Raw genomic sequence first — 57,671 nt, 5'->3', positions numbered from 1 at the left:
CTCCGGTAAAGAAGAAACTTACTCCTGTAAGTAAATAAATAGCAAGTAACTCCAGTGCCCAGCCTCCAAATTCATTCAGCTTAAATATATTTGCTGTTTGTGCCAGTATAATGGCTGTAAAGCAGTTTGCCGCAAAGATTATTCCTGCAAGACGTATCCGGAATCCTATAATGATCATAAGAGGAGCTATGATTTCACCTGCAAATACCCCATACGCAAAGAATGACGGTAAGCCGTGCTGGGTCATCATATCCTGAATAAATCCAATTCCGTGTATCAATTTATTAATCCCGTACACAGACATGGGAAATCCAATGGCAATTCTGCTGATCAGAATACCTAAATCAATGTTCTTTTTCATTTTATTATTATTTAAAAATTATATTTTACAAAAGCCCCGATGTTCTCCAATGTCTTTTTGCTGTTATTAAACTGATCAAAATTGGAGGCTATACCATACATCATCTTATCCTGTTTTACGCCAAGCCGGATGAACTGTAACCCTCTCGGATAGCCGGTATTGTCAAGATTTCCAATAGCCAGGACACTGAAGTATCCTTTGAGGTTTTCCCTGAGCTGCGGGGTATACTCAAATGATATAGACTGTTCCAGGGAAAATCCTTTCTGATAAGTTGCACCTATAGAATAAGAGAAAGAGTAGGAGGGCTGAACCATCCGGTACTGAGCGTAAAGGCTGAAGAATGCACCTGGATTTTTCACTCCGAAAGCACCGTTCAGACTGATTTTTTTAGTAAAACTATAAGCCAGGGTATTTCTTATAAAGAATATATTGTCTTGGTCCCTGGTGTATTCGGTATCAAATAAAGTAAGATTGTTTAATTTCAACCTCTCATTGATTTGATAGTTGACATTATGCATATAGGTGTAGGAACGGTGTCCCAAAACAAGGTCGGGAGTATAGCTAAGCTTCTGTGCATTCAGTTGGGTTGAAACTGCTGCAAGAGCCATGATCACTATTAATTTTGCCTTCATATTTCACTCATTAAATTTTCTGTGAGCAAAATTATTCAGGGCTGTGTGGAATAAACTTAAGAAATCTTAAGAAAGGTCAGACAGGTGTTTTTTTCTAAGATAACTCAGGTATTCAACTGTAATTCCTAGGTAGGAAGCAATCATATATTGAGGAAAACGCTGCTCAATATTGCGGTAAGTGGTCACAAATGTCCTGTATTTTGTGTAGGCATCCACTCTGGAATGCTCAAATGTTCTTTCCTGCAGTGTAACATATGCACTCTGCATTTTCAGTCGCCAGAATTCAGAAATAGCAGGAACTTCTTTATACAGCAATTCCAGGTTATTCTTGCTGATCTGGATCACCGTAGTTTTTTCATTAGCCCGGATAAACATTCTTGATGGAAGCTCACTCAGATAGCTGTAAAGATCATTAACCCACCAGTTTTCAATACCCAGCTGGGTAATATTTTCTTTACCCTTTTCATCAATATGATAAGCATAGAGGCTTCCTTCTGCTATAAACCGCATACTTCTTGAAATCTGTCCTTCATGCAGGAGATAGTCTTTCTTTTTAAGCTGTATAATTTCTAATTTGGGAAGGATAGCATCAATATCAGAGTCTTTTAAAGGTACAATTTCTCTAAAATGTTCTATCAACTGTGAAATGATTATATCCGTATCCATAATGAAATTTTGAATTCTGCTTCGGTAAGAAAATCAACAGCAGAGGCGCAAATGTAAGGAAATATTCAAAAATGAATTATTGTAAATAGATTCCCAATACAGACCATCCGCTGGTTGTAAGCCAGTTTATAATGCCGGCTATATACTGAAACAGATGATTACCTAATTATGTATTTGCAGATTTCTATAATGTAACAGTGATTGTAAATTGGATGGTGGTACTTTAGTGAAATAAGTTTTTTGTAAAGCCGTCTGATTAATGGAACGGCTTTTTATTGTACTTACTTTGCCTGTCCAATATCCAATCTTTCAAATTTATCTTCAGCATTTTTATGGAACTTAAAGAATACAGGAAATGTTCCCCATTGTCCGGCTTTAAAATTTCCGTAAATGTCCTTTCCTTCATTTTCTATACGGTCTATGCTGAGAAAATGTTCTTTACCTAGGGCTTTGGAGAAGAAAGTGGTAAAATCAACGGTATTGCCGTCATCTGTCATCACTGGATTTTCTATAAAGAAGCTATACCATTTTTGATCTCCGGTTTGCAGTGCTTCTATGGCATGGCGTACAGTTTCGTCTGTTATTTTTGATAGGTCCATTGTGTGTTGTTTTGATATAGAGGGTGTTGTCTTTTTTTGATTTTCTTTAACCTGTCCACAAGCGGTCAGAGAGAAGCTTGTCGCAAAAATGGTTATGAGTATATATTTTATCATCTCAGTTAAGTTTTAAGAGGATGTTGCAGGTAAACGATCAGAAGGTTAAGGAACAAAAAGGGAAGCTCAATGGCTACTCCTTTAAAATCTTTGTCCATAAGGTGAAAGCAGATAATCAGGAGGATACCCGCTGCCATCAGGAAATTTCCCCAAACAAATGTTCTGGGAAATAAAATCATCACTGAAGCCAGGATCGTAACAGCTCCATTGATCATGAGTGCTGTTCGGTTGAATCCCCATTTTCCGAACATCTCCATCATTTCAGGTTTTCCGGAAAACATAGCACTTCCCTGTTTGAATCCCATGAATACAGCTCCCAGGATAAGTATTGAACTAATAATCTTTAGAATCATAATGTGTATTTTATAAAATCAGCTGCTTTAAATAAAGCAGTATAACAAATATGCGTGAAAAGAATGGTTTTTGAATGGTGAATTTTTCGGAAGTTACAATTCATTTTTATTCTAATGGGAGTAAAAAGATAAAAGCCACAATTTTAAAAACTGTGGCTTCTACTACTAAGAACTATTTAATACTATTTTGTTTCCAGATAACCGTAATGTAATGAAGGCTCTTTCCCAAATAAACAGGAAAAAATATTCTGGAACTCATGGATATATTTGCATTTTATAGAATTGCCATATATTTTGAGTCCCTCCAGTATTTTCCTGGAACTCAGGTCTATATCGTATTTGATAAATGTTTCAGGTCTTTCATACCGTATTCTCTGATCTGAGCTGTATGTCCTTGAAAAACCGAGTTTTTCAAGCCACTCTTCCGTGATCTGAATAGGTTTAATGGAATCTGCCGGAACTGAAAAGCTCTGACTGTCATTTTCAATTTTAACAAAATAAGCTTGCTTCAAACTCTGAAAAATTTCAGTGATCGTATAAATCTGATTTTTGTACTCGACTAAATTTTTGATTTTAAGATCTGCTACGTTCATAATATTTTGGTTTTTAAAGGTGGTACTGGTAATATATAATTGAGCAAATATTATGCCTCGCATCATATTGTCAGCCAGTGTTTTAATGAAGATTGTGTTAAATATCACACCTAAAAGATTAATGAATTGTTAAAATGTCGATAGACACTATCTTTAGAGCACTTTTAATTCGATAGAAATATGGTATCTATGTGGTACTATGGGAAGAGGTATTGGCAGTAGCCAGTAAAAGAGCCAATATAATGGCAATGATAAGAACGGAGATAAATACATTCCAGGAAAATGAATGCAGGAGGTATCCGGTACCACTTCCCAGAATACTGGAGCCAAAATAATAAAATAACCAGTAAATAGAGGTGGCCGAGGACTTTCCGTGTTTAGCATGAAGTGCTGTCATCTGGCTGGCCATAGTATGGGCAGCAAAAAAGGAGAGTGTAAATACTCCAAGTCCAAAGATGACCACATAAATATTTTCTGACAGCAGCAAGCCAATTCCGCAGAGCATCAGAAGAATGAAGCTTTTCAGGATGTTATTTTTGGAAAACCTTTTGGAAAGCTTTCCTGTAATCATGGTACCAAAGACTCCGAAAGTATACATCAGAAATATAAAGGCAATGATAAAATGGCTTAATGAAAAGGGGTTTGCTTCTAATCTGAAAGTAAGATAATTATAAACACTCACAAAAACACCCATCAGTAAAGCTGCAATGAAGTACAGTCTGAGCATATAGGAGTTCATGAGAAATCCTTTCATCTGCTTTACCTTTTGATGATAATCTGTTTTCTGAGGATTGAAAAATTTTGACTCGGGAAATAGTTTCCAGAAAATAAGACCCAGGATCAGACTTTCCACTCCAATGATGAGAACGGCATTGCGCCATCCGAATTCTCCGGCTGCAATGGTTGCCAATATTCTTCCACTCATCCCTCCAATAGTGTTGCCACTTAAATACATACTGATGGCAGCGGGTACTGCAGCGAGATAAACCTCTTCAGTAAGGTAGGCTAGGGCGACAGCAGAAACACCGGAAACCACAAATCCTTTCAGCACTCCAATTCCAATAAGAAGGCTGAGACTGGGAATCCAGGTTGAGATAATAGTTAATAATGCTGATGAAATCAAAGAAAATACCATCAGTCGTTTTCTGGAATAACTGTCTGCCTTAAAAGCAAAAAACAATAATCCCAACGCCATTCCTATGGTAGATGAAGAAACGAGCAGAGAAGTATCACCAACGGTTACATTGAACTGCTCTGCAGCCATCGGGAGCATGGGCTGAAAAAGATAGAGCTGTGCAAATACAGAAAGCCCTGAAAAGAAAATACAAAGTTTTATATATCGGAAACGGCGGCTTCCCTGGTTTGCTTTTTCAGGTGAATTCATGATTTTTTGCAATTAAAATGCAGTTTTGATTATAGAAATTTTGGTTCTGCAAATTTCCTGATATTTTTCCAATCCTGAAAATGCTTATCTCAATGATTTTTATTGGTAAAACCAATTAATGCATCATCTCATATACCTTAATCAACTCTGCAATATTACTGACCTCCAGCTTCTGAAATATCCTTTTCTTGTACGTACTTACAGTAGACATCTGAATACTGAGTTTATTGGAAATTTCCAGGTTTCCGTATCCGTCAGCTAACAGTTTAAAGATCTCATATTCCCTTGAAGAAAGCTTTTCTACAGGGTTGTCTCTCTTATTCTGAATGATCAGACCGATAAGTTCTGCAGGATAAAAATAGCCTTTTTCAATCACTGTTTTCACTGCATTTTTAATTTCTTCCTCACTGCTTTGTTTGTTCAGGTAGCCTTCAGCACCTTCCCTGATATACTGGATGGCCACATCCTGATCATATCCTGAAAACACAAGAATCTTTAGATCTTTCTGTATGTTTTTAAGTTCAGAGATCATTTTTTTATATTGAGTTCCGGGCATATCAATATCCAGAATCAGAAGATGATAATATTGAGACATCAATGCTTCTTTTACCTGTTCATAATTTTCAGCAAAGTCTATTTTCAGTTCAGGATAGGCAGATTCAAGAACAAGTGCTGTTCCTGCTCTTACCACATAATGATCATCAGCAATTAAAATTCGTTCATTCATATAATTAGTTTTTTTTGAGGGTAATTTCTACAATGGTTCCTTTCGGGAAATTTTGGCTGAAACTGATCTCAGCATTAATCTTTTTAACCAGATGGATGACCATATGCAGACCCAGTCCTTTACCTTTAAAGCTGGGTGTTTTCCATTTAGGATTTTTGAACAAATTCATATAAATGGCTATTTGTTCCGTAGACATTCCGGTTCCCGTATCATCTATTATGATAATGATTTTCTGGTCATCCTCTATAATATTAAGACTAATTTCTCCTTTAAATGTATTTTTTACGGCATTATCAATAACATTATGGATAATAGCCGAAAGAATACTTTCACTCACTCTGCTGTTTATATTAGTCTCTGTAGAATTAATAATAACAGTTTCTCTTTCCTTTGCGATTTCCCAGAATAATTTTTTCTTGATTTCTAAAATTCTGTTGACAGGATATTCCTGCTCTTCAAAAATGTTTTCGGCTTTATAAAGTTCTGTATATTCCTTTAAATTCAATGTAAACTGGTACAGCTGTTCAGAGGATTTGTAAATACTGTCAAAATATTTTTTCTGAAGTTCTACATCATCTGATTCATGAAGTTTTTGAGAAAGCATCGCAATAAACCTGATTGGAGTAGTGATGTCATGGCTAATGGTTTCCACCAGTTTTTTTTGATATTCTGTTTCTTTCTGTAAATCATTTTTTACCACTTCAAGCGTAAGGGAAGTTTCCTTAAGCTTGGAATTTTTGTTATGAACAATTCGCTTCAGGGCTTTGTTTTTTGTTCTTAGAAGATTGGTCATCAGCATGATAATAATGATAATTCCTGTAAGAAAAATAATGGAAAGCAATATCTTAAATAACAGCGTTTGGAAAAAATAAGGTTCAATCCTGAATTGAACAGCCTTTTCTTCATATTTTCCATCCGGAGAGGCAAGTATCCTCACCTTTAACGTATAATCTCCCGGGCTGAGGTTACTGATGGTATATTTTAAATCTTTTCCCAAAGCCACCGCTTCCCAGTCCGATTCTTCCTCTCCCGAGATTTTGGCCTCTATATAAAGGTTTTCAAAATTAGAGAAATAAGGAATATCTATGAAAATATCAGCTTTTTTGTAATCATTCTTTAGATCGAGTACAGTATTAAAATAGACTGTTTCAGCAGTGCCGATTTTTGCTCTTTCTATATAGATTTTTTTTGGATCCGGATAATAGGTCTGAACCTGAGCTGGGTTGAAAAATACAAAACCATCCATGGAAGGGAATATAAATTCCCCATTTTCCAAAGCATAAGCGTTAGGTTGTGAATTACCATTGAATTCATTAGAGGTAAAACCATCTTTTTTAGTGAAACGGTAATAGAATACGGGGCTTTTCCTGTTTTTGGCATACTGGATCAGTTGCTTTTTAGGAACTTTATACAGGCCGTTGTTCGAGGATATCCAATAAAACCCCTGTTGATCCTCAAGAATAGAATGGGCAGACTGCAAATAATTATTCCTGTCATTGGGCATTTTAACCAGTTTCCGGTCTTTAAAAAGGTAAAAGCCATTTTTGTTGGTCATAATCCAGATCAGATTATCCTTTGTTTTTACGATACTTTTTACAGAAATATTTTTGATTAAAGGACGAACTGTATTTTTATCCAACATCAGCGAATACAGCCCTTCATTATTGCCTACCAGAACCTGCCCCTCACGGTATTGGAAAAAAGCGGTGACAGGACTTTTAAAACTATAAATATAATCCGGCTTTGTAAATTGGTCCTTTTTAAAAATCTGAAGTTGGTATCGGGAAGAGCTTAATAGGGAAAGGGCATATAAATTTCCACTTTTCATAAAATCTTCAAAACCCTCTTTAATATAAGTGGAGTCTTTTTTCTTATACCCGGAATTTTTATAAAATCTTATGATACTCTTTCTCTTACGGATCAGAATATTACCCGAATTGTCGTACATCATAAGATAATTATCATTATTCCCGAACGCATACTTATGGACAATGCCATTTTTCCCAAACTCAGTTCCGTCCTCCGTTATAATCGTATTGTTACTGAAGGGTAATGAGGCATTGGATACATTATTTGCAAAATCAGCTTCCTTTCGGGCCACATACATGTTTGAAAGATGAAGGATATTAAGTCCGTTATTCAAAGTACCAAGATAAAGATTGTTGAAATTTTTACCGTAATACATAGAGTAGTAGGAATGGCTGCCTATTTCCTTATACTTTACCAGAAACTTCAGAGAAGGTCCGTTTGGACTTTCCTCTACAATATAAATATTATTCCTGTTGATGATAAATGACTGATTGGTAATCTGCTGCCAGTATATTTTAGTTTCAGGATCGTTAAAAAGACTTGGCTGGTCATAAACAGAAAGTTTTCCATGATGAATAGAATAGGTCTTTCTTGTCTGAAAATCATTAATGAAAAGAGTTTCATTAAGAACAAAAATACTGTTCAGGTCTTCATTGGTAAAAGGAAGTGATATTCTTGTTTCAATTCCCCTTTCATTTTTATAAATGATGGCATCTTTTTCCCTGAAAATATATTTTGAGTTTTTAAGCTGTATAAAATACTGAACGTCATTATAAAAATTAGAAGAAATGGTATTGTTCGCAATTCTTTGTACCAGCTGATTCCCTTTTGTAAAAGAAACTCTGTCACCAGGGGTGAGCTTACTGAGCCTGGGAAATCTGTTTTTAATGATGATCTTATTCTCCTGAAAATTAGTAAGCGTTGTAATGCTGTCCCGAACAGGATCACCGATAAACATCCCGAAATGCAGGTTGTCTATTTTAAAATTATTAAACGTGACAAAGGAAATGCCGTCATAGCGTACAAGCCCGTTTTCAGTAGATATCCAGATAAAACCGTATTTATCCTTGGCAATGGCCTTCGCACTGCTTTGTGGAAGTCCATTATCTATATTATACCATGTGGAAGTATAGCGCTGTCCGTAAATGTTTAAGTATAAGAAAGCAAAAAAAACTGCCCAAACCCTCATATGTGCAAAACTCATCTATGTTTCTTGCATATCAATGCAAAAATTTGTTAATATTAGTTTTTGTACAAGCCGAAGTTTTTTTTAAGATTGAGAATGATTGAAAATAATTTTTTGTCACTTAAGTTTTCTAGGTTTTGCGTTTTGTCGTTAAACAAATTTGTTTAACGGTGTAAAAATAGTGAAATTATACAGATAAACCATTATATTTCGATTTGTTTTAATCTGTATTTTTTTTATAACCATTGATAATTAAACATATAATGCTTGTTTTATTTCTAATGATGGTGAATAAATATTCTTTGAAATTGGGATTTATATTAATAATTTTAATCAAGAATGAGCTGAAATTATCCGATTTATTCCAGGCGATACTCGTTTTTACCCTGATAAATTGTTGATAGCTAATAATTTCAATGCTATTGAATCTCAAATAGGTGATTTTTTATATTAAATGTTTATTTTTTATATTATTTAAAAAATGAATTAATATTATTCTTTTATTTGGTTTCTTGTAGTAATAATTTTACAAAATATAGGATGTTAATTCTATAGATAAATTTTGCATCAGTGAAATAAGATATATATTTTTGCAAAACAATTCCCAAACATCGATGAAGAGAGGTTTTTTAATAAAATAATGATTCTGAAAACACAAACGGTTCAACCTCCAAAACAAAGGGTCTCTTTTAAGAGATCTTTTTTGCTTTTTTAGACTTTGCCCTCTTTTATTTTTAAAATTCTTTTACTAAAGACTGTATGACTGTTATTTTTTTTAATGGTTTGATGACAATTATTTATTATATTTAATTTTCTATTACCAAAAAAATATTAAACTATGGATCTATTTATGTTAGTGCCAATTTTTGGTGTCGTGGCTTTGCTTTATACATTTCTTCAGAGTAACTGGGTCAGTAAACAGAATGCCGGAAACGAAAAGATGAAAACAATCAGCGGATATATTGCTGATGGTGCGATGGCTTTCCTAAAGGCCGAGTACAAGATTTTAACCTATTTTGTTATTGTAGTAGCTATTTTACTTGCAGTGATGGGAACCACCAATTCCAATTCACACTGGAGTATAGGAATTGCTTTTGCAGTAGGAGCTGTATTTTCGGCTCTGGCAGGCTTTATAGGGATGAAGATCGCTACAAAAGCTAATGTAAGAACTGCTGAAGCAGCAAGAACCTCACTTTCTAAAGCCCTTAAAGTCTCTTTCACTGGAGGTTCCGTTATGGGAATGGGTGTTGCCGGGCTTGCAGTACTAGGATTAGGGTCGTTATTTCTAATCATTAGACAGATCTTTGCACCGGATGCCGCCGTAGATTCACATGAGATGGAAAGGACGATTGAGATTCTTACCGGTTTTTCTCTGGGTGCAGAATCTATTGCTCTTTTTGCAAGAGTGGGTGGGGGTATTTATACAAAAGCAGCAGATGTAGGGGCTGACCTTGTAGGAAAAGTAGAAGCAGGAATCCCGGAAGATGATCCGAGAAATCCTGCTACCATTGCAGATAATGTAGGTGATAATGTAGGAGATGTGGCGGGAATGGGTGCAGACCTTTTCGGTTCCTATGTAGCCACGGTCTTAGCGACAATGGTGTTAGGAAGAGAAACGATTTCTGACGATTCCTTTGGAGGCTTTGCTCCGATTCTGTTACCCATGCTTATTGCGGGAACAGGAATTATATTTTCAATGATAGGAACTTTATTTGTGAGAATTAATGACAATGAAGGATCATCAACATCGAGTGTACAGAACGCTTTAAATCTGGGGAACTGGGGGAGTATTGTGATTACAGCTATTTCTTCTTATTTCCTGGTTACCTATATTCTTCCCGAAAAAATGATCCTCAGGGGGCATGAATTTACTAAAATGGGAGTGTTTGGAGCCATAATGGTTGGTTTAGTTGTAGGAACCCTGATGAGTATCATTACAGAATATTATACGGCTATGGGTAAAAGACCTGTTTCCAGTATCGTAAGACAGTCTTCTACAGGCCATGCCACCAATATCATCGGTGGACTTTCTGTGGGGATGGAATCAACCCTGCTTCCTATTCTTGTGCTGGCAGGAGGAATTTACGGTTCTTATTTGTGCGCAGGATTGTATGGGGTGGCCATTGCAGCTGCTGGAATGATGGCTACTACTGCAATGCAGCTGGCTATTGATGCTTTCGGGCCTATTGCAGATAATGCAGGCGGTATTGCAGAAATGAGTGAACTTCCCAAAGAAGTTCGCGAGAAAACAGATATTTTGGATGCCGTAGGCAATACGACTGCAGCTACAGGAAAAGGATTTGCTATTGCTTCAGCTGCATTAACGGCTTTAGCCCTGTTTGCAGCCTTTGTAGGAATAGCCGGAATAGATGGGATTGATATCTACAGAGCTGATGTTTTAGCCGGATTATTTGTAGGAGGAATGATTCCTTTTATATTCTCTTCCCTTGCGATTACTGCCGTAGGACAAGCGGCGATGGCAATGGTAGAGGAGGTGAGAAGACAGTTTCGGGAAATTCCTGGAATTTTAGAAGGAAAAGCACAGCCGGAATATGAAAAATGTGTAGCTATTTCTACAGATGCCTCTATCAGGAAAATGATGCTTCCGGGAGCTATTGCTATTATTTCCCCATTATTGGTCGGATTTATTTTTGGTCCGGAAGTTTTAGGAGGATTTTTAGCCGGTGCTACCGTAAGTGGTGTTTTAATGGGCATGTTTCAGAATAACGCAGGGGGAGCCTGGGATAATGCTAAAAAATCATTCGAAAAAGGAGTGGAAATTAATGGGCAGACTTATTACAAGGGTTCTGAACCTCATAAAGCTTCCGTAACAGGAGATACCGTAGGAGATCCGTTTAAAGATACATCGGGGCCTTCAATGAATATCCTGATCAAATTAATGTCTATTGTTTCACTGGTCATTGCACCTACATTAGCGGTGTTGCATAAAGATAAAATTGAAGCCAATAGAAAAGCAAAGCTTGAAAGCTTAACCAGGGCGGATATAGATCACGGAGGCAGAAACGGAGTAGATTCAGTATATGTTTCAGCTCCTAAAGAAGTAAAAGGTCATCTTAATGAAAGCGGAGACTTTGTTTATGAAACTGGGGCTATTCAGAAGCTGAATTTAAAAGGAGGAAAAACCATTGCAGTAGGAGAAGGAAGCCAGATCTACCAGTTATATCAATCCATAAAAAAGAATGACCAGTCTATTGTAGATCCTAATAAATGGTATACTATAGAAAACCTTTATTTTGAAACCGGATCAAGTGATCTGAAAGCCGGCTATGAACTGCAACTGAACAATCTGGCGGAAATTTTAAATGCATATCCTGACCTTAAAATCAAGCTGGGCGGTTATACAGATAACAGTGGAAATGAAGAAACTAACCAACGGTTATCTAACCTGAGAGCACAGACTGCAAAACTGAAACTCTTGGAATTGGGAGTGCCTTCAGACAAGATAGAAGCTGAAGGATATGGTTCGCAGCATCCGATTTGTGAAGCGAATGATACCGATGAATGTAAAGCTAAAAACAGAAGAATTGATGTAAGAGTACTTGCTCTTTAAAATTCAATTGAATATAATTAAACACTGCTTCGGCAGTGTTTTTTTTTGCTTTATAAACGAGTCAGTTTTAACATATTGAATACGGAAATTGAGGTTGGGTTCTTAGAACATGATGAGCTGGGGTAAATTTGATCATAGCCAGTTTGCAGATCAATGAAATCATTTGTGTAAATCTGCACTTAATGGAGGATCAAAGGTTTTTTCTCAAATGTTCCAGAGCCTGTATAATCACATCATCTTTTTTTGCAAAACTGAACCTTATATAATCTGAGTTCTGTCTTGAATTGTAAAATGCAGAAAGGGGAAGACAGGCCACTTTCTTCTCAATGGTCAGCCATTTTGAAAAATCCACATCAGACATTGTGCTGGAGACATTTCTGAAGTTGACAACCTGGAAAACACTTCCTTCTGCTTTCTGTTCAACCTGTAATGGAGTATCCCTGATCATCTCGTTGAAAATATCCCTTTTTTTTTGCATCATGCTTTTATTGATATGGGGATCAAATACTTCGAGGTATTTTGCCAGCGCATATTGGGCAGGAGCGTTAGCACTGTAGGAAATATATTGCTGATGGGCTTGGAATAATGCCGTTAATTCCGCGGAACTAATCATATAGCTCACTTTCCATCCTGAGGTATGAAACATTTTACCAAAGGAAAAAATACAGAATGTTCTTTTTTTAAGTTCGGGATGAAGAAACGAACTGTAATGTTCGGCATCATCATAGCAGTATGTATCATAAATTTCCTCTGAAATTAAATAGATTTCCCTGTCCTTTATCAGCGCATATAATTGATTCCAGTCTTCCTTTTTCCATATTTTTCCAGTAGGATTTTGAGGTGAATTGACAATGATAGCCTTCGTTTTTTCTGAAATGCAGTTTTGAAACTTTTCCCAGTTTACAGTGAAATCATTATCAAGATCATAATAAACAGGAACTCCTCCGTTCATCACTACAGAAGGACCATACGTATAATAGGACGGTTGAATAATAATGACTTCATCTCCCTGGTTCAAAGTAGATTTTAGGGCGGTATATAAAGCAAAGGTTGCACATGGTACAATGGTAATTTCTTCTGTTCTCAGTGGGATAGGGTTTTCCCGTCTGGTATTATATGCAACGATGTTTTCAATGAGTAGCGGATTGCCTGCAAGAGGCTCATATTGATGATGATCAAGGCCTGCAGATTCTTTTAAAAAGGTTTTCAGCCTTTCATCAATATCGAAATCAGGAAGCCCTAAAGAAAGATCAAAGCTTCCATGCTTTGTGGCAAGTTCAGACATTTCCGTAAAAAAGGAGTAATGAGTGAATCCGTAAATTTTATCCATCAACTTTGCATTTATATCAAATATAATGAAAATAACATTTCATCGTGATTAAATAAAAATTGTTATTTTTAAGAAAATTATTCTTTATGAAAAAACTCCTTATTCCGTTACTGGCCATTGTTGTACAGACTGGCTGTAAAACGGCAAATACTTCTAATGAAACACCTACTGCTACTTTTAAGCATGATAAAGCCTTTTCGGCTGCTTATAAGATGATTAATGCAGAGGACTTAAAGAAAAACTTATATGTAATTGCTGCTGATGGAATGGAGGGTAGAGATACAGGGAGTCCCGGGCAGAAAAGAGCGGGAGAGTACATCGTAAACTATTATAAAAACCTGGGTATTTCCCATCCGAAAGTACTCAATTCATTTTTCCAGAAGGTTCCGGCAGATTTTATGAAGAAAAGAGGTGGAGGAAACCTTCCCGATTCTGAAAATATTTTGGCTTTTATAGAAGGAAGTGAAAAACCGGAAGAAATTGTTGTGGTTTCTGCTCACTATGACCACGTTGGGACAAAAAACGGTGTTGTGTATAATGGTGCTGATGATGATGGAAGCGGTACTGTTGCAGTGATGGAGATTGCAAAAGCTTTCCAGGCAGCTAAAAAGGCGGGTAAAGGTCCTAAAAGATCCGTTTTATTCCTTCATGTCACAGGAGAAGAACACGGACTGTTTGGTTCCGAATACTATTCCCAAAACCCTGTATTCCCATTGGCAAATACCGTAGTAGATCTTAATATCGATATGATAGGACGAGATGATCCTGCCAACAGAGGAAAACAATATGTGTACGTGATTGGTTCTGAAATGCTGAGCTCTCAGCTTAAGGTGATCAATGAAGCGGCCAATAAGAGAACCAATAATCTGGAACTGAACTATAAGTATGATGATTTAAATGATCCTGAACAGTTATATTACCGTTCTGATCACTATAATTTTGCCAAGCATAATATTCCGGTGGCATTTTTCTTTGACGGAATCCATGAAGACTATCATAAGCCGACCGATGATCCTGAAAAGATTGATTACCCACTGTTAGAAAAACGTACCCAGTTGATTTTTACTACTGCCTGGGACATTGCGAACAGAGCAGAAAGAATTGTAGTGGATAAAAAATAACAGATAAGACAGATGATAAAGGCACAGGTATACAAAACGCTTTGTGCCTTTATATATAACCATCAATACAAATAAAATTCATCGAATGAATATGATCATCCGTGAAGCAATTTTAGAAGATATTCCACAAATCCAGACCGTAAGAAATTCTGTGAAAGAGAATACATTGTCAGATCCCGGTTTGGTTACAGACAGAGATTGTGAAGAATTTCTTTTTGAAAGAGGAAAAGGCTGGGTCGCTGAAGAAAATGGAAGAATTACAGGCTTTTCGATTGTTGACCTTAAAGAACATAATATCTGGGCTCTGTTTGTACATCCCGATTTTGAAAATAAAGGCATCGGAAGAAAGCTCCATGATATAATGCTTGACTGGTATTTCACACAGAAAAAAGATGCCGTCTGGCTGGGAACTTCTCCTGAGACAAGAGCTGAAACATTTTACAGAAAATCAGGTTGGAAAGAAGTCGGAACCCATGGAAAAGGAGAGGTTAAATTTGAAATGAGCTTTCAGAACTGGAAAAATTTAAAATAATGACATCACAACTAAAATCAATCCGACCTTTTATCGGAGCTAAAGATTTTGAAGTAAGCCGTAATTTTTACAGAGATTTGGGATTTGAGGAAGTGGTTCTTGAGCCTAAACTGTCTTTGTTTAGCTTACAGGGGACTTGTTTTTATCTTCAGGATTATTATGCTAAAGAATGGATTGAAAATACAATGATTTTTGTGGAAGTGGCCAATCCGGATGAGTTCTGGAAAGAACTTTTAACACTAAATCTTATGGAGAAATATGAAAATATACAGCTTACTCCTGTAAGAACCATGGAATGGGGGAAAGAATGCTTCGTCCATGACCCCTCGGGGATTTTATGGCATTTTGGTGAATTTATTAACGATACAAAGAAATGATTTACGCTTTTGATACCTATTATTATGAGGATTATGCCAATACCGTGTGTATTGCTTTTGAAAAATGGGATTCTGAAAAGGAGGTAGAAATTTATACCGAACAAACCCCTATTACCTCAGAATATGAGAGCGGTGCCTTTTATAAAAGAGAATTGCCGTGCATTCTGAGTTTGCTAAATAAAATCGCATTAAAAAATGGGGATATCATTATTGTTGATGGATATGTTACCCTTGATAATAATGGTAAACTGGGACTGGGAGGATATCTTTATGATGCCTTGGATCAAAAATATCCTATCATCGGAATTGCAAAAAATGAATTTACAACCCCTGATTCTCAAAGAAGGAGTATCTACAGAGGTGAAAGTAAAACAGCACTTTTCCTCACTGCAAAAGGTATGGCCGTGGATGAAGTACAACCTGAAGTGGAACAGATGCACGGGCCTTTCAGAATACCCACTTTATTGAAGAAACTGGACCAACTGAGCCGTTTATAAAAAGCCTTCCCATAATAGAATGGGAATTTTTTTTCATATAATAAAATACCGATTGGTATATTTTGTATATTTGACAAAGTGCTTTTTAAGAATGAGCACTTTAGAAAGATAAAAATTTTTTAACTCAAAATATACTGATCGGTATATTTTTAAGACTATAGCATATGAAAGATGTATTTATTATGGCTGCAAAACGAACTCCCGTTGGTGGATTTATGGGAAGTTTATCCGCATTTACAGCCCCACAGTTAGGAGCAATTGCCATACAGGATGCGTATGAAAGTATATCACTTGCTCCTGAGCATATAGACAGTGTATATATGGGAAATGTATTAAGTGCAGGGGTAGGACAGTCTCCGGCAAGGCAGTCAGCTGTTTTTTCTAAAATTCCGGTAGATAAAGATGCTACAACAATCAATAAAGTCTGTGCTTCCGGAATGAAAGCTGCCATGATCGGGGCTCAGCAGATCCAGCTTGGATTGGAGAATATCGTCATAACAGGTGGAATGGAAAGCATGAGTAATGTCCCTCATTATATGTCTGCGCGTCAGGGGAAAAAACTGGGTGATGCCCTACTTACAGACGGACTGATTAAAGATGGATTATGGGATGTTTACAATGATTTTCATATGGGAAGTGCTGCTGAACTTGGGGTGAAAAAATATGGCCATACCAGACAGCAGCTGGACGATTATGCCCTGTTATCCTATAAGAGAGCACAGGAAGCTTCGGAAAAAGGGAAGTTTAAGAATGAACTGATTGAAATATCAGTGCCAGGAAAAAAAGAGACAATGAAGGTGGATAAAGACGAAGATATTGACAAACTTATTCCTGAGAAGATTTCATTGCTGAAACCTGCTTTTGAAAAAGACGGCCTGTTGACCGCTGCCAATTCCAGCAATCTGAATGATGGTGCTGCCGCTATTTTGTTAGGTTCTTCGGAAGCCCTGAAAATTCATGGAATAAGTCCACTGGCCAAAATTATAGCATATGCTGATGCCGCACAATCTCCGGAATGGTTTACCACTTCTCCTTCCATTGCAGTTCATAAAGTACTGAAACAGTCAGGGCTCAGTCTTTCTGATATAGATTATCTGGAAATCAATGAAGCCTATTCATCTGTTATTTTATCTAACCAGCAGATTTTAGGGTATGACCTGGACAGGGTAAATGTATATGGAGGAGCTGTTGCATTAGGTCACCCGATAGGTGCTTCGGGAGCAAGGATTATTGCAACTCTGGTCAATGTATTATGCCAGGAAGGAGGAAGGTATGGTATTGCTGCTATCTGTAATGGCGGCGGGGGAGCTTCAGCTATTCTTATTGAAAATATGAGTTAAAAAAATAAATTTACAGAAGATAATAATGTAAATTGTGTAACAAAATATAAGGGTATGATGGAGGAGGAGATCCCCGGTTTGTATGGCCATATAAAAAAGTATTGGAAGATGATTCCGACACATCATACAAGGGCTTATTCTGTTGATAAAGGAATTGCTGACATAAAAACAGTTAAAACATTAACAATCAGTAAGTTCTCGCAAAACTGGAAACAGATTTTTGACTGTCCGGAGTTGGAAGAGCTGCATCTTGACCAGCCCAGTCATGAACAGGTTCAGGCTGTCAGTAACTTCATACAGCTTAAAAGACTGAGAATAAAAGAATATCGGGCGAAGGACCTTGCATTCATCAAAAATCTGGTTCATCTGGAGGAAGTGGCTCTTGAATATGTTTCAGGGTTTTCTGATCTTTCTCCATTACAGTATCTTCCGAATCTAAGCTCCCTCCATCTCGAAAACCTCAGGAAAATTTCTGATTTTGGAGGACTAAAAGGAATTAAAGGGCTAAAGTATTTGCTTATCGACGGAACATTAGACTGGAAGCAGCCTATAGATAACTTTAGTTTCCTGGAGGAACTTCCTGATCTTGAAATCCTGAGTCTTATGTTTGTCATAAGCAGGGCTGCATTTCCGGCTTTTCTTCCAGCTTTACAGCTTAAAAATATACTTGAAATAAGAATTCCTGCCGGTATTGTAACCACCGAGGAATATGCATTCTTAGACGCTGCATTACCCCATGTAAAAAAAGGATATCAAAATGAAGCTTCCTGGCCGTTGTACTCAATGAGAGCAGTGGGAGAGCAGGAATATGCAATCTTACTCGGAAAAGGAGAAGGAAAAGTGAAACTTAACCGGTCTGATGCAAAAGATGCTATAGAAGACTATCAAAAGAAGTATGAATTGTACAGACAAAAATCACTGGAGATTATCAAAAATTACTACAAAATGCAGTAGATCGGTTGAAAAATATGGGATGAAGGGTAAAATCTGAATTTTCATTTACAAAGATAAATTTCCATTTCTTCAAAGTAAGTGTTTGGTTGTTATTCAATTAATCAATTAATTTTTAAGTTTAAAGAGTTGATTTTCTCTCAAATATTGATAAACTGACAAATGTCATTACGTTCTTATTTTTATTGATTCTAAATAAATATAAATTTGTCTCATTCAAAATTAAGAATTCAATGAAAAAAATAACTACTCTTTCTGCTGTCATTCTCTGTTCATTGATGGAGGCACAATATTGTACTCCTTCATTTCAGTACGGGGCAGACAGCAACATGATTACCCATGTTAATTTTGGAAGTATTAATAATACCTCTCCGTTTCAATCGGGATCAACACCTACTTATGAAGATTTTACATCCATGTCTACCGATCTTCAGGCAGGGAATAGCTATCCTATAGCTATAAAAGGTCCTTCGGGAACATTTCCCAGTGATGTAGTTGTTTTTATTGATTTCAATAACAATGGAAGCTTTAATGATGCAGGGGAAAGTTTTTATATCGGAAGATTAACAGAAGCTACACCTTTCAATGCTTTAACTATCAACGGAACCATTACAGTTCCTGCGAATTCTGCAAACGGTACTACTAGAATGAGAGTGCTTAAAAACAGCAGTGTAGCAGCTTATTCGGATCCTAATGCTGCAAGCTCGATCAGTACGGCTTGTGATGCCGGCTTAAGATCCGGGCAGGCAGAAGATTATACCGTTGTTATTTCAGGGAATAATGTCGTATTCCCGTCCCCTTATTGTGGTACTGAAAATGTGACCACTTCTACAGTGAGCGAAATAAGTAAAGTGGAATTTGCAGGAATCACCAATTCCAGCCCTATTGACGGAAATTCTTCGCTTTTGGAAAATTTCACAGGCACCGTTTTTAGTGTTAACCGTGGAGAGACTTATCCCATAACGGTTACAGGAGGTACTCACGGGCAGATTACCGTGTCAGCCTATGCGTATATCGACTTTAATCATAACAATACCTTTGATACTGATGAAAAGTTTAACCTGGGATATTTAGATAATTCCAGCCCTGTTTCTAATACAGAATCTGGTGTTACCTCAGAAAATATTACGATTCCGACTACAGCATTATTAGGAGCTACACGCTTCAGATTGGTAAAAGCTTATGAATCCAGCTCGTCGATGGGTACATTGGAAAATTTACCATGTCCTTCAGGTTGGTTTATAGGACAGGCAGAAGACTATACCATTGATATACAGCCCGCCAATCTTTCCACGAAAGAGACAATGGCAGACTCTTCTGTGAAAATATATCCTAACCCTACAACAGGTTCAGTGATTGTAAAAGCAGCAAAGGGACTTGAAAAATACGAAGTTTATAATGTCTCAGGACAAAAACTTACGGAAGGCAATACTGCCAGTATCAACTTAGATAGCTTTGTACCAGGGATTTATTTTATTAAAATCCAGACTAAAGATAAGAAAGTAATCACTGAAAAGATGATTAAAAAATAAACACATATCTAATCATATCCATATCAATTTTTGTTTTTTGACCGGCAGATTCTTCTGTCGGTTTTGTTTTTTTTGAAGGAATGAGTAAGGAAAACCCTTATTCCGGTTCCAGGATTTCCAGAAGGTCCTGTTTTGAAAAGCCTTGAAACTTTGCTCCATCTGTTTTAAGAAGATGCTGGGCAAGCTGATTTTTTTTCTTCTGAAGAGAGAGGATTTTTTCTTCTACAGTATTGGAACAGATCATCCGGACAGCAATTACATTTTTAGTCTGTCCAATTCGATAGCTCCGGTCTATAGCCTGATTTTCGGCTGCAGGATTCCACCACGGATCTACCAGGTAGATATAATCTGCCTGGGTAAGATTGAGACCCACACCTCCGGCTTTCAGACTGATCAGAAATACACGGACGTCTTCATTATTTTGAAAGTTATGTACTTTTTGTCCCTGGTCTTTGGTTTGACCTGTGAGGTATTCGAAGGAGATTTTTCGGCGTTCCAGTTCGGTCTTTATAAGATCCAGCATTCCTACAAACTGTGAAAATACCAGAATTTTATGATCTTTTGATTTTCCAAGGATCTGTTCCATCAGAATTTCGATCTTCACGGCATGTTCCCCAGAATAGCCTTCTTTAAGGAGGATAGGTGAGTTACAGATCTGTCTTAGTCTTGTAAGACCAGTAAGAACGTGCATACTGTTTTTATTAAGGTCATCTTCATCATTGGCTGCAATAAATTCGCGGAGTTCCTTCTCATAGGCATCATATATCTTTCGTTGTTCAGCATTCATTTCACAGTAAATCACTGTTTCTGTTTTTTCAGGAAGTTCCTTTGCTACCTGCTTCTTTGTCCTGCGGAGGATGAATGGTTTTATTTTTTGCTGAAGTTCCATAGCCCGTTTACTGAACTCAAATTTATCAATAGGAATTGCATAGATATCCTTAAAATATTGCTTGCTGCCCAATAATCCAGGACAGGCAAAAGAAAGCTGACTATACAGGTCGAAGGTATTATTTTCAATGGGGGTTCCTGTCAGTACAATTCTGTTTCTCGACTGGAGAAGACGGGCAGATTTATACCTTTCTGAGTTGGGGTTTTTAATAGTCTGCGATTCATCAAGGAACACATAATTAAACTGAAAGGTTTTCAAAAACTTAATATCTGAAAGAAGCATTCCATAGCTGGTAAGTATTACTTCATAATCAGACATATGAGTGGTGCTTTTCTGTCTTTCAGCTCCATAATGAAGCCATACTTTTATAGAAGGTGCAAATTTGCTGATTTCCTCCTGCCAGTTAAAAAGAAGAGAAGTAGGAACCACAATAAGGTTGGTGGTATGACCTCTTTTCTCTCTTTGTGAAAGGATAAACGCAATGATCTGAACTGTTTTTCCAAGTCCCATATCATCCGCAAGACAGCCACCGAAATTAAAGCCATCCAGAAAGTTAAGCCAATTGAGTCCCTCGTGCTGATAGTCTCTGAGCTTCGCATGTAATGTAGAGGGAACGGGGATTTCCAGAATACTCTCACCTGAATAAAGACGGGATGAATAAGAGGTTATTTCTTCCTTTACTTCATCGCTTATCACTTCTTTTTCAAAAAGAGAAGAAACCTCCGTAAAACTTATTTTAGGAATTTTCAGTAGATCTTCATCAATTTCACCAGCCCGGAAATAGGCTGAAATCCGGTCTATCCATTCTTCAGGAAGCATTCCCAGAGAACCGTCATCCAGCTGAATAAATTTACTTTTATTGCGGATTGCCCTGTGAAGCTGTTTTAAAGAAGCATCTTTTTGCCCGAAGCTGACCTTCAGTTTGGCATTGAACCAATCCAGGCCACTGGTGATCTGAATGTTTATTTTAGCCCGGTGTGAATTGAGTTTATTGTTTTTCAGTTCATTAAAACCAAGTATAGATACTCCTTCATTCCGCCAAACCTCAAAGGCTTCCAGGAACCAGTTGTCTTCCAGGAATTTATCCCGGTGGAGGTAGAAATACTGATATCCATCCATCTGTTCTTCAAAATCCGGATGCTGCTGCATGACCAAAGAAGTAAAACGGGCTTCTAGCGCTTCGTTTCTTTCTACTTTAAAGAGGTTACCATTCTGATCGGAATCGAAAAGCTGCTTCCTTGAATATACAGGAACTTCCAGCTGTCCGTAACGCATCACAGGAGTAATTCCGATATAATTCTCCTGTTGACGAAGATAAATGATCTTTTCCACATCAAAAGCCTTTTCTTTAAGCTGTACTTTAGATGCAGGTTGTATATGGCTGTAAATTATTCTAATACGTTCTTCTAAAGAGGACAGGGTAGACTGCATAAAACCTTCATATTTAGAAGAATGGACCAGCAATATTTCATTATTGGCTTTGAAGAATTTAATGACCCTGAGCATATCGGGATCTTCTACAAAGCTGAATGTGTGGTTGTTATATACGAAATAGTCATTCCGGAGCATTACATTTTTAAAAGGGATAGAATGATCCTGAAACTGAATTTCTCCCGTTATTTCATAAAACGGATCTTTCTTAAATACAGAAAGTTGAAGCTCTGCATTTAAAGTGTTCATTGTAACTTTTGTTAATGACTTTGAGGATATGGTTTCCGCTATTTCACGGTCATGATAATAGACTTCCAGGTCCAGAGGATTCTGTACAATCAACTTTAAAGCCTCAAGTTCTGCCGGATTATAATCCTGGTTATAATTATTCTGGAATGATGAAATGGCAGTATAAAATTTAATTTCCAAAGGTTTTTCCGCCTTCCATATCAGCTGCATGGCATCTACGGGGCTAACCGGATTTTTTATTTTTCCGGTTTGGGTAAATTCCACCTCCATTAAATTAAAAATCAGATGATTATAATACCGGTGCGTACCGATGACTACTATCTGTTTTTTAGCCGTGTCGTGCAATACAAGCTCATCCAGCTTGGAAGGGTGCTGAGGAAGAAGATCTCTTTTTAAGATCTGTTCATCAATCGGAAACATTTCTTTGATTCTGGGGAGGATTTCAATTTTACCCTCATGATACTCTACCTGAAAATAATGATCAAGATCAGGTTCGTTTTCTAAGCCATAGCCTTTAGCTTTAGGGATTATTGTTTTTTTACGAAGGGAGTCATCAAAGAAAATCCGATAATTTCTTTCCTCTAAAATACAATGGATCATTTCTGCCTGATGCAGACAGAGTCTGCCTTCCGGACTGTCGCAGGTACAAGAGCACAGCAACGTGTTGTTTATTTTGCTGATGGTGACCACCGGAAAATCCTGCAGGGATGATTTTTGGGTAAATATTCCCGTATTAATTTCAATAGAAACAGGATGAATATTATGAAAATTCTTGCTTTCTATAAAAGAGCTCTCTGAAGTATGTTTCAGCAGGTCATATACGGAAAGTGTACTGATATTGATATTTTCAAGAATATATTCTGCCATAAAAATTAATAGAAGCAAACTTACAAAAAAATGCGAATGAAAAGAACTCTGCCTCCATCCATTTTGGATACAATTTTACCCGTTTTGGCAACTCCGGCATTTTTTCTAATGCTGAACTTTGTCCTACAATTAAACAAAGAAAATATGAAAACAGTTTTTATAACAGGTGCATCTACAGGATTAGGAAAAGCAGCAGCTCAATTATTTCAACATAATGGCTGGAAGGTTATTGCTACGATGAGAAATCCGGAAGCTGGGGCAGATCTTTCTGCTTTAGAAAATGTAACGGTACTGCCGTTGGATGTTACCCGTCCCGAACAGATAAAATCAACCGTTAAAAAAGCATTGGAATCAGGAGATATTGATGTGGTTTTTAATAATGCCGGTTATGGCCTGCTGGGTCCTTTGGAGGCATTGACGGATGAACAGATTGTGAGACAGTTGAATACCAATTTATTAGGGGTTATCCGTGTAACACAGGAGTTTATTCCGTATTTCAGAGAGAAAGGGAGAGGAACGTTTATTTCCACGACTTCGATAGGGGGATTAATTACCTTTCCGTTGAATTCTATTTATCACGCTACAAAGTGGGCACTGGAAGGTTGGAGCGAGAGTATGGCGTTTGAACTTAACAAATTAGGTATCGAGATCAAGACCGTTTCTCCCGGAGGGATTAAAACTGATTTTGTAAGCCGTTCTTTAGATTCTGCATCAAGTCCCGCTTACGAAGAAATGCTTGGTACTCTTTTTTCCCGTATGGAGGGAATGATGGATGCTGCTTCTACGCCGGAACAGATTGCAGAAGTAGTATATGAAGCTGCTACGGATGGTAAACAGAAACTGAGATATGTAGCCGGCGAGGATGCAAAAGCTTTATATGCACAGCGCCTTGAGCTGGGAGATGAGGCATTCAGAGAACAATTGGGAAAACAATTCATCTAGCCACTTGTAACCCGTGGCAGCATAAATGATACACTTATGCTGCCTTTTTATTCTAAATAATTGATACATTTATATCATGGAAAGGAAAGAAAACTTACCGCTGAAAATTTCATCCATATCAGAAATGCATGATCTGCTTCAGCTTCCCAAGCCTCTTCATCCGCTGGTCAGCTTAGTGGATAATACCAGGATGACTATTAATAAGGAGTTTTTGGGAAGAAGCTTCCTTCTGAATTTTTATAAAATTTCCTACAAATATTCCACAAACGGAAAAATGGGGTACGGACAGGGATATTATGATTTTAATGAAGGAGGAATGATGTTCACTTCTCCAGGGCAGATTCTTTCTACTGACGAAAATGCCGAATATTGTGGTTACACATTGCTGGTACATCCCGATTTTATCAGGAATTACCCTTTAGCAAAGAATATTAAAAAATATGGTTTCTTTTCCTATGATACCAATGAAGCACTGCACTTATCTGATCAGGAAAAAACAATGATTACCGGACTTCTGGACAGTATTACTCATGAACTGAATACGGCTATTGACGAGATTAGTCAGGACCTTATTGTTTCCTATATTGAAGTGCTTCTCAACTACAGCAACCGTTACTATAAAAGGCAGTTTATAACAAGGAAATCTGTAAGCAATGATCTTTTATCTAAAATGGATACCATCCTGGAAAATTATTTTGACCGGGAAGAAACACTGAATAAAGGGCTTCCTACTGTAGATTTTTTGGCTTCAGAGCTTCATTTATCTCCACATTATTTGAGCGATATGCTCCGTAATCTTACCGGACAAAATGCACAGCAGCATATTCATGAAAAACTGATAGAAAAGGCTAAAGAATATCTTACGCTTACCAATTTTTCTGTATCAGAAGTGGCATATGCTTTGGGATTTGAGCATCCACAGTCATTCAATAAGTTATTCAAGAAGAAAACAGATAAAACACCTTTAAGTTACAGACAGTCATTTAATTGAATCTGTATATTTCTTATCGATATGCCCGGCCCGTGTGCCGGGTATTTTATTTTTTAGCTGTTCGTAGAATGGAAAAGGTTTTACATAGATAAAAGCCATTTTTAAAGGAGGATCCCTTTTAAATTCGGGATACCAAAAAAACAACATCAATATGAAAAAGTTAAACTCCATTGTATGCATTATGATTGGCATTACAGCCTATGCACAGCCATCGATAACAAGGGCAGGTATTGACAGGGTAAACATTACGACTACGTTTAAAGCAGGAGATGTGCCCCTTACTGCTACTCCGGGGCCATCAGGAGCTAATGTTACGTGGAATTTTTCTGCGTATACCGGACCTAACGTCATTACTACACAGACCAATGAATGTCCCGGACAGGCCAACTGTTTTAGGTTCGCAGGAGCCAACAGGATTACAAAACCAACCCTTTCAGATGTCTATGATTTTACTTCCATCACAGACACGGAAGCCATAACGCTGGGGTCTTATGCAGGCTCAGGCTTTGGAGATGCCACGACTACCTATACAGATCCTTTAATCGATTTTAAATTTCCAATCACTTATTTACAGCAGTTTAGTGATACCTATCAGTTTACCAATGTTTCCGCAGCGGGTGGAATCACCAATGAGTCCGGACAGGTAGACTATACGGTAGACGGCTATGGAACGGTCATCACACCTATAGGAACCTATTCGAATGTACTGAGAATTAAGAGTATGAAAGCGTCTACGATCATTGTTCCGGGATCACCTTTGCCATTCAACTATACAAACGAATACTATACATGGATCAGCCAGACCTCTGGGATTGTATTTACTTTTGGAATCAATACTTTTGCCTTTAATGGGGTACCCAATGTAAATAAATCTATTTCTTATCTGGATACAGTTGTTTTATCAACGGTTAATTCTGTGCATCAAAAAACAGAAATTTTGGTCTATCCCAATCCTGGTTCAGATTTCATTCATCTGGAATCAAAAGAGGATATTAAACAAGTGTCTGTGAATTCATTGGACGGCAGGACGATTTTAATAAGCAACAGCTCTAAAAAAATTGATATTTCAGGCCTTCCCAAAGGGATCTATATTCTTCAGGCTGAATTGAAGAACAAAGTTTCTGTAACCACGAAAATTATTAAAAAATAATATGAATTTCTTCTAACAGTTTTTTTATGACCGGGGACACAGGATATAATAACACAATGGGTCTTACTGTGGATTTCAAGGTCCCCGTTTTTTTATAAAGTTTTTTGTTTTTTCTCAGCTGCTTTTGAATTTCTAACTACTGATATTTTCAATAGAATCAATTTGCCATTGATCAGTTTTACGCAGGATATACCGGTAGGTCATCCCGCAGTTTTTTAAATGAAATTCAACAGAACATAACGTATCGTTGACCGGTTTTATATTGAAATTTATGGCCTCAATATCCTTTAAGTCGGATTGATAGTCTTCCTGGGTTAAAAAGAAATAATCATAATCGAAATTCTCAGGAGGTCCATCATTGGCAGGATGTTGTTTGAAATTTTCATTACCATCCTTATATCGTTGTTCATAAGCAGACAGAAATTTTTGAGAAAAAAGATGGCTGTTTTTAAGAAATTTTATTTCTTTTTCAACCTCATCAAAATCTACATAATAATTGACCGGAGTCTCTGTTTCCGTTTGGGAGCCTCCTTTTACTGTATTAAATCCGTAAAGTTTATTTTCATTGTTTTTATACCAATTAAGAAAGGTTTTTACTGTTTCCATCTGAGCATTATCTTTGCTTTTTTGTGCTGGAACAGTTGTATGACTTTCTGTGACTGTATTTTGTATGATAGGTTTCTTTGATGGATCCTCCTTTTTACAGTTCGTAAACAATAAGAGTAAAGCAGGTAGAAACAAAATCTTTTTCAGCATAATTTTTTTCATTTTTCAAAAAACGAACTTACAAAAAATAGATAATCTATTTACTTTTTAATTTTATAATTCTCCCTGTAAGTATTGGCTGTAATACCTGTACAACGTCTGAAATACCTACAGAATAAGGAAGAGTCTACAAATTGCAATTGATTGCTGACCTCTTTAATGGACAGTGATGTTGTTTTAAGAAGCTCTTTGGCTTGTTTGATGACCCTATAGCTGATCCACTGTTTGATGGGCTTTCCTGTTTCTTTTTTTATTAAACTGCTTAAATACTGAGGTGAAAGATGCAGCTGGTCAGAATAATACAAGACACTCCTCTGCAAATGACCATGTTCATTTAACAGTTCAAAAAAATGTTCGATAATATCCTGACTCCTGGTTTGTAGCAGGCTGTTATTTTTAATGACCGGTAAATAAAGTTTTGAAACCAGCTCCAGTAAAGCATACAACAGATACTGTACAGATTCCAGGGTACTTTCTTCTTTCGTTTTGGATTGATACTCCTGAATCAGTTTTACCGTAGACCAGATCAGTTTTTTAGAAGAACCTTCCACTTCCATCACAGGACTGAATTTTATCTCATCGCTGGCCAGTAATACAGTGAGAAAACTATAAGTGCTGATGAAATCCAAAGAAATAAAAAATACAGTAAGTTCTAAGTCATGACTCCCCGAAATATCAGCTAATTCGGTATCCGGTAGAAGCATGAGTACTGCATTTTTCTTAATATGAAACGGGAGCGTATTGATCTTAAGGTGTAATTCACCGTCAGATAGAAAGCAGAGTATCAGTTTATTAAGCTTTCCGGCTTTTTTCTGAAACCCGGTGATGCTGGCCGTCTTATATTTTTCAATATACAACCCTTCGAAATTTGGCTTAATATCTATCATGGTGAATGATTTTCTGGACTGGGCTAAATGTTTTTGATTTCCGTATTCTTATAATCAACTTCCGGGCAAATGTAAGCAGTTAATTTTTCTTTTTAAACGGGTTGTTTAAAATGGAATATAAAATACCAGAAATGGAATATATTTTATTCCCGAACTGTTCCTAAATTCGCAGTCGGAAACTTTAATCAAATACTGTTATAATGCACAATACAGAATCTCTAAATGCGAAAATGCCGAAAGCCTGCTTTTTACTTTTCTTTGCCCATGGACTCGTTTTCTCTTCCTGGGCGAGTAGAATTCCTATCATTAAGGATGCGCTTTCAATCAATGAAGCCGAACTGGGGACACTCTTATTGTTAATGCCTATAGGGCAGATTTCTACAATGGTTCTTGCCGGAAAGCTGATCAGCATGTATGGAAGCTCCTGGATCATCAAAAGATGCTTTCTGTTGTATCCGATGTTTCTTTTACTGATTGGGTTAGCGCCTTCTTACTGGGTTTTGGCAGCTGTTTTGTTCTTCTTTGGAGTTTCCGGGAATTTATGTAATATAGCGATCAATACACAGGCGATTGAGATAGAAGGGATTACAAAAAGGACCTTGCTTTCTTCCTGTCATGGCGCCTGGTGTTTTGCAGGACTGGTTGGTGCTGTTGTGGGATTGCTGATGATTAACCTGGGAGTAGGAACTTTCTATCATTTTATAGTTGCTTTTGTACTGGTATTTCTACTTTGGTTATACAGTAAGGCTCACCTGACCAATATCATTCATAAAGTAGCTCCTCAAAGACAGTCAATTTTCAAATCAGTAAATCCTACCTTGGTTGCTTTAGGAATCATAGGATTTTTAAGCATGGCTATTGAAGGGGCTATGTTTGACTGGAGCGGAGTGTATTTTCAGACTATTGTAAAAGCACCGGAAAAGCTTGTGATTGTAGGATATACCAGTTTTATTTTAATGATGACTCTAGGTCGTTTTGTGGGAAACCGTGTTATTGAAAAATACGGAAAAAGACTTGTTCTGCAGATGTGTGGTATTTTGATGAGTACGGGGCTTTTTTTAAGTGTTTTCTTTCCGGAATTATGGGTGTGCATTATTGCCTTTATGATTATTGGGTTGGGAAGTTCGCTGAGTGTCCCTTCTGTTTACAGCACGGTAGGAAAGGTGAGCACTGTGGCTCCCAGTATTGCATTATCATTTGTATCCAGTATTTCATTTTTAGGATTTTTAATGGGGCCACCCCTTATCGGATATATTGCTGAAAGTTTTGATTTAAGATATTCTTACGGGCTTTTTGCATGCTTTGGAATCTTACTGTCTGTTATGGCAGGACAGATGAAAGTATTCCAACATAAAAATTGATGACGTATATCTTGACATCCGTTATGAAGGTTTTGACATGTTTTAATAGATCCGGATCTTTTAATATTGCTGACAGAATGCTTGTTCCTGAAGGTTGAATGCATTGCTCCGGAAATACTTATCTTTATTAAAAATATTCTTTCATGAAATCTGTCTCCAACATTGAAACAGAACCCATTATTGATCATTCTTTTTCCGTAAAGCGGTTGGATAAATATATTCCTTATACCCAATCTTTTGTAAGACTAAGCTATCATCGGATTCTTATACTGGAAAAAGGACGTGGCTTCTTACTGGTTGATAACGAATCTTTTGAAATGTCAGGATGTGAAATTTTTTTACTGGATAAAGGGCAAATCTATCAGTTTGAGGAAGATTCAGAAGTAACAGGGTTCAGTATTTCTTTTGGAGATTGCTTTTGGGAAAAAGCTCCTTCCAGTGCCAGCAACTGTAAAGCTGTTTTGTTTAACAACGCTACTGCCAATCAGCACCTCAAACCTAGTGTAACAGAAGCCGAAGAGATTTTGCTTCTATGTAAAAACCTTCTGATGGAGTATGAAACCTCTCCATACATCAATCAAATGGACGTTATGGCAGCGTATTTAAAAATCATAATGATAAAGCTGGCCAATATAAAGCTGGTGGAAGAAGAAACATTTGACAGTCAGGATTATGTTGTATACCGTAAGTTTATGGAGCTGCTTAGCAACCAGTATCAATCTTTTCATGCCGTAAATAATTATGCTGATCTATTGAATATCACCTCAAGAAGGCTAAGTGAAATCTGTAAACGCTGTACGCATAAGAATGCAAAGGAATTGATCAACGGGCAGATAATTGCAGAAGCCAGAAGACTCCTTCAGTTCAGTTCTTATTCCGTAAAAGATATTGCCTATCAGCTTAACTTTGGTACACCGGAACAGTTCAGCCATTTTTTTAAGAAAAATACGGCTATATCACCGGCTGCTTATCGCAGTAAATACATGAATATCGGAGTCGGAATTACTTGAAATTTTGACATGTCATCTGTATTTATTGATATTTTTCCAGAGTGATAATCAGGATACCTTTGGATAAATAATTTAAGTTATGTCAGTAAATCGTTTAAAAGAAGTAGCCGGTATTATCATCCCGGACAGTAAAATAGCAACAGAAGCCACAGCACTTCTATTGGAACATGGCACAGAGTTCATCTACAATCATTCCCTGCGTGTTTTTCTGTTTTCGTCATTAAATGCAAAACGCCATCATAAAACTCATGATTCTGAGCTGTTGTATGTAGCTTCCGTATTTCATGATTTAGGGCTTGTTTCTCATTACAGCAGTCCTGATCTTAGATTTGAAGTAGACGGAGCCAACGCAGCCCGTGATTTTTTAAAAGGTCATGGCATTGCCAATGATAAGCTCCAGCTAGTCTGGGATACCATTGCCTTACATACCACTATTGGGATTGCAGAGCACAAAGAAAATGAAGTGGCCCTCATGTATTCCGGAGTGGGATTGGATGTGATGGGGGAAGGGTATGAACATCTGAGCACCGAACATAGAGAGGAAATCGTTGGAGCTTTTCCAAGGGACGGTTTTAAAAAGAAAATTATTCCTACATTTTTTAGCGGGTTTGAACATAAGACAGAGACTACTTTTGGAAATATAAAAACGGATGTCTGCTCATTTATGATCCCCAATTTTAAACAAAAGAATTTCTGCGACTGCATTTTACATTCTCCTTGGTCTGAATAAGCAAAGGTTTCTATCTAAATCAAAAAGCTACCCGAAGGTAGCTTTTAATCTTTATATCCATTTTTCTATAAGGTGAAGCCATAATGCTTTTTCCTCACTTATGAGAAAGACAGCGGAGGATTTCCGTTTTGTAGAAGTTTCTCCCGTTACCTGAATTTCAGTATAGGTAGCCAACCCATGGCTTTCCGAATATTGAATTTCTATATTTTCTACGCTAACATGACGATCCTGAAATTTACCATATACCGTGGGAAGCCAATCGGAAAACATAGACAGGGTGACCAGGTCACTATTACCGTTAATCATTTTAAAATCCGGGGAAAATCCGGAAAGTAATTGTCTGTAAAGTGCTTCCTGATCTTCTGATTTTCCCTGAAACCATGTTTCAATATCATCATGAAAGCCCTGAATTTCTTTACGTATTTTTTCTGTAATACTCATAGAGGTAAGTTTATATTATTTATTTTAAAAATGTGTTGATCTCTTTAAGACCGTTGAATATACTTTTTTAATCTGACAGTAATGAGTAGTCCGGTTAGCTGAAAGATGCCAATCATAGCAATGGCTGCAGCAAAAGCTATGGAAAACCCCAGAGAGTCCGTCAAATTGAAAAATAAGGTGCCAATAACGGCTCCTCCGGTTACACTGCCTATCTGGATTCCTATGCTGATGAGCCCAGATGCCTGTCCTGCTTTATCTTTGGAGATCAGGGAAATGGCTGTTCGCATCATAACAGGCATGATTGTCCCATGTCCCAATCCTGCTAAAAATAAGGTGGTATTTGTTATATAAGAAGGTTTTTGCTGAAAATAAAAGGTAATGGCACTAAAAATAAAACCCACCATCAGTAATCCTAGCCCTATATAAATCATTTTATGAGTTTCGAGCTTTACTCTTGCTGAAATCAAGGGACCCAGGAAAAAAGCAATTCCATAGGGAACAATGGCAAGCCCGGTCTGCATAGAGTTTTGATGTAAAAACTGCTGAAGATAGTAAGGGTAACAGATAAATAAGCCGGCAGTGAAGTTGTAGAAGAATATGATTAAAAGACTTAATGCAAAGGGCTTATGCTGTAGTAATGTAGGGTCTATAAGTACCGGATGTCCCTTCTGCTGTAAGGTTATTTCATATTTTAAAAATAATGTCAGTGAAAGTATTCCTGTACATATAATCCCAAATATCCACCAGGCCCATTGAAATTTTTGTCCGAAGATTAAAGGACAGATAAGCATTAATAAAGCTAAGATCAATATCATGGCTCCTTTATAGTCAATACCCATTCGGTCTGTATTGTGGTTATTATCCATCGTAAAATGTATCCCAGCGATACAGATGATGGTAACCGGAACATTGACAAGAAATACAAGCTCCCAGGAGAAGTGTCCCCAATGCATACTCAGCAGTACGCCCCCAAGCAGTTGCCCAATTACAGAAGCCAATCCAAAGACAGAACTGAAAAGGCTGACCGCTTTAGGCTGTTCCCGGCTATCAAATAATATTTTTATGGAAGCTAAAACCTGTGGCGCTAACAAAGCAGCCCCAAAACCCTGGAATAATCTGGCAAAGATCAATAAGGTAATATTGGGTGAAAATGCGCAGGCAAGGGAGGAAAACAGGAAAGTATACAACCCCAGTATGAAAATTTTTTTCCGCCCGTAGATATCCCCCAATTTTCCGCCCACAACAACCAATGCGGCATAAGTAAGTCCGTAAATAGCCACTACCATCTGCAACTGATGGTCGCTGGCTCTGAACGCCTCTTTTATAGAAGGTAATGCCATATTCACAATAAAATAATCCAATGGTGAAAGAAAAGCTCCTGCGATCAGAAAATTTAATGCCTGCCATCGTTTGGGATAGATGTTCATATTTTTTTATGCAAAATTAACCTCTTGATGTTATGGTAAAATTGTACTTTTGGAGGAAAATTAAGTTCAAAAAATGAGAAGTTTACATCTTGAAGGAATAGAAGTAAAGGAAATGCAGTTGGAAGGGAAGGCACTTTCTTTCAAAACAAAAGACTTTCTTTCTTTTGTGTATGTTGTAAAAGGAGAAGGAGATTTGACCTATGATGAGCGCAGTATCCGTTTTTCTGCAGGTAAACTTTTCATCATTCCCCAACAGGAACTTTACCATTTTGCAAGTAGTGATGCAGCACTCATTCTGATACAGTGTCCCATTGAATTTATTGATAAGATACGCCTTGAAGCAGACCGTATTGAAAGCTGTGAAAACTTGTATAAACTCCAGTATATCAGTAATAATTACCATGCAAGAGCCGGATGTGTGTTCCGTAACAAAAACGATGAACATTTTGCCGAAACTATTATTCTCCAAATCGCCAATGAATTCAAAAATAAAGCAGATGATTATCTGATCATCCGTAACTGCATTTCAATTCTACTCAACCTTATTGCCCGCAATATCATTCAGAGTGAAACTTCAGACCTTCAGGAAAACAGGAAAGCTTTTTCCATCATGAAGATTATTACCTATATTCAGCAGAATATAAAAGACAGAGAAAAGACAGGAATTCAGGTTATTGCAGACCATTTTGGGATTTCAGGAAATTATTTCGGAGAATATTTTAAACAGCAGACGGGGATCTCCTACCAGGATTATCTGTTGGATTACAGGCTTAAACTTGTAGAAACCTATTTAAAATACAGCAGTATACGCTTAAGCGAAATTGCTTATGAGCTCCAGTTCAGTGATGAAAGCCATCTTTCAAAGCTTTTTAAAAAACACAGAGGACTTACGCCCGGAGCATTCAGGAAAAATTATAAATAACAGGTAACCATTGTGTTATATTAATTGTTTATTAAATATAAAGTCAACTATATAGTTGACTTTATATTTTTTATATATTTACTATAAATATTTTTTCAATGGATTTTGACTTTATTAAAGAGCTGGGATACAAAGCTTTTGATAGCCGCCTGAAAAGAATAAGCGACCGGATGTCTCATGATGTAAGAAAATTCTATAAAGAGTTTGGAATTGATGTAGAACCCAATTGGTATCTTGTTTTTATGCTGCTGCAAAAAAGGGGGGAGATTTCTATTACGGATATAGCGGAACCGCTGGGATATTCTCATCCCTCTGTAGTAGTCATTGTAAAAAAAATGACGGAGAAAGGCTATCTGCTCATCACCAAAGACAGTATTGATAAACGGAAACAAATGATCTCATTATCACCCAAAGCTATTGAAATGCTTCCCCAGCTTGAAAAAATATGGGATAGCTGTGAAAAAGCTATTTTAAAACTTTTATCAGAAGATCTTAGCATTTTATCGTACCTGGATACCATAGACCAGGAACTGAAAGACAATCCCTTTCATAATAGATTTAAACAGGAATATTTAAAATCACTATAATCATGAAAGTATTTATCCTCATCGCAGCGTTTCTTTTTTCTAACCTTATGATCTCTGCTGCGGAAACGAAAATAATGATCCGAGCTAAAGCAAGGGATGCCAAATTTATCGGAAGTTCACTTGGCGGAGCTCATATCATCGTCAGAAATAAGCTAAACCAACAGATTCTCGCAGAAGGAAATACGGTTGGAAGTACTGGAAATACAGATTTGATCATGAAAAATCCTAAAATAAGAGGAAACTCAATTGCCGATGCCCAAACAGCCGGCTTTCTGGCTTCTGTGGATATTGATGAGCCTACATTTGTTAACATTGAAGTGATTTCTCCTTTAAACAATAAACAGGCTCAGGCTATGGTAAGCACTGAATTATGGCTGATTCCCGGCAAACATATTTTGGGAGACGGTATTGTTCTGGAAATCCCAGGTTTTATTATTGATATTCTTAAACCCAGAACCCATCAGTATATTCCTCTGAATACAATTAAAGACAAACCCTTTACATTTCAGGCTAATATTGTTATGATGTGCGGCTGTGTAATAGACAAAAACGGGATATGGAATTCTGACGAAATAGAGGTGAAGGGAATTCTTAAAAAAGACGGTAAATTTATGAAAAATGTAGAGCTGTCTTTAGTGTCAACCAACCTGTTTGAAGGAAATACGGTAATCAATACTGCAGGGAATTATGAACTGATTTTATACGCTTATTATGAGAAAAGCGGAAACACGGGAGTCGACAAAATTAATTATGTAGTGATCGAATAAGGATATGTATAAAGCGGATTAATGAGTAGCCTGCCATAATTCTTTCCGGTATTTTATGCCCCATTCTCCCATAGTATCTATAATACTGTGAAGGCTTTTTCCAAATTCTGTCAGTTCATAATCTACACTTACAGGCATGGTGTTGTTTTGTGTCCGGATTACCAGGTTGTTCATTTCCAGATCTTTGAGCTCTTTTGAAAGAGTTTTGGAGGCGATTCCGTCTATCTGTCTTTTCAAATCCATAAAACGCATTTTTCCAATATAATACAGGTGGCTGATAATAATGGTCTTCCATTTCCCATCCAATAAATAGATTGTATCCCTTACTCCCCGAATATGGTTTTTACATTGCAGATCGAGTTCTATTTTTTCTTTTTTCATCGCTAAAGATCTAGGGCAAAGATATGAAAATCAGATGATAAAATTGGAATTAAACCCACCTGGTTACCTTTTGGTAACTGGTTACTAAAGGGTAACAGGTGGTATAATGATACTATAAAGTAGGTAACTTTGTCCCATTAAAATAAGAATACGGCCGGTATTCTTACAGGTACAATTAATAAAACACTAAGATTATGTCATTAAAAGAAGCATTACACTGGAGATCTGCAACTAAAAGCTATAATGGGAAGGTAATAGAAAAGGAAAAAATTGAGCAAATTTTGGAAGCCATTCGTTTGGCTCCGTCAAGTTCGGGTCTGCAGCCTTTTAAGGTTCTTGTAATTACCAATAAAGAATTGCGGGAAAAACTACAGCCGATTGCCTTCCAGCAGCCACAGATTGTAGAGGCATCTCACATACTGGTATTCGCAGCCTGGGATGAATATACTCCGGAACGGGTAGATTCATTCTTTGAATTTAGCAATAAAGTTCGAAACTTACCATCGAGTGCAACAGATGATTACCGGTTAAATTTATTGGTGATGTTAGATCAGAAAACAAAAGATCAGCATTTTATGAATGCCTCGCAACAAACCTATATTGCATTAGGATTTGGATTATTGGCTGCTGCAGATCTGAAAATAGATGCCACACCGTTGGAAGGGTTTGATAATAAAGCAGTAGATGACTTGCTCAATTTGCCGGAAAAAGGACTAAAGAGTAGCGTTATGATGGCATTAGGATATAAAGATGAAGAAAACGATTGGTGGGGGAAGCTGGAAAGAGTAAGAAGATCTAATGAAGACTTGTTTATAGAGCTTAATTAATTCAATAAAAAAGCATTATTAATAGGATGGAGACCGGGCTGGTCTCCTTTTTTTGTGTAAAATTTGAATATTTTGAATCCTGGATAAGAATCGTAGAACTACTACAATTTTTCAAATAAGTACTATTTCATTTTGCCGTGATTTTTTATGGTGATATATTAGCTTTGTAAAGACTCAAAAGATTGTAATCTATAGAAAAACAACCTGTTGATAACTAGTAACATTAGACGGGATGAATTAAATTAATTCTTTTCTGATTTTATGCTTTACTGAAGGTAGGAAAGAACAACACTATCCAAAGCTGAAAGAGTTGTTTTTATTGTTTGAAAGCTGGCTTTTTAATTCTGGTTTTAACCGGAATAGATAAACACAAAAAAAATTATATCATGTTCAAAAAAACTAATGAGAATCTGCCTAAACCTGCACTGGGGTCAAATAAAGAAAATATTTCTGACAAGGTAAAATCTGCCCAGGATAGAGAATCTAAATTCATGGGAAAAACTTTACATACCAATAATCCTACGGTTACGGAAGATAAAGTATGGTCAAAGCAACCCACCTCCAAAATATTTAATGCACAGGGAATCCCGGAGAATGCTGTTGCCGGGATAAACAGGGTGGTAAAACTTGAAATCTTTGTTGAGGGTAAGCCTATTAAATTCTTCAAACATTTTAAACTTACACAAAGTGCTGTTAAACATCATGAATTTGATCTTATTCTGGCCCATGACACGTTAGGAAGCGCAGAAAACCATAATCTTGAAGAGGCTCAAAGCTTTTTAGGAAAAAGAATTACGGTTATTTTTAGATATAAAGATGTTGAACAGGGCCCTGAACGAAATTTTGTGGGAGTCATTACAGAAGTAGGATTCAGTCAGGAAAAAGGAAGTCTGGGGAATATTGTGCTTACAGGCTTTAGTCCTACTATTCTTTTAGATGCAGCACCTCATATCCAGAGTTTTGGAGGAGGACAGCCAATGAGTCTGAACAGTATTGCCAGTGAGGTCATCAAAGAAGGATTGGGACAGGAAAAGTTTGATTTCAGGGTAGACGCCCGCTATGGGAATGTTCCTTACAGTTCACAATATGAAGAAACCCATTATAATTATCTTGCAAGAATGGCAGAAGCATATGGGGAACAGTTTTTCTATGATGGTGAGATTCTTCACTTTGGAAAACTTCCTCCACAGGAAAAGCCAGTAAAACTTGTATATGGCAGTAATCTAAGCGATGTGAAAATCAAAATGAAAGCTCAGCACGTAAATCCTACATTTTATGGGTACAACAGCAGCCAGCATGAAAAACTGACTACCGGAGCTTCCAAAGTGAACCATACTTCAGATATTGCCAGAAGAGCATACGAAATTTCTGAAAATACTTTTAAAACACCATCGCTAAGAATAGCACCTATCAATGCATCAACCTTTATGGATGTTGATTCATCCCAGAAAGGAACAACGGGGAGCAAAGCTGCACAGGTCTTTATTACCTCGGGGTATATGACCGTTCCGTTTTTATATCCTGGTTGTATTGTAGATCTTGAAATGCGGAAAACAGATACCAACGATACCTCCTATTTTACGAAACTGATGCTCACTGAAGTGATTCATGAAGTAGATGCCCGTGGATATTATGACGGACATTTTGAAGCTATTGCGGCAGATACGGGATTTATTCCCCGTCCGGAGTTTCATGTACCTAAAGCAGAGCCTCAGGTAGCCACTGTGATTTCCAATACAGATCCATTGAACCAGGGGCGTATACAGGTGCAGTTTGACTGGCAAAAAAATAATACGACCCAATTTATCCGCATGATGAGCCCAGATGCAGGAGGTACGGATCAGATTACTCAGAACAGAGGATTTGTAGCGGTTCCTGAAGTGGGAGACCAGGTGATGGTAGGATTTGAATATCACCATCCTGATTTTCCTTTTGCAATGGGAGGGATGTTTCATGGCCAGGTAGGATTAGGCGGCGGAGTAGACAATCATATCAAGTCTATCCAGACCAGAAGCGGAAATAAAGTTATTTTTAACGATACCGAAGGAAGCATCTATATTGAAGATCCGAGTGGAAATTCCTATTTAATGGATGGTAAAGGAAATATTACCGTGACTGCTCCTAAAAATATGACGTTCAATGTAGGACAAAATCTTACCGTGAATGTAGGACAAAATATGAATACCAATGTAGGGGCAGATCAGAGCAACATCGTGGGAATGAACAAAACAGAAAGTATTACCATGAATGATTCACAAACCGTGGGAGCGATTAAAAATGTATCGATAGGAGGGAATTTCATGACCAATGTAGTGGGGAAAATGATGGAATTTATTAAAGGTAATAAAGAAAGTGAAGTGGCACTGGATAGCCAGAAAGTAGTGAAAGGAGAGCGGTTAATTCATAGTGAGAAGGATCACAAAATTCATTCTCAGACAGAAATTAACGGACAATCCAATGAGAAAACCAATATGAATTAGGATATGTCAAACGATAATATTGCGAAGATAAGTATCATAGGAGGTGATTCTATTGAAAAAATTGGCGGGCAGCATACTGAGTATGTTGGTAAAATGACCTATTCTTCATCCAAAAAGCTCATAACAACCTCTGAAAACGGAAAACATTTTGGTGATAAGCCTGAAGACCCACCTAAAAGAGAAGGTAGAATTATTGATATTGTGATGTTTGTAGCCGGAACAACGGATCCTATCAATACTGAAGGGAAAAAACATCATGCCAATACAGAATATTGGAAGTATTATGATGAGAAAACCAAAAAAGAAACTGAAGAGAGTTTAAACAATCTTTGGAATAAACTCAAGGAACTTAAGCCTCAATTTCACGATCTGCATATTGAAGGTAAATTTTTCAGCTGGTCTGGTGACAACGACACTAAGGAAAGAATCGTAGCCTCTGAGAGATTATTTGATGTATTATTAAGAACATATCCGGGCTGGAAAAATCAGGAGGTTCATTTACATTTAATCGGCCATTCTCATGGTGGGAATGTCATTAATCAATTTACAGAACTTGTTTCCAGTAAGGAAATGATCACAAAATCTGCTATTTTGAAACCCCGTAAGATTACAGAATTCCCAAAATTATGGAAAGTTAAAAGTATCACTTATTTATCGACTCCTTTTTTTCAAAAGAAACATCAGCTGAATCATGCCAAATTACATAAAGGATGTAAAATCATTAATGTACATAATGACTATGATTTGACTCAACAATTGATTGCAGATTTTAGCCTTACCAATATGGAGGGCTTACTAAAGTCTTTTCAAATGGATAGATTTGAAGCAGGTATAAAAATGGTTAAAAGTGTCGATAAGGATATTATTATGACCTATTTTAAAAGTCTGATCTGGCAGGATTTTAAAAACAAAGCAACCTTAGCATGGCGGGAAACGGCAAAAGGCTTTTTAGGATTTAATATTATAGTAGGTGAGTTTATTAAGTATATCAACTCTCTGAAGATCGAAAATTCAAACCTGCAGAAAGAAAAAGCTTCATTTGTTAATCTTTTAAATAGTCTTCAGCAATGGACCTCTGATGTTCATAAAAATTATTCTTCGATTGCTGGAGGTTATGACAAGTCTACGTGGGTGAAAAATCTCAATTTGACACAAGGTTTACAAGTTTTAAATATTCTTTTAGCCATTAAGACCGGTCCGAAAGACAGCTACTTATTGAGTTTATTGGCAGGGATATTTGGAGAAAATAAAGGAATCACGGATAGTATTGATGAAACTTCATGGACGCCCCAAAAACAAACAAAAAGCCTGCCTATTATAGATGTACCTATTTTTGAAAGTGACCCCTATAATTCCAGAAATAAAAAAGGAGAATTTACTGCTTTTTTAAAAGGAGTACAGGGTGCCGTACACAAACGTGAATTAGAAGACCTGCTGATGAGGTTATTAAGCCAGTTTATTAAACCCAGCATGTTAACTTTTGTTGTACGGACAATTGATTATGCTATTGAGCCTGTAGTTTTTGGCAAATTAGATACTGAAGTTACAAAACTGAGAAAAAACTTAGCAGTGTATTCAAAATTTGTAACTCAATACCATGCTGGCCTGGTTACTGAAAAGGATGAAGAGAAATTTAAAGATGCTATTATGAAAGCACCGGGCTCTGTTTCTTATTTAGCCATGGCATCCCATAGTTTAAGCCATACCCAATTGTGGAAGAGAGTTGAAGATGGGTTAAGAAACTCATTCAGTTCAGGGGTAAATCCGGGATATAAAAAGAAATAAATATGAAAAATATAACACAAGGTATTGGTAAGATTCTGTTGGTTTTTTTAATAGCAAATCTGGTAGTTACAGCTTATTTCTTATTTGCCTATAGTCCTCTTGTTGAATCAATTGATTTAAAACTTATTGTGAAAATAATTAAGCAATTTGGTTTAATAATAAGCATACCCACCAGTATTTTATTTGTTCTTATAGATACTGTTCTTATAAAAAGGATAACAAAGACTTGGGTTTTATATGTAAGCCGGATTATTATTTTTTTTGGAATACTCTATATAATGTGGTTGTTTTTTTCTATTTATCTTGTAGCCAGCGCATTAATAGATAATCCTTTGATGGATAAGTAATACGATCCCAGTGGCAAAGTTTTGTTGATCAACAAAAAAATGAAATATGAAAAAAATAGCAGCATACACCGTCTTACTATTCCTTACAGCAAATACTGATGTATTTTCACAAAAAACGATTAATAAAGACAATTACACGTCTCTGGTGCAAAAAGAAGAGGGTGATTTGAATCAGGATAAAAAGAATGACAGGATCATGGTAGAAATGGATCTGAAAGATGAGACCAGACCATTACGACTGCAAATATTCCTCTCTCAGCCTGATAAGAAACTTCAATTAGTAGTTTCTTCCACAAAAATCATTGAAAGCCAATATCCGGTTAATAAGAATGGAAAACATAATGGTAATGTAATTCCGGATTTTTTTATTGAAGAAGGTAAATTGAAAATGCTTACCGACATTAAAGATCGAAAAAGCACCTATGAATTCAGGTTGAAGCAAAATAATTTTGAATTGATCAAAATATCACGGGTATTATGGGATGGAAAAGACACCACTTTTGAAACGGAAATTGACTTAATCGCAAAAACGAAAATTGAGTATGAACAAGTAACAGGTTCAGATAAACTTTTAAATAAAAAGAAAAAACTGATAAAAGTCAATGCATTGCCAAAAATCCAGGATTTAAGCTTTTCCGATTTGGAACAGTACTAAAATAGCAATCAGACTGATGACGAAAATTTCTTCTAAATAATACTAAGAGAGCTGATTAACTAATATAATGAAAGGGAGCGACAGCAACTGAAAACGAATACAGAGTGGATCAGTAGAATAACAGGAATGAAAGGTGTAGCAAAACAAGAATATACAAAGGTAAAGATAGAAGGAATTCTGAACCTTAAAAAACTTTCCGGAGAGTATGAACTCACTCCGGAAGAATTGGTTGGTTTTCATAATCAATATTGCAGTCTTCAGGAGTTATTGACCTTATCACTGCCTAAGTATGTGGAGTATATTTATATTCCTTCTGATAAGTTTGAAATCAGGGACAGAAAATTGCTGAAAAGTGCAGTATTGGAGATTCCTTCCATTTCCAGTGAGAAAGTATACGGAGTGATCATCAAATTTTTACCTAAAGATCTACAGATTCACTACAAAATAAAAGTAAAAAGAACAGCCTCCCAGATTGAACTCACTAAGGAAAAAACTTATGTAAACAATCAGGGAATCGACAAAATGATAGAGCAGCTGTTTGAAAAAGCAGAACAGATTTTATATCCGTTGCAGATTTCAATAAAAAATAATGGGGGACTTGACAACATTATCAATCATGAAGAAATAGCCAAACGCTGGAAAACAGAGAGCCTAAAACTGAAGGACTATTATCAGTCTGAGACAACAGATCAGCTATTAGAACAAATGGAGACGGTATATACTGATATTAACCTGAAGAAAGATTGGTTTGACATGAGTATATTTTATAAGCTATTCTTCCTGCCGGTTTATCAGGGATATCCTCAATTTCAGAAAAAAGATTTTTTACAGATCTATTTTTCGGGGCTGTCACAGGAAATCGGATATAATACAGAATGTATATTGAGCAGAGAATATACAAGAGGAAATAAAATAGCCGTACAATTAACCGGGATGGAAGAAGAAACCCTGTTCAATAAAAACGGTAAGAAAGGAGAAGCTAGTCTTCTGTACAAATTGAACAAAGAAACCAGAGAGTTATTTTCAATCACAGGCTATCTTTCAACTTTTGAAGGGAGCACAGAATATAAGATTGAATTTCAGCTGTTTGAACAGTAATATTGAAGAAACAAAAAAACACAATATACCATGAGTGCGAAACATTTAGTTTGCCAGGGAGCCACCTGCCAGTGCAAGTTTGGGACAACTCCTGATAAACTTGCCGTAAAAACGCAGAGTCAACGCTATATCAATGAAAAAGATGGAAGCAATAAACTGATGGCTACCCATGTAGACATAGGATCTACTTTTGAGAAAAATACCTTTGGATCCTGCAAAAAAATGAATAACAGCCCCTGCCAGGCAGTGGTTACCCAGTGGAGTGGCTATTATGAAAAAATTACATTGGAGGATAATAATGGAAAAGCACTTTTAGAAGACAGCAAAGCAACATGCCCTGTGGGAGGTCCGGATTGTATTACGATTATCAATCATGGGCAGACTGCGGGAGCTTCTGCACAGAATGTGAAGAATGCAGATAAAGAGGTTTTAGCTGAATTATTTCCGTTCGTTAATCCTAATGAGTATATCCGAAAAACAGATATGCTAAACGTTAAAAACTAATGTCATCCTATGGAAATTAATAATACCAAATTAACAGCAATTATTATCCCTCAGGGAAATACTGGTTTTAATGAGCAATACAGAGCGTTGACCATCCAGGAAGGACAGAAATTTACGGTGAGTATCAAAGAATATGAGGAGGAAAAGAAAAAAATACTAGATAAAATTGACCTTATCACAAAGGAAAAAGATAAAATTGATGCTGAGCTGGACAAACAATCCAATGACTATCTGGATGAAGCTAACAAACGTTACAAGCAAGGAGGGAACTGGCTAAAGATGGAGAAACACAATGGGAAAGAAGCAACCCATGTTCAGGTAAGTCTCGACAATAATGTTAGAATTGCAAGAGAAAAAGCAGATAAAATAAAAAAACAGAAAGATTCAGAAATAAAAAAACATCAAAATGCACTTGATGCTTTGGAGAAAACATGTAAATCTATTGTATGGGCCTGGCAGCTTGCCAAATCAAGAAGCAGTAAACCTGGGGGGAGAAATGAAAAGTTAGAAGCAGGACCAGTACAATCTGATATGACTTTAGACAGCCATATTTATGGAGGTGGATTCGCATGGATAGAACCTTTCTGGGAAAAAGGAAAACCTACGGGAAGTCCTAAAAATGGAATTTACATTCACACATCACCTAAAAATTCTACCGTAAAGGCAGCAGAATGGTATGGGTTTAAAGATTCTGAAAATCCTGTTAAAATTCAAGGCCCAGTAGCATCGGGCAGTAAAGTACAGCTCCATATTTATACACAAAGTATGTATGGGAAAAATATCGGTGTTGAACTAAAAGCAAATGGAGAGATCCTGAAAGCAAATTCTTATTCCTGGAGTATTGAAGTTTCTGCAAGTAAAACTAAAAATGAAGAGCCCTCAAAGACAAATGGTGCAAAATATGACATTCTAGAGTCAGAAGATTTATTTCTTACCGAGGTGGAAATTTATGACTGCTCGGATGCTAATAGCATAAAACCGCCAGCAGAAGCTGTAACCGGATATTTGTTAAATGACCAGGGTGGAAAAAAACAGGACTATCTGAATGTACAAAAGGCTGTGTTGAACCTTTATATTGATCCTGCCTGGTGTATGAGGAAAACAGGAATTATTACAGTAGTTCCCACGATCCATTATGATGGAAAAAAGCAGGAAATGGCTGCCGCTACATTGAAAATATCAGCTAGTTCTACTCCAGATATCAAAATTCCTGAATCTGGAAATAAACCAGTATTTATAGATAATGTAGAGACCAATTTTGAAGCTTTTCATCATTGCAGATACGATATTGTTAAGGGATCATATAGCAAATTGGATAACAGGGATCAGAATGAACCTCTGGAAATTACAATCTTTGATTCAAAAACTGATTCTGCTAAAAATATCCTTCATCTGCCTGTTATTGCCGGAAACAAACAGGCCAGAAGAAATGTCAAAATCACGGTAGATTCAAATACTGCGGAATGCAGCTATGCAGGTGATAAAGCGAAAGACCATACCAGTAAGGTTTTTGATCTGTCTCAAATACAACAGGCCATAGTTGTTGAAAAAAATACCAGAGTGGACGAGCATCTGATATACAGTAAAAATGAATTCAAAATTGGAAATATAAATTTCGGGAAGGAAGAAGAGGGACATGGTGATACCAATGATGATAACGAAATTAATGCTTCACATACTACCAGGAAAGGAGGAGTAAAAGGTCCTGTGGGGATGAGTGGTTCCAGTAAATCCACCATGTTCAAAGATGAGCGGAAAATTGGAAGATATCCGAGTTCAGATACGGAAATTGTGTTAGATGTTGGTTTTGATTATGGAAATAATCCCGGCGTTTCATTATTGAAATATATTTGGCCCACAAGAAAGAATGCCTTACAAAACTATCCCGTATTGCTTCATACCTGTGCTTACCCTCAAAAAACACTTAATATTGATGTATATCCGGATATAAAGTGGATTTTACAGTTTGCTTATGACTGTGACCCGGAAAAGTTCAATGAAATGAGGGGGGAAGCTTATGATAAGTATCTGGTAAGAACAGAAAAATTGGCGGATAAATATAAGCCGGAAAAAATTGATGAAAAGATATCTAAAATTGATGGAGATTTAGCGAATGCAAAAGCTACTTTGCAAAGTGCGCAGAAAAAAGAAGATAAAACAAGAGCAAGAAAACTAATTTCCAAGCTGGAACAAAAAAAAGCAAAACAGCAGGCACAAAGTAGAAAATATAACAAAGAAAGTACAAAATCAAAACAGCAGTATCGCAAAGATCGTCCGGATCTGTTTAGTTTTAAAGATAATATAAGTTCAGGTCTGTCTGATTTGGTATTATCTCTGAATGTGGAATATGACCGTCCGGGGGAATCCATAGAACTTTCTGCCAGCTATCAGAGGTATGTAGATCTTGTAAAACAGCTTATTGATATTAAAAATACAATTGAATTAATTTTAGATGGTAAGAAAAAATCAAAAAAGAAATTAGATAAGAAATACAAAGAAATTAATGAAAAGGCTGCGTCCGAAAATCTGGCTAAACTTGGTGATGCCTTAAAAGGAAGGCCATTGATCTCAGTTGATATTATTCCTCCGTCTTTGGCGGTTTTAGGTTCCTGGTATGCAGAAAATCCGAAGGATAAAAATATGGATCAGGTGGGTATTGTAGGGGAAATTGAGGTAAAGGCGGAACCTCTTGTAGGGGCAGAAGTAACACTGGACTTTTTAGCCCTGGCCCAAAAGGCGCACCCTGTTGCAAGAGGGATCATTACCCTTATCGATGTAGGAGCAGCCATTGGAATGGCTCCTGAAATTACTCTGGATCTGGTAGTCAGTGGACAATTGGAAATTGAGGGGAAACTAAGATATAACAGTGCCAGTAAAACCTCAAACCTTAATCAGGGATCTCTCTCTAAAGATGCAGAAGATGATAGCCCGTTAACCGTAAAAGGTGTATTTTCGTTAGAATTAACAGCTGGTATAAAATATAAAGCCAAGAGACAGACATTCTTCTTTGGATCTATTACAGTGTATGCAGAAGCAACAGTGTCGGTGAAAACAGGATTTACATTATCAGGAGCAATAAAGGCCGATGATAAAGGTTTTTATCTGGATCCTCTATTCACATTCCATGGGATAACGGTAGAAGGTTCGTTGGCGGTAGGTTATATTGCGGAGAATTATGATGGAGGTGAATACTCATCAGGAGAATCATCTACAGAGTTTAAACTGGTTCTGATGCATGAGTATGAAGGAAGTTTTGAGAACTCTAGTGGGCAGAAAATCCAATTTTATTTAACATAGTTATGAAAAATTTAATATTTATTTTATTAGTGACATCTTTAACAGCATGTGCTCAGAAAAAAAGTGAAAATATGAAAACATCTCAGGACATTTATACAATCGAAAAAGAAATAAAGCATTTTGATAACGAACCTCAGTATGGTGCCTATATTTCTACCAATAACTGTTCTTTTGATATTTTAATTAATGGTATGCCGGTGATAAAACATATGGATACATCCGGAAGCGGATTGTCAGGATCCTATTTTCCTTTGAATTGGGATATTGCTAAAAAGGGAAGTCAGGAGATAACGATTAAGTTGCGTCCCGGGTTCAATCAAAATACTAATGTTTTAAATGAAACTTTACAGCCCAATTCTGAAGTTCAGATTAAGATTGTAAAATCCAGTACCAATAAAGACGGCAGCCTTGGAGATGAAGAAGAAGTTAAAAATTATATGACTCCTAAAAAAGAATTTCAGAATAAACAGGTTGCGTCTTATGACGGTCTCAAGTCTTTTGAAGATCATTTCACTTTCAATGCTGATGTGCCGTATACTATTAATACTTTGGAAACAGCAGATGTTCTGCTTACGAAAGATGAGCAGAAATTAAAGGCATTAGAAAGAGAAGTCGTTGCAAAATATAATGAAATAAGAAATGTTTATATGAAGGGGACTAAAGACGAACTTGCCAGTCTGAATTATAATAAAGAAAAAAGAGTTGCCCAACAATTATATTTTTCTGATAAAGAGATTAAAAACAGATGGGATAATGATTATCAGTTCAGAACCGATTCAAACCTTGAGTTTTTTGATCTGAAACCTATTGAAAATTATAAAATGACTTTTTATGCTGATGGTAAAATCGTCTGTCTTGAGAAAATAAATAATGAAAAATCAGCACTTTGGGGAGGGTTTAAAAAGAAAGATAAAGATGTTGTTACTACCACTTATATATCCTTATACTTATACCGTCCAAAGAACAGTGGTAAACTTGAAATTTATTAGATGAAAATAAAGAATATTTTAGGTGCTATTCTATTAATACTGGGGGTTTATTTACTATTTAGTTTATATCAATCTTCTTTACCTATAATTTATGGAACCAGGGCAAAAGCAAATATTATTGGGACTGACAGTGTGAAAAACAAGAGGTTTACCTATTTGTATTACCCTGTCTTTCAATTTAATTATCAAAATCAGCTCATTAAGTTTACAGATAAAAGCAGTAGTGTTGATAAAGATATTGAAAAGTCTGAGGTGATGGTGTATTATGATCAAAACTATGGATTTAGCCAAGGTTTTACCACTGAGAAGATTATCTTTTTGATCATAAGTATTTTGCTTATCTTATTCGGAATTGTTTGCCTTGTCAAACCTTTCTGATATATTGATGAAATAGAAGTATGTCTGGAATTAGCACTATAGAATATCAGTCTTTCTACTTAAAAGGTATTATCATCGGAGATACTGTTGTCCCTTTCTTATAAATGATGGATACAACAAAGACCGTTAAAAACAGTACCGAAAATAATCATTATTTCAATAATTGATTTCTTCTTTTAATAGGATGAAAGAACAAATAAAAAAACAGGAATAACGAATATGCCAACAAAAGAGGGGCCTAAGCCTCTCTTTTTAGTGGGACAGAATCTGTTTTAGCAACATCTCTTACTCTTTCGAGCCATTTTCCTCTTTCATTTTCATCAAGATCCTGAAAGGGGCCTATAAAATCAACCTGTATAGAAGATAGTCCACAATATTCCAGAATGCCGTTTTTTAATTGAATAAGCCCACTGGACTGATATATTTCATTGTATTCATGTTCCGACAAATCTCCTGATGTTGTAATAATTCTTCCTGTTTTATCATTGAGTAATCCTTCGCTGATTCCATTATTATTTCTTGTAAAAGTAATGCCGGGAAGGAACGCCCTGTCGAAAAAACCTTTCATTACAGCAGGCATACCAAGCCACCACATGGGATGAATCCATACCTGATGCTCACTCCAGTGAATATCTTCGAGTGCCTTGAGTAAATCGGGCTCCAGTTCCATTCTCTTCCGGTAACCGAACTGAAGGTTGGGATTGAAATCCAGTTTTCCAATAGCAATATACCGGACTTCCGCTCCGGTAGCTTTGGCAGAATCCACATAGGTGCGGGCTATAGCTGTATTAAAACTTTCCTGATCTGGGTGTCCGTTGATGACTAGTATTTTTTTCATTGTTCGGGGTATAAAATCTGATTAAATAATTCAACTTGTTTAGTATAAAAAGCATCCGATAAAGGACACGGGAAGAAATCAAAAGCATGTACAGCGCCTTTTATTTCCAGGAGATTGACCTCAACTCCTGCTTTTTTCAGATGCTGGGCATATTCCTTACCTTCATCTTTCAGGGGATCTGCTTCACAGACAATAAGGGTTGCAGGAGGAAGATCATTGAACTTTTTTGACAGTAACGGAACGGAATAGAGTGGTGGCAGGGTTAAACTGTGCTGTAAATAATGTTTCCACATCCATTCCGCTGCCTTTCTGGTTTGCATGGGTGCATTGGCCAGTTCATGCATAGATGGGGTCTCCAGATGAGTACTCATAGGAGGATACAGCAGGTACTGATGCTGTATGTGTGTTTTGCCCTGATCTCTGGCTAAATGGGTTATAGATGCTGCAATGGTGGCTCCGGCACTGCTTCCGCCGATCATGATAAAATGTTTATCACCACCTACTTGATCTGCAAAATCAGAAAGCCATAGCAATGCATCATATCCATCTTTCATGCCTGCAGGAAAAGGATGTTCCGGAGCAAGCCTGTAATCAACTGAGACAATGACAGCTTTACTATCTATGGCCAGTTTAAAAAATAGAAAATCATATTGTTCAGGAGTACCATATATAAATGCACCCCCATGAAAGTATAAGAATACGGGTAGATATTCTTTTCCTTTTGGTTTATATACTCTCAACCGAATATTTTCCGAATGATCAGAAGACGGGATATAGATGTTTTCAACGGAAAGTAATTCGGGCAATAATGGTGGTTCCGTTTGTAATGAAATATTCATTTCTTCTTTTCTGATTTTTGCAGGATTATGGATCAGCAGGTTTTCATAATTGATCTTATGATAAGGATCGTTGACAATGGCTTCCCATAGATCCGGATCTATCTTTTCTAACATATCATATTGTTTGTTGAGCAAAAATAGACTGGAAAAAGCCATAAAAACAGGTATATTTTAAGCTTGTTTGGGTATCTTTACAGCATGGCAAAAGAAAATATCTATCAGTCTCTGGAAATATTTTATGAAAAAATCGATCAATGTCCTTTGCGTGACAGGCAGTTCAACTTTTTTGAGTTGGTATATGTTATTTCCGGGATTGGAGATCATGTAGTGAATGGCAATAAAATTGCCTATTCTGCGGGAGACTTATTTTTGATCACCCCTAATGATTGCCATGAATTTAATCTGGAAGGAATCTGTGAGTTTATGGTCGTCCGATTTGATGAAAAATACATCAGAGAATACCAATGGAAAAGTATAGACCATATCGAATGTCTTTTATATTATGCATCTCATTTGTCTGGCTCAGTGCTGGTGAATAAGGATGATCAACAGATGGTTGGCTTGCTGATTCAGAATCTGAAAAAAACTACAGAATACCAGTCTGTTTATAATGAAGATCTTACCCGTCATCTGGTGAATGCCATTATTGTAATTGCCGCCAGAAACATAGCCGTTATGAGGCCCCGGAATATATCATCCCATACAGATAACCGCATATTGCAGATATTGGATTACATCCAGGAGCACATCAGAAACCCTAAGTTGTTGAAGGTGGAGGCAATTGCTGAAAAATTTGGGTTGTCAGGAACCTATCTCGGAAGCTATTTCCGAAAACATTGTGATGAATCTATACAGCATTATATATCTTCTTATAAAATCAGATTAATAGAGCACCGGTTATCTTTCAGCGATAAAAGAGTTCATGAAATTGCTGATGAATTTGGATTCACCGATGAAAGCCATATCAATAAATTTTTCAAAAGACATAAAGGTTTAAGCCTTAAAGCCTATAAGACAGAAATGACTCACTGATTTTGCAGGAAGAATAGCGAGATTATAAAACCTGTAGCTCTTTAAAAACATCAATAACAGATTCGATGAGTCCCTTTTCTGGGATTGGATTTGAAGAATTATCAGGAACAATAGCCCTTAGATTACCCTCATCATCCCGTTCAAAGACTACGTCAGTACCATTGATATTGACATAAAGCTTATAACCATAAGTGAAAGTGGCAAGGCGTCCGGTGAAAAGAAGTTCTCTGCCTTTATAGGTTACTGGTATTTCTAGATCATGTTCCATGTAGTGTCGTTTCTGTGCATTTTAAATACCGGGCAAAGTTCGGAAATCTCAGCCTGAATTTATAATTTAAATAATATTTTTTAATAAAATAGGGAAAAGAAAAAAATCAATATGTTCAATCAAAGGTAAATAGTCTGTCGAATGATCAGATGAGTTAATATCTCCTGATCTGGACTGAAGAGACTGCCTTTATTTTTACTCTTTTTCCTACTTTTTTCAACAGTCCCGTCTCAGCGTTTCTTCTGAATACAAAAGCATCTCCGCTTTGGGCATTGGTTACAATTACGAATTTTCCGGTTTCATCAATGGCAAATACTCTGGGATGTTTCCCTTTGGTAGGCTGATAGCCTACGGTTTTCAGTTTCCCATCATTTTGAATTGAAAATATGGCGATGTTATTTTCAACGCCGCGATTGGAAGCATATAAAAAAAGCCCGTCAGGAGAAATATGAACATCAGAACTTTCAAAATCCTCTTTAAATTTTTCAGAATGGGTATCTATTCTCTGAATGGGGGCTAATCTTCCTTTATCATATCCATATACACTTACAGCGCCACCCATTTCCTCAATACAATAGGCATATTTCCCGTTCGGATGGAATGTGAGATGTCTTGGGCCGCTTCCTAAAACAGCTTGTGTAAAAGGAGGTTCTGCAGGTGATAAAGGTTCATGTTTTTCATTTTCAAAATGATAACTTCTGATTTTGTCTGCTCCCAGATCAGGAAGAAAAATATAATCAAAATTGGGTGAGAAAACAGTGGAGTGGATGTGAGAGCGTTCCTGTCTTCCGGGATTGATACTGCCTTCCAAAAATTGGAAATTCTGAACAGCCGGCTGTATACTGCCATTTTCCAGAACAGGATAAACAGAAACACTTCCTTCTGTGTAATTTCCGTTAATTAACCATTTCCCATTTTGATGAGCCGTTACATAAACCGGGTTTTCCCCGCCGCTTTTCTGACTGTTGATGAAAGTCAACTTTTTATCCATAGGATTAAACGCAAAACTGCTTACACTGCCGGCATTTTTTGTTTTGCTTTCTGTACAGGCAAAAACATATTTTCCATTAGGAGATAAGGTGAGAAAAGATGGATTTAAAATACCTTTAACTGAGGTTAGTTTTGATAATTTCCCCTTGATGGTATCCAGTTCATATACATAAATCCCCTCAGTGGTTTTATCACGGTTAAACGAACCGAAAAATACGTACGTATTTTGTGAATATAATTTTATAAAGGCTAAAATTATAAAGACTGAGCTTAGGGTCTTCTTCAAGGGTATAAATAGTTTTTAGATAGTTTGAGGCAGTACCGCCAATAGGTTACAAAACTACGCATTTACTCCAATTGGATTGTCATTTTCTTCATAAAATAAGTATCAATTCAGCATTATTTTTTCTCAGCGTTTTTTAGTTAAACATTTTCGATGATTCCGCTCTTTATTGTTTGAGGCATAATATACGACAGGTTCTGTCGCTTTACTGCAATATCTTTGTTTGGCTACAGAAATTAACAGTGGAAAAATAAAAATATCAAATTGTAATAAAATTCCTAATCAATACAATAAAATAAATCTTTTTGCAGTGGCATAAAAAGAATATTTTTACAGTCGAATTAAAATAATGATAATTACACAATCCATGAAAAAACTCTACATGGGTGCATTTACCTTATGCACCATCCTGAGCCTTTCTGCCCAGGAAGTCATCTGGCAGAAAGACATCAAATCTTCCACTCAGGATTTTCTCAATCAGGTGATTACAACCATTGATCAGCAATATCTTATCACAGGAAGCAGCATTCAGGCTAAAAGCCAGTCACTAGCTGCCAATAGCCAGAAACAAAACAACGGTTACGATTTTCATTTGATCAAACTCAACCAGCAGGGCGAGCAGGTTTGGGAGAAATATTTTGCCGGACAAAACCACGACTATTTATCAGGAACTGTGACCACTCAGGATGGAGGATTTCTGGTTTCAGGAACCTCTTATTCCGGAAAAGGGCTGGATAAAAAAGATGACTCCAAAGGGGGATCGGATATCTGGCTGATCAGGCTGAATGAATTTGGGGATGAACTGTGGCAGAAAACCTTGGGAACTTCCTCAGATGAAGAAGCCAAAGCAGTGATTCAAACCACAGACTTAGGCTTTTTTGTGGCCGGAAATATTCAAAACTCATCCAAAGGTTACGGATCAAAAGATGTCTGGATCACCAGACTGGATAAAGACGGAAAAGAGCTTTCTCAGCTTATTCTGGGAGGCAGAGGCTTGGACGAAGTAGAAAAAATGATACCCACGAAAGACGGCGGAGCATTGTTAGGAATCTATTCAAGGAGTTCCGAGGTTCTGGGTTCCGGAGTTGGAAATCCTGAGACTAAACCTTCGACTGAAAGACCCGCTGCCTCAATAGCCATTAGCCAAATGCCAAAAGCCAGCAGCAATTTCGGTGAAGGTGACTACTGGATCGTAAAGCTGGATAAAAACGGAAAAGTAGAATGGGAAAAGAACTTTGGCGGGAAAGGCGATGATCATATCAGAACCCTGGCTTTAACTTCAAACGGTTTTATCATCGGTGGAGAATCCAGATCCGAGAGATCCGGAAACAAATCAGTAGGAATTGAAGAAGGCACAGACCTTTGGCTGATCTCACTGAATGAAAGAGGGGATGAACAATGGCAGAAATCTTACAATTTCAAAAACAGGGATATTTTAATGGGGATGAATGTGATACAGAGCCAAGAGTCAAGATCCAGGAACCAGGATGCCACGAAAGGAATATTGTTGGGAGGGTATACCCAGGCGGAAGGAAGAATAGAGAAGGATGATGAGACTTTCTGGATGTTGTATCTGGATGGCAACGGTAATGAACAGTGGAGAAAACATGTGAGTGGAGACTCGAGAAAAAGAGAGGAGAGACTTTCGGATTTGAGACTTAACAGAGACGGCTCTGTTATTCTGGCAGGAACCAGTGCTGAGGAATTAGGAAAAGAAAACTGGAAGATTGTAAAGCTGGGAGATAAACAGGTGGATCAGTTAATAGAAAAACATGACATCAAGATCTATCCAAACCCTGTTTCAGATTATGCTTATGTGGAAATCGGCTTTAATTTCAAAGAAGCTGATATTATGTTGTATGATATGAGCGGAAGACAGCTTCAGAATATAAAAACTAAAAACAATGTTACCAAGTTGAGTACACAGGCTCTTGTACAAGGCGCTTACCTGGTGACCATCAAAACGGATACGAATAAAACGGCGAATGCCAAATTGATTAAAAAATAACAGAATGATAAGGAAATCTATTTTAATGAAAGGGATAATCATAAATTTTATGATGTCCATTATGGTAAATGCTCAACAGGGAGATATTAATTTTGGAGATCTGCCACGACCTGTTCCCTCAGTATCTTCATTACCTACTTATACTGAATCACCCATATCGTTGGCAACAGGAATACCGGATATTAATTATCCTTTACTAGCACTGCTAACCAATGATAAGAGCATTTCTGCGAATTTATTGCTTCAGTATCATCCGGCTAATATGAATGAAACCCAGGCAGGTAGTGAAGTTGGTATGGGATGGACGATGTTTTCCGGAGGAGTGATCTCAAGAGAAATCGTTGATGGATTAGATGAAATATACGATGACGCCAGTTGGCAGTACTATCAAAAGAATACATTTAATGACGTTTATTATTACAATCTTCAGGGAATATCAGGTAAATTCAAAATAGAAAGAAATACAGATAATAATACTTTTAAAGTACTTAATCTAACTCCTAATAATATTAAGATTGAGTATACCAGAAATAGCAATAATGCTACTTTAATTATCAACTCCTTTACTATAACTGATGGTAATGGTTTTAAGTATTTATTCAATGATTACAGTCAGAGTAGAAGTTATAGAAATACCACTACGAGTGGGACTTTATATAAATCAGCTTTTTATCTTACTCAGGTTAAAAATGCTGCCAATGTAGCACTACTTAGCTTTGAATACCAAAAGGAGAATAAAATGGTTCCGGGAAGTACTAATATTTTATATCAGATATGTAAGGTAAAGAATATTACATCTCCGGGATTGGGGTCTATTGTTTTTGATTATAATTATGATCAGACGTTGGAAAACACAATGAATGACCCGTATAGTATTACGAAAGTTTCTCTTAAAAATAGTATTGGAAATATAATAGGGCAATATGGTTTTGAATACATGATGATGGGGTACAGTATTTTTGGATCTATCGAAGCAGCAAACAAGAGGACTCTCACGCGTATTCATAAAATAAATTTAGAAAACCTGACAGGGCCACCACTGGAAACCACTAAGTTGCTTTATAGCCAGCTGCCCTATTTCTCACCTGAAAACAGTTATGGTCCCGGAGACCCCTGTAATGCTACAGAGGGAGTAAATTTAGCTCGATACGCTGTAAAAACTCTTAATAAGATTGTAATGCCGACAGGGGGAATGGTAGAATATAACTATGACGCGAATGAATATTATACCAATAAAAATCTTCCAGGTTATGCAACACCAGGCTCTTTTGGCGATCCCAGTGTGCAATATATGAGTACATTTAAAGGCATAGCTGTTAATACCAAGCAAACCAATACTTATACTTTTCAGGTGACAGGAGATCCGGGAGTATTAAAAAAGATCTATATAACTTTTGAAGCTACGAAGTATAAACCTGTTTTTGCTGATGATTCTTTTATTGATTATAGTATTGGAGGATCTGGATCTACTTATACCTGCTATAACTATAATGATCCTGAACTAGAAGGAAATGCAAGGTCATTAAAAAACTTCGACCTATACCCGGGTACTTATACGATTACAATGTCAGGTACCGGAGGACATGGAGAGATGACGATTCAGGAAATAAAAAATATTCCGGCTCCTTTTAGAAATGCCAGTAACAATAATCCACAGTTGGGAATCCGTATAAAGAATGTTAAATATTACAATTCTGAATTCAATCCTACCTTACAGAAATCAACTGATTATAATTATAATGTATTCAGTGATCCGAACAGTGTAAGTGGAAGCATTTTTTATCCCGAAAGAGAAAGTTCTTCGACTGTAAGTGCTCCTTTTGTATTGTATAAAAATGTAAAAGTGACAAATAGTGGAAACAATGGATATGTCAACTATTATTTCAAAACACCCAATGATTATCCTAAATTTCCATATACCCATAATGGGAGCAATGTAAGTTTCTGGCCCTATTATAATATAACCAAAGCGGGGGTGCAGGAAAAGAACGAAGCATACAATGCCCAGAATAAGCCGGTTTCAGCCTCTCTTTATGATTTTAGTTTTGAAACGTTAAATGATTTCCCGGATATAGCTGTGGATGGAGGTTTTACTAAAAAGGCTTATCTGAAAAGTTCAAAAATCACAACTAAGAATTATCAGGATAATAACCGATATGTAGAAAACAAAGTAGAAACTGAATTTAATACCTCGAACTTTAGAGTGGCATCTGTAAAGGAAACATCGTCGGATGGTAGTATTTCAGAAAAATACATAAGCTATCCTATAGGATTAGCAGGGTATCAAAATCTTGAGAATGCTAATATGACAGGAGTTCCTGTAATTACCGAAATAAAAAATAATGGTAAGGTCATTTCAAGAACAGAAGTGAAATACAATGGCTCCATTGGAGTATATCCATCTTCCGTGATCGCTGTCAATCCGAATGACAATAGTACTAAAACAGTGGTTAGGTATGACGAATACGATTCCAAAGGAAATATAAAGCAAATGACCTCCAATCCTGATGTTGCAGGAGGAAATCCGTCGGTTATCATTTGGGGGTATAATCAAAGTTTTCCTATTGCCAAAATTGAAGGGGCAAAACTTTCTGATATCGGAACTCTGGCCGACGATATTGTTTTAAAGTCCAATGCAGATGTAGATGCTTCTTCGGAAGTCACTCTCATGAATGCGTTAGACGGTTTCAGAAGTAACCCTGGTGTAAAGAATTTCATCATTACTACCTATACCTATGATCCTATGATTGGTATTACAACGGTAACACCCGCCACTGGATTAAGAGAAATCTACAAATATGATAAGAACGGAAGATTAATCTCAGTAGTGGATGTTAACGGTAATATTATTAAAGATTACAAGTACAATACAAAGCCGCAGTTATAATAATTTATACAATTAATCAGCTATGAAAAAAATAATATCAATCATATCTTTTCTTGTTGTGGCTTTGTTTCATGCGCAAAGTTTAACAACTACAGAAAATTATATATACAGCAGGACCTATTTAGAGCCTGTTACTTCAGAACAGCCTGGTGCTGCACAGATCCAAGGGGTCCAGTATTTTGACGGATTGGGAAGGACTACCCAAAGCATTGCTATTAAAGCATCTCCCAATGGCAAAGATTTAGCTGTTCCTACTATGTATGACCAGTCAGGAAGGAGGACGAAAGATTTTATGCCTCAGCCAGTAGACAGTCAAAATGGAGCCTACATTCCGGGCATAGGAGAAAGTTCAATAAATGCCTATTATGGGGTTTCCAATGCCTATTCAGAAATTCAGTATGAACAGTCTCCCTTATCCCGAGTGGTAAAAGCAGCTGCTCCCGGAGCTGAGTGGCAGATGAACGGAACCCATACCCAGAAGTTAGAGTATCTATCCAACAATACAGGTGAGGTTAAAAGATTTAAAGCGGTAACCAGCTGGAATGCATCGGCTCAAATCAATGATGTCTCTATCATTATAGCTCCCAATGACCCGTATACCACCAACGGATATTATAATGCCAATACATTGTATAAAACGGTTACTAAGGATGAGAATGATAACGAGACCCAGCTATTTATTAATTCAGGAAAA

Annotated in this window: 51 protein-coding genes (2 of these 51 running past the window's edge); 31 read left to right on the top strand and 20 right to left on the bottom strand. The window is 36.9% G+C overall.

The window, feature by feature from the left end; all coding sequences use genetic code 11:
* The 9 genes from B8967_RS03935 to B8967_RS03895 form a co-directional block, all read right to left on the bottom strand.
* Nucleotides 1-361, bottom strand: the 5' portion of a protein-coding gene (locus tag B8967_RS03935; protein WP_084084542.1) for a DoxX family protein. It extends 41 nt beyond the left edge of the window; only the first 361 of its 402 coding nucleotides appear in the window; the start codon lies at nucleotides 359-361; the stop codon falls past the left edge of the window.
* Nucleotides 362-372: 11 nt separating this feature from the next.
* Nucleotides 373-993 (bottom strand): hypothetical protein, encoded by a 621-nt coding sequence (locus B8967_RS03930; RefSeq protein ID WP_084084540.1) that lies wholly within the window; start codon nucleotides 991-993, stop codon nucleotides 373-375.
* Between the two features lie 66 nt (nucleotides 994-1,059).
* Nucleotides 1,060-1,659: a Crp/Fnr family transcriptional regulator gene (locus B8967_RS03925; RefSeq protein WP_084084538.1), complete on the bottom strand. Its 600-nt coding sequence runs from the start codon at nucleotides 1,657-1,659 to the stop codon at nucleotides 1,060-1,062.
* A 281-nt stretch (nucleotides 1,660-1,940) separates the two neighbouring features.
* On the bottom strand, nucleotides 1,941-2,258 hold the full coding sequence (locus B8967_RS03920; RefSeq protein ID WP_228406014.1) for a hypothetical protein: 318 nt from the start codon (nucleotides 2,256-2,258) through the stop codon (nucleotides 1,941-1,943).
* Nucleotides 2,259-2,377: 119 nt separating this feature from the next.
* On the bottom strand, nucleotides 2,378-2,725 hold the full coding sequence (locus B8967_RS03915; protein ID WP_047496164.1) for a DoxX family protein: 348 nt from the start codon (nucleotides 2,723-2,725) through the stop codon (nucleotides 2,378-2,380).
* A gap of 182 nt (nucleotides 2,726-2,907) precedes the next feature.
* Nucleotides 2,908-3,318 carry a hypothetical protein gene (locus tag B8967_RS03910; protein ID WP_047496339.1) on the bottom strand — a complete coding sequence of 137 codons (411 nt, stop codon included), beginning with the start codon at nucleotides 3,316-3,318 and terminating at the stop codon, nucleotides 2,908-2,910.
* A 187-nt stretch (nucleotides 3,319-3,505) separates the two neighbouring features.
* Nucleotides 3,506-4,702 (bottom strand): MFS transporter, encoded by a 1,197-nt coding sequence (locus tag B8967_RS03905; protein WP_084084534.1) that lies wholly within the window; start codon nucleotides 4,700-4,702, stop codon nucleotides 3,506-3,508.
* A gap of 115 nt (nucleotides 4,703-4,817) precedes the next feature.
* On the bottom strand, nucleotides 4,818-5,429 hold the full coding sequence (locus tag B8967_RS03900) for a response regulator (protein WP_047496159.1): 612 nt from the start codon (nucleotides 5,427-5,429) through the stop codon (nucleotides 4,818-4,820).
* Nucleotides 5,430-5,433: 4 nt separating this feature from the next.
* Complete coding sequence (locus B8967_RS03895) at nucleotides 5,434-8,442, bottom strand: sensor histidine kinase (RefSeq protein ID WP_084084532.1); 3,009 nt, start codon at nucleotides 8,440-8,442, stop codon at nucleotides 5,434-5,436.
* An 820-nt stretch (nucleotides 8,443-9,262) separates the two neighbouring features.
* Here B8967_RS03895 and B8967_RS03890 point away from each other — a divergent pair.
* A complete protein-coding gene (locus B8967_RS03890; protein WP_047496153.1) occupies nucleotides 9,263-11,995 on the top strand; it encodes a sodium-translocating pyrophosphatase in 2,733 nt (910 codons plus the stop codon).
* Nucleotides 11,996-12,185: 190 nt separating this feature from the next.
* Here the strand turns inward: B8967_RS03890 and B8967_RS03885 are convergent, their stop codons facing one another.
* The gene (locus B8967_RS03885) at nucleotides 12,186-13,325 is read right to left on the bottom strand and encodes an aminotransferase class I/II-fold pyridoxal phosphate-dependent enzyme (RefSeq protein WP_084084530.1); all 1,140 of its coding nucleotides are present in this window, start codon (nucleotides 13,323-13,325) and stop codon (nucleotides 12,186-12,188) included.
* An 86-nt stretch (nucleotides 13,326-13,411) separates the two neighbouring features.
* Between B8967_RS03885 and B8967_RS03880 the strand changes: the two genes are divergently transcribed.
* From B8967_RS03880 to B8967_RS03850, 7 genes are all read left to right on the top strand, one after another.
* Nucleotides 13,412-14,446, top strand: a complete 1,035-nt coding sequence (locus B8967_RS03880; protein ID WP_047496147.1) for a M28 family peptidase — start codon at nucleotides 13,412-13,414, stop codon at nucleotides 14,444-14,446.
* An 85-nt stretch (nucleotides 14,447-14,531) separates the two neighbouring features.
* Complete coding sequence (locus B8967_RS03875) at nucleotides 14,532-14,978, top strand: GNAT family N-acetyltransferase (RefSeq protein ID WP_228406012.1); 447 nt, start codon at nucleotides 14,532-14,534, stop codon at nucleotides 14,976-14,978.
* Nucleotides 14,978-15,355, top strand: coding sequence for a VOC family protein (locus tag B8967_RS03870; protein ID WP_084084528.1), 378 nt, complete (start codon nucleotides 14,978-14,980; stop codon nucleotides 15,353-15,355). The genes B8967_RS03875 and B8967_RS03870 overlap by 1 nt, the downstream gene beginning before the upstream one ends.
* Nucleotides 15,352-15,852, top strand: coding sequence for an endonuclease V (locus tag B8967_RS03865; RefSeq protein WP_084084526.1), 501 nt, complete (start codon nucleotides 15,352-15,354; stop codon nucleotides 15,850-15,852). Before B8967_RS03870 ends, B8967_RS03865 begins: the two co-directional genes overlap by 4 nt.
* 164 nt (nucleotides 15,853-16,016) lie before the next feature.
* Nucleotides 16,017-17,192: an acetyl-CoA C-acyltransferase gene (locus B8967_RS03860; RefSeq protein WP_084084524.1), complete on the top strand. Its 1,176-nt coding sequence runs from the start codon at nucleotides 16,017-16,019 to the stop codon at nucleotides 17,190-17,192.
* 108 nt (nucleotides 17,193-17,300) lie between these two features.
* Nucleotides 17,301-18,146 carry a leucine-rich repeat domain-containing protein gene (locus B8967_RS03855; RefSeq protein WP_143330459.1) on the top strand — a complete coding sequence of 282 codons (846 nt, stop codon included), beginning with the start codon at nucleotides 17,301-17,303 and terminating at the stop codon, nucleotides 18,144-18,146.
* A gap of 230 nt (nucleotides 18,147-18,376) precedes the next feature.
* On the top strand, nucleotides 18,377-19,675 hold the full coding sequence (locus B8967_RS03850) for a T9SS type A sorting domain-containing protein (protein ID WP_084084522.1): 1,299 nt from the start codon (nucleotides 18,377-18,379) through the stop codon (nucleotides 19,673-19,675).
* A 97-nt stretch (nucleotides 19,676-19,772) separates the two neighbouring features.
* Here the strand turns inward: B8967_RS03850 and B8967_RS03845 are convergent, their stop codons facing one another.
* Nucleotides 19,773-23,111, bottom strand: coding sequence for a DEAD/DEAH box helicase (locus B8967_RS03845; protein WP_084084520.1), 3,339 nt, complete (start codon nucleotides 23,109-23,111; stop codon nucleotides 19,773-19,775).
* Nucleotides 23,112-23,255: 144 nt separating this feature from the next.
* Here B8967_RS03845 and B8967_RS03840 point away from each other — a divergent pair, with 144 nt between their 5' ends.
* From B8967_RS03840 to B8967_RS03830, 3 genes are all read left to right on the top strand, one after another.
* Nucleotides 23,256-24,053: an SDR family oxidoreductase gene (locus B8967_RS03840; RefSeq protein WP_084084942.1), complete on the top strand. Its 798-nt coding sequence runs from the start codon at nucleotides 23,256-23,258 to the stop codon at nucleotides 24,051-24,053.
* 76 nt (nucleotides 24,054-24,129) lie between these two features.
* The gene (locus B8967_RS03835; RefSeq protein WP_047496131.1) at nucleotides 24,130-25,044 is read left to right on the top strand and encodes a helix-turn-helix domain-containing protein; all 915 of its coding nucleotides are present in this window, start codon (nucleotides 24,130-24,132) and stop codon (nucleotides 25,042-25,044) included.
* A 151-nt stretch (nucleotides 25,045-25,195) separates the two neighbouring features.
* On the top strand, nucleotides 25,196-26,194 hold the full coding sequence (locus tag B8967_RS03830; protein WP_084084518.1) for a T9SS type A sorting domain-containing protein: 999 nt from the start codon (nucleotides 25,196-25,198) through the stop codon (nucleotides 26,192-26,194).
* 132 nt (nucleotides 26,195-26,326) lie between these two features.
* On the opposite strand, the gene B8967_RS03825 is transcribed toward B8967_RS03830, so the two are convergent.
* Nucleotides 26,327-26,950 carry a hypothetical protein gene (locus B8967_RS03825; RefSeq protein WP_143330458.1) on the bottom strand — a complete coding sequence of 208 codons (624 nt, stop codon included), beginning with the start codon at nucleotides 26,948-26,950 and terminating at the stop codon, nucleotides 26,327-26,329.
* Between the two features lie 50 nt (nucleotides 26,951-27,000).
* Nucleotides 27,001-27,846 carry a helix-turn-helix domain-containing protein gene (locus B8967_RS03820; protein WP_228406010.1) on the bottom strand — a complete coding sequence of 282 codons (846 nt, stop codon included), beginning with the start codon at nucleotides 27,844-27,846 and terminating at the stop codon, nucleotides 27,001-27,003.
* 200 nt (nucleotides 27,847-28,046) lie between these two features.
* Between B8967_RS03820 and B8967_RS03815 the strand changes: the two genes are divergently transcribed.
* The 3 genes from B8967_RS03815 (at nucleotide 28,047) to B8967_RS03805 (ending at nucleotide 30,947) form a co-directional block, all read left to right on the top strand.
* Nucleotides 28,047-29,207 (top strand): MFS transporter, encoded by a 1,161-nt coding sequence (locus tag B8967_RS03815; RefSeq protein ID WP_084084514.1) that lies wholly within the window; start codon nucleotides 28,047-28,049, stop codon nucleotides 29,205-29,207.
* 143 nt (nucleotides 29,208-29,350) lie between these two features.
* Entirely contained in the window at nucleotides 29,351-30,217 is an 867-nt protein-coding gene (locus B8967_RS03810) for a helix-turn-helix domain-containing protein (protein ID WP_084084512.1), read from the top strand.
* 79 nt (nucleotides 30,218-30,296) lie between these two features.
* The gene (locus B8967_RS03805; protein WP_047496113.1) at nucleotides 30,297-30,947 is read left to right on the top strand and encodes an HD domain-containing protein; all 651 of its coding nucleotides are present in this window, start codon (nucleotides 30,297-30,299) and stop codon (nucleotides 30,945-30,947) included.
* Nucleotides 30,948-30,998: 51 nt separating this feature from the next.
* On the opposite strand, the gene B8967_RS03800 is transcribed toward B8967_RS03805, so the two are convergent.
* Both B8967_RS03800 and B8967_RS03795 read right to left on the bottom strand, forming a co-directional pair.
* Nucleotides 30,999-31,388 carry a hypothetical protein gene (locus tag B8967_RS03800; protein ID WP_047496110.1) on the bottom strand — a complete coding sequence of 130 codons (390 nt, stop codon included), beginning with the start codon at nucleotides 31,386-31,388 and terminating at the stop codon, nucleotides 30,999-31,001.
* Nucleotides 31,389-31,432: 44 nt separating this feature from the next.
* Nucleotides 31,433-32,815, bottom strand: coding sequence for an MFS transporter (locus tag B8967_RS03795; protein WP_084084510.1), 1,383 nt, complete (start codon nucleotides 32,813-32,815; stop codon nucleotides 31,433-31,435).
* Between the two features lie 73 nt (nucleotides 32,816-32,888).
* Between B8967_RS03795 and B8967_RS03790 the strand changes: the two genes are divergently transcribed.
* The 3 genes from B8967_RS03790 to B8967_RS03780 all read left to right on the top strand — a co-directional run bounded on the left by B8967_RS03790 (nucleotide 32,889) and on the right by B8967_RS03780 (nucleotide 35,091).
* Nucleotides 32,889-33,737, top strand: coding sequence for an AraC family transcriptional regulator (locus B8967_RS03790; protein ID WP_084084508.1), 849 nt, complete (start codon nucleotides 32,889-32,891; stop codon nucleotides 33,735-33,737).
* Between the two features lie 98 nt (nucleotides 33,738-33,835).
* Nucleotides 33,836-34,324 carry a MarR family winged helix-turn-helix transcriptional regulator gene (locus B8967_RS03785; protein ID WP_084084506.1) on the top strand — a complete coding sequence of 163 codons (489 nt, stop codon included), beginning with the start codon at nucleotides 33,836-33,838 and terminating at the stop codon, nucleotides 34,322-34,324.
* A gap of 2 nt (nucleotides 34,325-34,326) precedes the next feature.
* Nucleotides 34,327-35,091: a hypothetical protein gene (locus B8967_RS03780; protein ID WP_084084504.1), complete on the top strand. Its 765-nt coding sequence runs from the start codon at nucleotides 34,327-34,329 to the stop codon at nucleotides 35,089-35,091.
* 18 nt (nucleotides 35,092-35,109) lie between these two features.
* On the opposite strand, the gene B8967_RS03775 is transcribed toward B8967_RS03780, so the two are convergent.
* Nucleotides 35,110-35,472, bottom strand: coding sequence for a winged helix-turn-helix transcriptional regulator (locus B8967_RS03775; RefSeq protein WP_047496095.1), 363 nt, complete (start codon nucleotides 35,470-35,472; stop codon nucleotides 35,110-35,112).
* A gap of 194 nt (nucleotides 35,473-35,666) precedes the next feature.
* Between B8967_RS03775 and B8967_RS03770 the strand changes: the two genes are divergently transcribed.
* The 10 genes from B8967_RS03770 (at nucleotide 35,667) to B8967_RS03725 (ending at nucleotide 47,832) form a co-directional block, all read left to right on the top strand.
* Nucleotides 35,667-36,299, top strand: coding sequence for an NAD(P)H-dependent oxidoreductase (locus tag B8967_RS03770; RefSeq protein WP_084084502.1), 633 nt, complete (start codon nucleotides 35,667-35,669; stop codon nucleotides 36,297-36,299).
* A gap of 386 nt (nucleotides 36,300-36,685) precedes the next feature.
* Entirely contained in the window at nucleotides 36,686-38,779 is a 2,094-nt protein-coding gene (locus B8967_RS03765; RefSeq protein WP_081989227.1) for a type VI secretion system Vgr family protein, read from the top strand.
* Between the two features lie 3 nt (nucleotides 38,780-38,782).
* On the top strand, nucleotides 38,783-40,564 hold the full coding sequence (locus B8967_RS03760; RefSeq protein WP_084084500.1) for a hypothetical protein: 1,782 nt from the start codon (nucleotides 38,783-38,785) through the stop codon (nucleotides 40,562-40,564).
* 2 nt (nucleotides 40,565-40,566) lie between these two features.
* The gene (locus tag B8967_RS03755) at nucleotides 40,567-40,911 is read left to right on the top strand and encodes a hypothetical protein (protein WP_047496089.1); all 345 of its coding nucleotides are present in this window, start codon (nucleotides 40,567-40,569) and stop codon (nucleotides 40,909-40,911) included.
* A gap of 46 nt (nucleotides 40,912-40,957) precedes the next feature.
* On the top strand, nucleotides 40,958-41,566 hold the full coding sequence (locus B8967_RS03750; RefSeq protein ID WP_084084498.1) for a hypothetical protein: 609 nt from the start codon (nucleotides 40,958-40,960) through the stop codon (nucleotides 41,564-41,566).
* Nucleotides 41,567-41,692: 126 nt separating this feature from the next.
* Nucleotides 41,693-42,664, top strand: a complete 972-nt coding sequence (locus B8967_RS03745) for a hypothetical protein (protein ID WP_084084496.1) — start codon at nucleotides 41,693-41,695, stop codon at nucleotides 42,662-42,664.
* A 30-nt stretch (nucleotides 42,665-42,694) separates the two neighbouring features.
* Nucleotides 42,695-43,168, top strand: a complete 474-nt coding sequence (locus tag B8967_RS03740) for a DUF4280 domain-containing protein (RefSeq protein WP_084084494.1) — start codon at nucleotides 42,695-42,697, stop codon at nucleotides 43,166-43,168.
* Nucleotides 43,169-43,177: 9 nt separating this feature from the next.
* The gene (locus B8967_RS03735; RefSeq protein ID WP_084084492.1) at nucleotides 43,178-46,465 is read left to right on the top strand and encodes a hypothetical protein; all 3,288 of its coding nucleotides are present in this window, start codon (nucleotides 43,178-43,180) and stop codon (nucleotides 46,463-46,465) included.
* A 71-nt stretch (nucleotides 46,466-46,536) separates the two neighbouring features.
* Nucleotides 46,537-47,454 (top strand): hypothetical protein, encoded by a 918-nt coding sequence (locus B8967_RS03730; RefSeq protein ID WP_143330457.1) that lies wholly within the window; start codon nucleotides 46,537-46,539, stop codon nucleotides 47,452-47,454.
* A complete protein-coding gene (locus B8967_RS03725) occupies nucleotides 47,455-47,832 on the top strand; it encodes a hypothetical protein (RefSeq protein WP_084084489.1) in 378 nt (125 codons plus the stop codon).
* Nucleotides 47,833-48,070: 238 nt separating this feature from the next.
* Here the strand turns inward: B8967_RS03725 and B8967_RS03720 are convergent, their stop codons facing one another.
* Entirely contained in the window at nucleotides 48,071-48,670 is a 600-nt protein-coding gene (locus B8967_RS03720; RefSeq protein ID WP_084084487.1) for an NAD(P)H-dependent oxidoreductase, read from the bottom strand.
* A complete protein-coding gene (locus B8967_RS03715; RefSeq protein WP_084084485.1) occupies nucleotides 48,667-49,623 on the bottom strand; it encodes an alpha/beta hydrolase in 957 nt (318 codons plus the stop codon). Before B8967_RS03715 ends, B8967_RS03720 begins: the two co-directional genes overlap by 4 nt.
* A gap of 84 nt (nucleotides 49,624-49,707) precedes the next feature.
* Between B8967_RS03715 and B8967_RS03710 the strand changes: the two genes are divergently transcribed.
* Entirely contained in the window at nucleotides 49,708-50,541 is an 834-nt protein-coding gene (locus tag B8967_RS03710; protein WP_047496062.1) for an AraC family transcriptional regulator, read from the top strand.
* A gap of 22 nt (nucleotides 50,542-50,563) precedes the next feature.
* Here the strand turns inward: B8967_RS03710 and B8967_RS03705 are convergent, their stop codons facing one another.
* On the bottom strand, nucleotides 50,564-50,809 hold the full coding sequence (locus tag B8967_RS03705) for a hypothetical protein (RefSeq protein WP_084084483.1): 246 nt from the start codon (nucleotides 50,807-50,809) through the stop codon (nucleotides 50,564-50,566).
* A gap of 154 nt (nucleotides 50,810-50,963) precedes the next feature.
* Nucleotides 50,964-52,085 (bottom strand): lactonase family protein, encoded by a 1,122-nt coding sequence (locus B8967_RS03700; RefSeq protein ID WP_084084481.1) that lies wholly within the window; start codon nucleotides 52,083-52,085, stop codon nucleotides 50,964-50,966.
* Between the two features lie 364 nt (nucleotides 52,086-52,449).
* On the opposite strand from B8967_RS03700, the gene B8967_RS03695 reads away from it, so the two are divergent.
* The 3 genes in view from B8967_RS03695 to B8967_RS03685 are tightly spaced (at most 25 nt apart) and all read left to right on the top strand, a layout consistent with a single transcriptional unit that may run on beyond the window.
* Entirely contained in the window at nucleotides 52,450-54,090 is a 1,641-nt protein-coding gene (locus tag B8967_RS03695; protein ID WP_084084479.1) for a T9SS type A sorting domain-containing protein, read from the top strand.
* Between the two features lie 25 nt (nucleotides 54,091-54,115).
* A complete protein-coding gene (locus B8967_RS03690; RefSeq protein ID WP_143330455.1) occupies nucleotides 54,116-56,977 on the top strand; it encodes an RHS repeat domain-containing protein in 2,862 nt (953 codons plus the stop codon).
* Between the two features lie 22 nt (nucleotides 56,978-56,999).
* Nucleotides 57,000-57,671: the beginning of a DUF6443 domain-containing protein gene (locus B8967_RS03685; RefSeq protein WP_084084475.1), read on the top strand. 3,558 nt of this gene lie beyond the right edge of the window; 672 of the gene's 4,230 nt are visible here — the first part of the coding sequence; its start codon is at nucleotides 57,000-57,002; its stop codon lies off the right edge, out of view.

This window comes from Chryseobacterium sp. YR221 (assembly GCF_900176315.1).
In the GTDB taxonomy this organism is placed as follows: domain Bacteria; phylum Bacteroidota; class Bacteroidia; order Flavobacteriales; family Weeksellaceae; genus Chryseobacterium; species Chryseobacterium rhizosphaerae.
Note: the sequence above shows the minus strand (reverse complement) of the source record. Positions and strands in the feature narration are given on the sequence as shown.

Bases quoted from the DNA above. Each gene is read 5' to 3' on its own strand.
- B8967_RS03815 (WP_084084514.1), top strand. From the start codon at position 28,047: ATGCACAATACAGAATCTCTAAATGCGAAAATGCCGAAAGCCTGCTTT.
- B8967_RS03805 (WP_047496113.1), top strand. From the start codon at position 30,297: ATGTCAGTAAATCGTTTAAAAGAAGTAGCCGGTATTATCATCCCGGAC.
- B8967_RS03920 (WP_228406014.1), bottom strand. From the start codon at position 2,258: ATGGACCTATCAAAAATAACAGACGAAACTGTACGCCATGCCATAGAA.
- B8967_RS03770 (WP_084084502.1), top strand. From the start codon at position 35,667: ATGTCATTAAAAGAAGCATTACACTGGAGATCTGCAACTAAAAGCTAT.
- B8967_RS03705 (WP_084084483.1), bottom strand. From the start codon at position 50,809: ATGGAACATGATCTAGAAATACCAGTAACCTATAAAGGCAGAGAACTT.
- B8967_RS03860 (WP_084084524.1), top strand. From the start codon at position 16,017: ATGAAAGATGTATTTATTATGGCTGCAAAACGAACTCCCGTTGGTGGA.
- B8967_RS03835 (WP_047496131.1), top strand. From the start codon at position 24,130: ATGGAAAGGAAAGAAAACTTACCGCTGAAAATTTCATCCATATCAGAA.
- B8967_RS03905 (WP_084084534.1), bottom strand. From the start codon at position 4,702: ATGAATTCACCTGAAAAAGCAAACCAGGGAAGCCGCCGTTTCCGATAT.
- B8967_RS03840 (WP_084084942.1), top strand. From the start codon at position 23,256: ATGAAAACAGTTTTTATAACAGGTGCATCTACAGGATTAGGAAAAGCA.
- B8967_RS03900 (WP_047496159.1), bottom strand. From the start codon at position 5,429: ATGAATGAACGAATTTTAATTGCTGATGATCATTATGTGGTAAGAGCA.
- B8967_RS03870 (WP_084084528.1), top strand. From the start codon at position 14,978: ATGACATCACAACTAAAATCAATCCGACCTTTTATCGGAGCTAAAGAT.
- B8967_RS03790 (WP_084084508.1), top strand. From the start codon at position 32,889: ATGAGAAGTTTACATCTTGAAGGAATAGAAGTAAAGGAAATGCAGTTG.
- B8967_RS03750 (WP_084084498.1), top strand. From the start codon at position 40,958: ATGAAAAAAATAGCAGCATACACCGTCTTACTATTCCTTACAGCAAAT.
- B8967_RS03735 (WP_084084492.1), top strand. From the start codon at position 43,178: ATGGAAATTAATAATACCAAATTAACAGCAATTATTATCCCTCAGGGA.
- B8967_RS03780 (WP_084084504.1), top strand. From the start codon at position 34,327: ATGAAAGTATTTATCCTCATCGCAGCGTTTCTTTTTTCTAACCTTATG.
- B8967_RS03820 (WP_228406010.1), bottom strand. From the start codon at position 27,846: ATGATAGATATTAAGCCAAATTTCGAAGGGTTGTATATTGAAAAATAT.
- B8967_RS03825 (WP_143330458.1), bottom strand. From the start codon at position 26,950: ATGCTGAAAAAGATTTTGTTTCTACCTGCTTTACTCTTATTGTTTACG.
- B8967_RS03885 (WP_084084530.1), bottom strand. From the start codon at position 13,325: ATGGATAAAATTTACGGATTCACTCATTACTCCTTTTTTACGGAAATG.
- B8967_RS03690 (WP_143330455.1), top strand. From the start codon at position 54,116: ATGAAAGGGATAATCATAAATTTTATGATGTCCATTATGGTAAATGCT.
- B8967_RS03745 (WP_084084496.1), top strand. From the start codon at position 41,693: ATGAAAGGTGTAGCAAAACAAGAATATACAAAGGTAAAGATAGAAGGA.
- B8967_RS03695 (WP_084084479.1), top strand. From the start codon at position 52,450: ATGAAAAAACTCTACATGGGTGCATTTACCTTATGCACCATCCTGAGC.
- B8967_RS03880 (WP_047496147.1), top strand. From the start codon at position 13,412: ATGAAAAAACTCCTTATTCCGTTACTGGCCATTGTTGTACAGACTGGC.
- B8967_RS03895 (WP_084084532.1), bottom strand. From the start codon at position 8,442: ATGAGTTTTGCACATATGAGGGTTTGGGCAGTTTTTTTTGCTTTCTTA.
- B8967_RS03910 (WP_047496339.1), bottom strand. From the start codon at position 3,318: ATGAACGTAGCAGATCTTAAAATCAAAAATTTAGTCGAGTACAAAAAT.
- B8967_RS03785 (WP_084084506.1), top strand. From the start codon at position 33,836: ATGGATTTTGACTTTATTAAAGAGCTGGGATACAAAGCTTTTGATAGC.
- B8967_RS03915 (WP_047496164.1), bottom strand. From the start codon at position 2,725: ATGATTCTAAAGATTATTAGTTCAATACTTATCCTGGGAGCTGTATTC.
- B8967_RS03795 (WP_084084510.1), bottom strand. From the start codon at position 32,815: ATGAACATCTATCCCAAACGATGGCAGGCATTAAATTTTCTGATCGCA.
- B8967_RS03930 (WP_084084540.1), bottom strand. From the start codon at position 993: ATGAAGGCAAAATTAATAGTGATCATGGCTCTTGCAGCAGTTTCAACC.
- B8967_RS03830 (WP_084084518.1), top strand. From the start codon at position 25,196: ATGAAAAAGTTAAACTCCATTGTATGCATTATGATTGGCATTACAGCC.
- B8967_RS03730 (WP_143330457.1), top strand. From the start codon at position 46,537: ATGAAAACATCTCAGGACATTTATACAATCGAAAAAGAAATAAAGCAT.
- B8967_RS03710 (WP_047496062.1), top strand. From the start codon at position 49,708: ATGGCAAAAGAAAATATCTATCAGTCTCTGGAAATATTTTATGAAAAA.
- B8967_RS03775 (WP_047496095.1), bottom strand. From the start codon at position 35,472: ATGAAAAAAGAAAAAATAGAACTCGATCTGCAATGTAAAAACCATATT.
- B8967_RS03740 (WP_084084494.1), top strand. From the start codon at position 42,695: ATGAGTGCGAAACATTTAGTTTGCCAGGGAGCCACCTGCCAGTGCAAG.
- B8967_RS03855 (WP_143330459.1), top strand. From the start codon at position 17,301: ATGATTCCGACACATCATACAAGGGCTTATTCTGTTGATAAAGGAATT.
- B8967_RS03890 (WP_047496153.1), top strand. From the start codon at position 9,263: ATGGATCTATTTATGTTAGTGCCAATTTTTGGTGTCGTGGCTTTGCTT.
- B8967_RS03865 (WP_084084526.1), top strand. From the start codon at position 15,352: ATGATTTACGCTTTTGATACCTATTATTATGAGGATTATGCCAATACC.
- B8967_RS03875 (WP_228406012.1), top strand. From the start codon at position 14,532: ATGAATATGATCATCCGTGAAGCAATTTTAGAAGATATTCCACAAATC.
- B8967_RS03925 (WP_084084538.1), bottom strand. From the start codon at position 1,659: ATGGATACGGATATAATCATTTCACAGTTGATAGAACATTTTAGAGAA.
- B8967_RS03755 (WP_047496089.1), top strand. From the start codon at position 40,567: ATGAAAAATATAACACAAGGTATTGGTAAGATTCTGTTGGTTTTTTTA.
- B8967_RS03760 (WP_084084500.1), top strand. From the start codon at position 38,783: ATGTCAAACGATAATATTGCGAAGATAAGTATCATAGGAGGTGATTCT.
- B8967_RS03800 (WP_047496110.1), bottom strand. From the start codon at position 31,388: ATGAGTATTACAGAAAAAATACGTAAAGAAATTCAGGGCTTTCATGAT.
- B8967_RS03765 (WP_081989227.1), top strand. From the start codon at position 36,686: ATGTTCAAAAAAACTAATGAGAATCTGCCTAAACCTGCACTGGGGTCA.
- B8967_RS03720 (WP_084084487.1), bottom strand. From the start codon at position 48,670: ATGAAAAAAATACTAGTCATCAACGGACACCCAGATCAGGAAAGTTTT.
- B8967_RS03845 (WP_084084520.1), bottom strand. From the start codon at position 23,111: ATGGCAGAATATATTCTTGAAAATATCAATATCAGTACACTTTCCGTA.
- B8967_RS03725 (WP_084084489.1), top strand. From the start codon at position 47,455: ATGAAAATAAAGAATATTTTAGGTGCTATTCTATTAATACTGGGGGTT.
- B8967_RS03715 (WP_084084485.1), bottom strand. From the start codon at position 49,623: ATGTTAGAAAAGATAGATCCGGATCTATGGGAAGCCATTGTCAACGAT.
- B8967_RS03810 (WP_084084512.1), top strand. From the start codon at position 29,351: ATGAAATCTGTCTCCAACATTGAAACAGAACCCATTATTGATCATTCT.
- B8967_RS03850 (WP_084084522.1), top strand. From the start codon at position 18,377: ATGAAAAAAATAACTACTCTTTCTGCTGTCATTCTCTGTTCATTGATG.